Origin of the sequence: Tsukamurella hominis, assembly GCF_965137015.1 — a bacterium.
Lineage (GTDB): Bacteria > Actinomycetota > Actinomycetes > Mycobacteriales > Mycobacteriaceae > Tsukamurella > Tsukamurella hominis.
This window is the reverse complement of sequence record NZ_CBCRZG010000030.1, coordinates 1-44,855: the sequence shown is the minus strand read 5'-3', so window position 1 is coordinate 44,855 and position 44,855 is coordinate 1. Positions and strand designations below refer to the sequence as shown.

The window sequence follows — 44,855 nt, the reverse complement described above, 5'->3', positions numbered from 1 at the left end:
GCAGAGCGCCGCGACCGTAGGGAGCGGCCCCGCTGGTCGGCCCGTGGGCCGTGCCCGCCCCGGTGGTGCGGGGCGGGCACGGTTCGGGGCTACTGCTCCTCGTCGTCCTCGGTGTCCTCGATGGCGTCGTCCTCGGTGTCCTCGGCGTCGGGGGCCGGGGTGCCGGTGAGGGCGGCGAGGACGGTGGCGCGGTCGGCCTGGTCGGTGATGATGGTCTCGACCTCGGCGGGCGTGTACCCGGTGCTGGCGAGGAAGGCCAGGTAGTCGCGCAGCGCGGGGTGGCGGCTCTCCTGGCGGTGGGAGTCGCGGGCGTAGCCGGTCTCGTGCGCCGCGAGGGCGTAGGCGAGCGCGATGACCTGGGCGCGGCCCGCCGTCATGGGCTTGTCGGCCCACGAGCTGCCGTAGCCGGTTTCGCCGAGCAGCTCGGCGGCGAGGCTCTTGACCTCGTGGTCGGAGACCTGGCGGCTGCCCGCTCCCCCGGCGATCATGACGCGGGCGGTCAGTTCGGCGGCACCCTTGGGCGGGGTCTTGCGGGTGAGCAGCTTGGTCAGGTACTCGCGGCGCACGACCTGGGCGGCGTCGGAGGCCTTGTTGAAGGCGATGAGCTGGCGGCGGGCGACCTTCTTCGCCTCGGCCTTCTCCTCGTCGGTCTCGCCGCTGTCCTGCTTGGTGTTCCGGTCGCCGTACTGGCGGTAGTCGAGGCCTTCGGCCTCGTGGGCGGCGACCCACCAGGTGACGGTCCACTCGGTCGACTCGGTGACGTCGTCGGGGTTGACGGCGCCGGGGTTGAGCACCCAGGCCTCGCCGGTGTCGGGGTCGATACCGTCGTTCTCGGCGGGGTCCTGCCAGGAGTCGACGTCTTCGGCGTAGACCAGCGCGCCGGTCTCCTTGTGCCGGTACAGCTCTTCGCCGGTGAAGGAGACCCACAGGCGGCTCGGGTCGCTCACGTCGGTGAGGGTGGCCTGTTCGCCCCATCCGTTGTCGGTGCGCAGGCGGTCGATCCGGGCGACGGTCTCGCCGTCGGGGGTGGTGCGACCGGCGTAGAAGTAGCCGTTGTCGTTGTAGGGCAGGACGTTGAGCGTGGCACCGTCGTGCTCGTCGGCGTAGGCGGCGACGTAGGCGGCGGCGTGCTCGTCGTGCGCGGCGATTTCGGCGCGCTGTGCGACCAGGCGGGCGTGCTGGTGCACGCGCTGGCCGGGGCGGGCGCGCAGGATGAGGTCCTGGGCGTCGGGGTCGTCCTCGAAGTCGGTGAGCAGGGCGAGGTCTTCGAGGCTCAGGCTCTGGTCCTGGTCGAGCGCGGCGCGGGCGGCGGCGCTCTGTCCGACGGTGAGGGCGTGGTCGACGTCGGCGCGACGGTGCCCGGTGCGCTTGGCGATCTGCGCGGCGCTGACGCCGATGAGGGAGAGCTGGTTGAGGGCGTCGATCCGCTCGGCCTGGTCGAGCCCGGCGCGCTGGTCGTTGGTGATGACCTGGTCGGTGATCCGCTCGATGGTGCCCTGGTCGCCGTCGGCGGTCTCGCCGATGACGTAGACGGGGATGGTGGGCAGGTCGGCGGCGAGCGCGCCGAGGGTGCGGCGCTGGCCGTCGCGGACGCGGATGGTGCCGTCGGGGTCGCGGGTGGCGAGGACGGGGACCTTGACGCCGTGCTCGCGGAGGTTGTCGATCCAGCTGTCGGTGATGTTGACGGTGCGGGTGCGCACGTTCTCGTCGATGGTCAGGTCGCCGGGGGCGAGGTGCTGCAGCTCGGCGGTCTGGGCGGGGGTGTTCAGCGTTGCGGTCATGGTGTAGCCTTTCGAGTGTTGCGGTTGAGGGTCGGAAGTGTGGAGCTTCCGGCCCTCAATTTTTTTGTGTGAGTGAGGCGGTCTGCGCCTCGTGTGGCGCTCGTTCCTTTCTCCCTTGTTCTGCTTTTATTGTATGTGGGGGCACTGACAGTTTTTGGGGTCGGGACGGTATTTTTTGAACTTTTTTCGGGGCGGTCCGCAGCCCAGTCGGCCCACTTTTCTCGTCGCCCACTCCCCTGTAACCAGCCTCGTTCAATTCGGTGAGTGCGTCGAGCCTTTCCGCTGCATTCCACTGGCGAGGTTAAACCCCGTTGTCACTGATTGTTTCAGTAATGAGGCAAGTGATGGAACGCAATATGCGCTGGAGGTGATTGTGCGGGAGCGACGGGGGTTCGGTAGCGTTGCGCGGGTCGTGGTAGCGCTGATTCTTTTTGTTTTTTGCGTTACGCTGACCCTGTGAGCGCTGATGACGATGGCACTTCTGACGATCCTGCGGCTGGTCGAGTTGCGGGTTGGGCTCGATGACTTCGGAAGGAGGGGGCTGCGGCTGCCGTGGCGGGGGCGCTGTTCGGTGCTGGTGTGAGCTGGGTGGTTGCACAGCAGCAGATCGACGCGGATGACGGGCGTAGCAATCGGGAGTATGTGCGGCAGCATCGGGTGGATTCATATTCGGAGTTCATGACGACGGTGTCGGACGCGTTGAAGAGCACGACGTGGATTTCCACCGAGTTCACGGAGAACAATTGGCGGAGAAACCCGAATAATCCGCAACCGAAGCCGCCGCCGCCTGAATCAGTGAAGGCCATTACCGAGGCACGGGATCGCGTGAGCGCGAAATATGCGATTGTGGCGATCTACGATAGCGATGATTCGGATCGCTTGAAGTTGGCGTATCGTTTGTACGCATATTTCGTGGATCTGGCGAACACCACCGAGTTGTGGAGCAGCCAATATGACAAGTCCCCGGACAAGTTCGGGTTGTACACGGAGTCGATTGCCCGCTTGAGTGGTCGTTACAGTTTCGTTGGGTCGTGTAACGTCGGGGCGATCGCGCAGTGCATAAGTCCTGAGGAGAGGGCTGATCCGCCTGACATAAATTCGGCTTTGAACGCGACGCACGATGCCTATCTGAAGTCTCCGCCTGAGGTTGTGAACGAGTTGGCGCGCGCTGTTCGCGAGGAGGCCTTGCGCGAGTAGATGGTGCGGCGGCCGCGGAGCGGCGGCGTGGTCTCGGTGCCCGCGGAGCGGGCACGGTGGTGCAGCCGCGGAGCGGCCGTTTCCCCGCGCCGTAGGCGTGCTCGAGGTCCCGGGCGTGGGTCGCGGCACGGTGCCGGCCGCGGTTGGTGACCACTGCCGCGGCGTGCCCAGCGGCTGCCGCGTGGCCCCCTTGGAGGGGGTCTGGGGGTGCGCGAGCGCAAGCGAGCCATGCACGGAGTGCGGCCCCCATAGGGCCGCCCCGAGCCTTTCCGCGCGGCGAAGCCGCCGGCGCCGGGCCCGCGGTGGGGATCCCGGCGCCGGCGAGCGGTTCAGTCGATGGCGGCCATCTGCAGGAGCTCGTCGTACTCGCTGGCCTGCTCGACGGCCTCGCGGGGGCTGAGTTCGCTGTCGAACCAGTCCCGCCAGGTGCAGTCGACGAGGTCGGCGTGGCCGACGCCGACGAGGCGGCGGAGCTGGCGGTCGACGAGGTGGAGCCAGAGGGCGAAGCGGACGTCGCCGCCGGCCTGCTTGGCGATGTACTCGGGTGCGGACGCGGCGAGCTGGTCGATCGCGGTGACGACCTTGGTGGGATCGAGAGTGTCGAGCCAGTCGGTCATGGTGTGCCTTTCGGGTGGGCCCGCCCCCGGGTGGGGCGCGCTTCGCTGGCGGGCCGACCGCCGGTAGTCCAGGCCTTTAGAGCGCAGCGTGCCTTGACCCGGCGGTAGGCTCAGAAGCGTTGCGCGCTAACCCAACGCAACACGCCCATGCCGTCGCGACCACGGTCGGTGACCACTCCCCCGACGTGCCCAGCGGCGGGCCGCGTGGCCCCCTTGGAGGGGGTCTGGGGGTGCGCGAGCGCAAGCGAGCCATGCACGGAGTGCGGCCCCCATAGGGCCGCCCCGAGCCTTTCCGCGCGGCGAAGCCGCCGGCGCCGGGCCCGCGGTGGGGATCCCGGCGGCGGGCGGGTGCTCAGCGGGGGTCGGTGAGCTCCCACCACCGCTGCTGCCCGCGGAGGGTGAAGCCGGCGGCGTAGACCTCGGCCTGGTGGTCGGTGAGGTCGGCCGGGGCCTGGTGCTCCGCGGTCGCCTCGAGGTCGATCGTGGTGTTGCCGGCGGCGTGGGCCTGCTCGGCGTGGGCGATGCCGGCGGCGCTACCGAGCTTCGCGGCTCGGACGACCGGAGGGTCGGTGGGGTCGAGGACGAACAGGCTCATGTCGATCGCGGTCGCGGTCATGGTGACTCCTTCGGAGCTGGTGCCGCCCCGGGATGGGGCGCGCTTCGCTGGCGGGCCGACCGCCGGTAGTCCAGGCCTTTAGAGCGCAGCGTGCCTTGACCCGGCGGTAGGCTGAGAAGCGTTGCGCGCTAACTCAACGCAACACGCCCATGCCGTCGCGACCACGGTCGGTGACCACTCCCCCGACGTGCCCAGCGGCCGCCGCGGCGATGCGCTCTGCGCATCTTGGTAGCGCGGCGGTGTCGAGTACGTCCACCAACTGCGGCGACTGGCCAGGCGAGGTGGCTCCGGCCGGCCTCACAGGTCGCATTCATCGAAACTTTGATCTAATGTGAAGTTGAGGCCTCGGCGGTGACGGCGGAGGGAAGCCGCCTCCCGCCGAGGTCTTACTTCTTTGCACTGCGGTCTACGTGGGCGTATCGACAAGTCTGAGGCTGCGACTAGTATCGTCTACATGTTCGAGCCTGGGGATTCGAGAGTGTGGCGGGAGAAGCCGCTGCCTCTCCCCTGCCGTGTTCAGACCAGCTTGGCGTTCCCCCGGCTCGCGCACGGTGCTACGCGCGCGGACAAGCTGCCCCTGTGGCTGCGGACCGGCGGGGTGCAGCTCGAGGACCTGATGGACGGAGAGCTCCAGGCGTGGGCGCGGTTGACGGACGGGCAATGGCTGGCGCGAGTTCGGATCCGACCGCGGGTGGGCGAGGGGTTCGTTTCTATGACGCTGTGGGTGACCGCGGACGCGGTACAGGCGTGGCCGCCGGCGGCGTCGTCGCCAGCGGGAGCTAGGCCTGCCGAGTCGGGGCATAGCTCCACCGCTCCCCCGGCCCCCCCGGTCAGATGATCGTCTAGGGCGTCGCAGGCGGGCTAGGGTGCGGACAGGCTGGCGCGGGGCGCGCGAGCGGACACGGATCGACGGGGGGAATCGAAGATGAGCGACGAAGCGACCGACGCGGTGGAGCGTCCGACCTACGCGGCGGGTATCGCCGCGGCGTACGAGGCGGCGAAGCTCGCGCATTCGACGTCGCAGCGAATGAAGCTGGCAGCCCAGTACCTCAAGGTCGAGTGCATCGAAGTTGCGCCCGGCGTGGTGGCGCTCGCGGCGGGCGCGACGACGGCCGCCCGTGAGCTCGATCTGGCGACGACGGTCTTCCGCGGTGTCGCAATGCAAGCCCTCTCCCTGGCGGCCCTGACGCAGCACGTTCCGGTCGGCGAGGTCGAGCCGGTGATCGCGCCGGCGATCGCGGACGCCGATGCCGTAGGGAATCCTGTGGGCCTGATCCTTGCCGACATCGTCGACCTGGTCGATGTGGAGGCCGGCGCGATCCGCCTGGTCGAATCGTTCGATGACGTCGTCGCGGTGCTCGGCGACTCGCTGGCGCGGATCGCGCACCTTGAAGCCATCGCCGCGGAGGTCGACCGGATCATCTTCGGCGGCAGCGGCGTACTAGCGAGCCGCATGGAGCTGCTCGCCCTCTCGATCAGTGGACGTCTTCGCGTACTGGAGGACATGACGGTCAAGCTGATCGAGGTTGCCGGCGCCGAGTAGTCACCCCTCCCCCCGGCGGTCCGTTTTTCCGCGGAAAAACGACGCGGACCCAGGCTCGTTTTTCCGCGGAAAAACGAGCCCTTCCCGTTCTCGGATCGCAGCCCGGCCCCCAACGTCCGGCACGTGCACGCTTCTTCGGCGCGTCGTCGGCTGATGGTCGCGTTCTCGCGACGCCACCCTGTAGCGTTCTTTTCAGCGGTCGTCGGGCCTGTCTTCACACGGTGGACAGGTTCCGAAATCCGCCTTCCGGCCTCCATCTGAGCGAGGTCGGGGTCACCGAAGTAGTCGCGCCCTCACGGGCCTGGCGAAGCAGACGGCGAAGGGAAATCCTATGAGTACACGCAAGAAGCGCAGTAGGCGCACATACACACTCGCGAGCCAGAAAGGCGGCGTGGGCAAGTCCACGCTGGCGATGAATCTTGCCGCGGTCGAGAATGATGTTCTCACCGAAGGCGGAAACCTCGAAGACTCCCCTGTGCTCGTCGCGTCGATCGACCCGCAGGGGTCGACGGTGTGGTGGGCAGCCCGGGCGGAGCAGCAGGAATCGCTGCCGTTCCACGCGACGATGATCCGCAATCCACTGGATCTGCGGAAGCTTCGGGACATGGAGCAGTTCGATCGAATCTTCATCGACAGCCCCGGTTGGATCGGCGCGAAGCCGGGTTCCGAGCCGAGCGATGCTGCGGGGCAGGCGATCGAGGAAGCGCTGGCGATCACCGACCTGGCGATCGTGCCGATCACCACGGAGCCGCTCAGCTTCGATCCGACAGCTCGCACGATCGAGCAGGTCTTGGAGCCGCGCGGAATCCCGTACCGCGTCGTGATCAACAACTGGGATCCCCGCGATGGCCGCGGTGACCTGGATCGGACCATCGAGTTCATCGACGCGCACGGGTGGTCCCGCGCGAACACGGTGATCCGCCACTACAAGGTGCACGCCCGGGCCGCGGCCGCGGGCCTGGTGGTGACGGAGTATCCGCCGAACCGCGCGAGCTTTCATGCGCGTGAGGACTTCCAGAAGCTGATGCTCGAGATGGAGGTGGCGTGATGGCGGGCAAGCGGAGCCGCGGCGGCGTTCTGGACTTTTCGACGCTGCCGGTTGGCGGCAATTCCCCGGTGGACGGGGGAGAGAACACGTTCGTCGACGGGCAGTTCCGTGCGAACGTCCCGGTCGCTGATCTGGCGATGAACCCGCGCAACCCGCGCCACAAGATCGGGGACCTGTCGAACCTGGCGAGCATCGTCGAGCGGCAGCTGCAGCCGGGCACCGTCGTATCGCGGGCGCGGTGGCTGCAGCTGTGGCCTGAGGACGCGAGCGTCCTCGGCGACGCGCAGTGGGTGGTGATCAACGGTAACCGCCGTCTGGCGGCCTGCGTGGAGTTCGGCCGGCCCGGGATGGACGTGGTGATCCGCGACAGCCTCGCCGAGGATCGGCATTCGATCCTGTGGGCCGCGGTGGCGGAGAACATCGACCGCGAGGACTTCGACGTGATCGAGGAGGCGGAGGCGGTCGAGTTGTTGGTGGCCGAGCTGGGCCAGGCGCTCGATGTCGCGAAGAGGCTGAACCGGTCGAACACGTGGGTCTCGCAGCGCCGCAAGCTGCTCAAGCTCGCGCCCGAGTTACGGGAGGCGGTGCGCGCCGGCGATCTGGCGGTGCGGCAGGCGCGCGAGCTGGCGATGGTGCCGGCGGAGGAGCAGGTCGCCGCGTGGCGTGCGCAGGTGGATCGAGAGCGTGACGGCGACAAGGCGGGGGAGGAGGCCGAAGGTGCGCGCGGGAAGGATGCACCGCGCAAGCCTGCGACGCCGGCGCGGGCGTCGAGCGCGATCCGCCGGCTGAACGCGACGCCTCAGGTGTTGGCGGAGGCCCTTGTCGATGCGCTCGATCCGGCGGAGCTCGAGGCGCTGTTGGAGGCGGTCGCCGAACGCCGGTAGCTGCGAGGATTCCACAAAGACCCCGGACGCAATCGTCACTGTGACGAAATCGTCCGGGGTCTTTGTATTGACAGATCATTCGCGCTGGGAGGTTGTTGCAGCTCGGTAGGCTTATGGGACGGTCTAGGGCGATGGCTTCGGGGAAGGTGCGGCGGATGGTGGACAGCGACACGGCGGGCGCCGCAGGAGACGACGGTTCGGTGGGGGAGCGCTCGGAGCTCATGGCCCGCCTCGAGGCGGGGTATGCGACGGTGCAGGCGCGCCAGCAGGCGGAGCGGGACAGCTTCATCCCGTCGTCGGTGCTCGAGCGGCTGTGCTTGCAGATCCTCGGCGGGTGGCAGAACGTCATCGGTGCGGTGAACTTCGCGAGCTTCCACGCGGCCGGGCACGGCGCGGACTGGAAGCCGGAGGACAAGTTGCCGAAGGCGATGCGCGAGCTGGCCGAGGGGATCGGGCTGCGGTGGCCGCACGAGGACTTCGCCGGGGTGGTGGCGCACGCCGGCGCGGTGCGCCACAAGCTGGCGCACATGCTCTACATCATGGGCATCGAGGGGGAGTGGCCCGAACGCGTGCTCACCTTCGCCCGGTTGGGGCATCCCGACGATCCGCGATCGCGCGGCCGCGTGCCGGGGGAGCTGTCGTGGGTCGACGAGACGTGGTCCGAGCAGCGTATGCACCTCCACTCGATCACCGAGGAGGAGCTGCGGCGCACGCTCGACGAGCTGCGGTGGCTCAAGGACTGCGTCCGCGCACTCTCGCGGATGCACAACATCTTGCGTGAGATCGGCCGGCCGGCCGATGATCTGCAGCTCGACCTCGAGGGGTCGTGGTGGCTGCCGTGGGTCCAGCCGGGCTGGTTCGCTGATCCGGAGCACCCGACGTTCGGGGAGATCCGCCTGCAGTAGCTGCCCGCTCGTCGGCGCACCGGCTGCATCACCGGGGGTGCACTGGTGTGCGGTCGGCGACCAGGTCGGCGCGGGCCGCGCGGTGATCGCGGCGGCCGCCAGGGCGCCGCGGGTAGGGCTGACGGTCTGCCCATCCCGGCTGCCCGATGGCGAGGGTGTGCTGGCCCGGTCGGCGGCGCGCGCTGGCGCCGCGTGGTGGCCGTGAGCGTGGGTCTCGGCCGCCGGGAGTGGTCCATCGGGATTCGTCGATCCACCAGGCCCATAGCTCGGACTCCAGGGCGTATTCGGCGGCGCGGGCGTCGAGCGTGCCAGCGGTTCCCACGTGTGCGGCGAAGCTATCGCGTGCCTCGCCGGCGGTTCGAGCGACGTGCCCGTGCTCATCGACGACCACCAGGCCGGCGCCCTGCAAGCTCTCCACCGCCGCGCAGAGGAGGTCTAGTGGTGTGGACGCGGGGAATGCCCGGTCGAGGCTCTGCGGGCTGCGGGAAAGCCGGGAGTAGATCAGGGCCGTCCAGGTTCCTAGACCGTCGTGGCGTTCGCAGGTGAAGGCGTCGTGTGTGCTCAATGCCAGGCGGTCAGTCAGTGAGGCGAGCGCGGTGGCGCGGAGCGTGCTGCCGGTGGGCTTCTGCAGGGTGGGGTGTGGGCGGTCGGGGGCTGTGCCCCCGAGTGTCACACCTGTGATCGGTTCGCTGTGGATGGCGGGCGTGGGGTGGTGGTCCTCGGCCGTGGCGTGGTCTCCGTGCTCGGTCAGTCCCCACGGCAGAAGGCGCCAGACTGCGGCTTGGGTGCCTTCGGAGGGGACGGCCAGGGCGATCCAGCCGTCGGCTTCGAGGGCGTGGAGGGCGCGCCAGGCACCCTCGCGGCAGATGCCGGTCATGCGGGAGAGGGTGCGGATGGAGGCGCCGACGTCGAGGCGCATGGTGGTGAGAGCGAGAAGCATGAGCGCGTCGAGCACCAGGCGGTCCTTCGCGGCGCCGGGGCGGGCCCACCTGCCCATGCAGGCGTCGGCCTTGCGGTCGAGGTGGGCGACGGCGGCGTGGAGCTCGCCGGCGCGGGCGTCGAAGTCCGGGTCGTCGTGGGAGATCGCGTGGTCGGTGCGGGCGTGGTCGGCGAGGTGGGCGACGGCCGCGGACCAGTTTCTGGCGAGGATCCTCGCCGGGCTGCCGGCGCCGCGGCGCGGCCGCGGGACTCTGTGGCCGTCGGGACCGCGGACGGTGCGGACGTGCTCGAGGCCGGGGAGGGCGGCGAGCTGGGCCTGGACGTCGCTGAGGGTCCAGTGCGCGCGCGCTGCGGAGAGGAGCACGGCGAACAGCCGGGCGGAGGCGTCGACGTCGACGGTGAGGGGCGCGCGGGCGAGCTCCCAGCCGCGCTGGGAGAGGGTGCGCCAGGTTCCGGGGATGCGGGGGTGGCCGTCGTGGCCGTCCTCGATCGGCAGCAGTCGGCTACCGGGAGCGGGCGGCGCCGGGGCCGGGGCGAGCTCGACGAGGCGGTGCAGCAGGGTCTCGACGTGTTCGCGGCGCACCGTCGGCGTGCAGAGGATCTCGACGTCGCCGGCGATCGGGGTCGACGCACCGCCGGCGCGGTGGGGGGCGCCTGGCGGGCGCAGGGCACCGGTGACGACGTTGCACAGCGGCGCGATGTCGAGGGAGGGCAGCAGGCGCCCGGCGGCGCGGGCGAGGTCCTCGACGAGCTGGGCCGGCACCTGCTCGCGCAGGGCGACCCAGACGTGGCGGCCGCCGGAGGGTCCGGACGCGCACACGACGTGCTCGATCCGCAGTTCGGTGAGGATCCCCGCCAGGGTCTGGGCGTCGTTGTGGGCGCGTGCCCGTAGTTGGTCGTCGCGCAGGTCGGCGCCGGCCTTCTCGCCGCGGCCGGGCTTGGCGTCGAAGTCGAACCCGAGCAGCCGGTAGGCGTGGTCGGCGTCGGTGAGGTGGATCGCCCATGCGGTCGCGGGCAGCGGCGCGTGCACCGTGGTGGTGAGGCCGTACTTGCCGTCGGCGGCGTCCTGGTAGCGGACGGCGGCGCGGGGCGAGATCCGGCGGGTGAGAGCCCACGCGGCGGCCCGCGACACGCCGACACCACCAGCATCATGTGTCACACGGGACACATCGCCGGAGGGGTCATCGCTGGTAGGCGAGGTTTGCGAGTGGGCGTCACCGCGTTCGCGTTGTGACGACGCGCCCACACCCGCGGAGTTCGTTGCACTGTGGTCAGGGTGCGCGCTACTCTGAGACCAGTCCTGGTAAGACATGATCCCTTTCGGGTGGTGCGGAAACGCATCCTGGGACACGGCGCCAACCGTGAACCCGAGAAACTTTCGGAACGGGCCTCCTAGATAGCCGCTAGGGGGCCCTTTCTGCGTTCCGGCCTCGGCAGCACTGTGGGTGCTGGACTGAGGTCTCGTTTCCGCCGCTATGAATCAAACCGGTATGGGGCGCACAGCTATGTGCCGCTGTGCTGGCCGGGGGCTCAGGAAGCGGTGCGGAGACCTCCCTCGTTGGTCCGGCTGAACAGCGCAGGGGGGCTTTGCGGCGCGGGGATCTGGCCGTCGCGGGCGCTCTCGACGAGCATGGTCAGCCACGCGTTGAGACTGATGCCGTGCTCGGCGGCCTCGTCGGCCGCCCAACTCATGAGGTCTTCCTTCGCGCGCCACGGGACGGCCTTGCGTGTTCCCAGTCCCTTGGGGCCCGGTTTTCCTGGTCCAGCCATGCGGTCAATCATGATGTCAGCGTTGCGCGAAGTGTGGGAGGCGCGCCGCAGCAGTTTGATATCAAGGTTGATGGTCGCACGTTCGTTTAAGCCGTTCGTTTGATCCGTGCGAGTGTGCAGGGTGGTGTGCTCACCTGCCACGATCGCGCCGATGACTCGACGGATGCTGAGGGGCTTCGTGCCGAGCGCGCTCACATCCGAGCGTGAGCGGCGCGGTTGGTCGCGCCCGGACCTGGCACGCGCGGCAGGGGTGTCGCGCACGTCGCTCTCGTTGTGGGAGGACGGTACTCGCACGCCAACGGTCGATGCGCTGTGGGCCGTGGCGCAGGTCCTCGAGGTACCGATGGACAAGCTCGTGCGGGTGCCGAAGTCCAAGCGCACGCTCGTCGACCTGCGGGTGCTCCGCGGGATGACGCAGCTGCAGATGGCGACCTTGGTGGGAGCGCGGACGACGTCGTTGTCCGCGCTCGAGCGGGCCGAGACGCAGCTGTCGGACTTGTGGGTCGGCCGGCTGGTGGTCGCGCTGCAGGTCCCGGAGGACGAGGTGCGCGCTGCGTACGAGCGGGCACGCTCACGGCCGCCCGGCACGGCGCCGTAGGGCTTAGGCGACACGGCGGCGACGGTGACGACCTGCGGGTGCTTCGCTCAGCGGAAAGAGCGGAATCGGCTCGACGATGCGGCGCCGCGGGAGGATCCGGTTGGGGCTGACGGGGATTCCGCGGCTGTTGAAGAACCGGCCCGCCTGCAGCTGGTGCCGCGGCTTCCATCCCTCGTTCTCGCGGCCCTCGTCGATGATGGCCTGGCAGGCTTCGATCGCGGGGCAGCGCTGGCAGAGCGCGTAGCCCTTGGCCGCCTGGGCCTGCGTGGCGACGTCGAGGTCGAACCACTCCTCGTCGGACGGGTAGGCGTCCTCGTTGGCGCAGAGGAAGTCGGTGTTCGCGCGGGTCGATTCCTTGCTGACGGGGTTGACGGTGAGGCGTCGGCCGACGAGGGAGCGCTTGGGCTGCTCGATGTCGATGTCGGCGGCGAGGGCGGGGCTCTCGGGTTCGCGGACGCTGTCGATGTCGTCGAGGTCGATGCGGTTGTCGCTGGTCGTGGTCATGATCGGGGTCCCTTCGAGTCTTGGTGGTCAGGTCGTGACGCGGTCGTGGTGAAGACTGAGTGCGTTCGCGTTCTCGACTCGGAAGGGAGGACCGGTGCCAGGCGGGATCAAGGGCACGTTTGATCGGGCGGCCCTGCGCGCTGCGCGCAAGGACGCCGGGTTGTCGGTGGGGGAGCTGGCGAAGGCCTCCGGCGTGGGTGTGTCGTCGATCCAGGCGTGGGAGGCCGGCACGAGGCGCCCGACGGTGCAGAAGCTGCGGGCGTTGATGGCCGCGCTGGGCGGCACGATCGGTGACGTGATGCCGGAGGTGGCGGTGACCTTGGCCGAGCGGCGGGCGGCCGCGGGCTTGAGCCAGGCGGAGCTCGCTGAGCGGCTCGGCGTCGACCAGGCGACGGTGTCGCAGGCGGAGCGTGGGCTGACGCGGCCGGGGGCGGAGCTGCGCCGGCGGTTGGGCGCCGAGTTCGGGTTGAGCGACGCCGAGGTGATGGCGGCGTGGACTGCGGCGCGAGAGGCCGGTGAGTGAGTGCGCATGGTCGACGGACCCCGAATCTGGGTGCATTGCACCCGCGGAGTGGGTTGTCGACCATCGGCGACTTGAAGTCTGCCGGCGGGACTGTTCGGAACAGTAACAGTGCCGTTCTGTGGATGTCCAGGGGACGGGGTTAGCCGCCGAGCACGGACTCCGGGGTGAAGACGGCGAAGGCGGGGAGCCACGGCTCGGTTCCGTCGCCGCCGGCCTTGAGGGGCTGGATGAGTACGCGCAGGGACTGGCCGCTGGTCTTCACGCGCGCGGAGTAGGTGAACGGGATCCCGTTGGCGACGTCGGCGCTGAGATCGGGGAGTCCGTCGAGAGTGTCCGCGAGCTGGCCTGTTGCGCTCCACGGGATGTCGGAGGTGCCGACGTTGAGCCATCGCAGGACCGTGGCGGAGGTCGCTTCGACGAGGCCGACGTGGGCGGGCTGGCCGGACCAGAGGCCGGCGAGCAGGTGGGTGGTCGAGTGCGTGTGGGCGGCCTGGCCGATGTCGACGACGTGGCCGCGCAGGACCTTCCGCCCGTCTTGGGTGAAGACGCGGCCGTAGCCGTGGTGGGGCTGCCAGCGGGGTGGGTCGTCGTCGGCGGCTCGGGTGTCGACGGTGCAGCTGGTGCCCCACACCTGATCGTCGTCGGCCTCGGCGAGGATCTGGGGGATCAGCTCGGCGATGCCGATGGCGTCGTCGGGCTGGACTCGCTCGAGGACGGTGTGCAGGGGCAGGGCGATCCCTCCGGCGATCGCGGTGGCCTGGGAGTGCTCGTCGAACGTCGGGAACGGGCCGAACGCGATGGTGTGCGCCTCGAGGTCGATCTCCCACGCGACGACGGTGGGTGGCGGCGTGTCCGGTGTGCCGAGGTGGGCGAGCACCGCGTGCAAGTGCCCCGAGGGCCCGAGGACCGCGACGGCGGTGCCGCGTTCGCCGACGAGGGGAGTGCTGGGATTGGCGGCGGCGTGCGCGACGGCGGGGACGAATTCGCGGTACTTGCTCTTGAGGATCCGCGACGCCGAGCGCGCAGCGATGGCCTGACCTCCGGTCAGGGTCACGCGCAGGTCAGGGCGGATGAGCTCGCCGGTTCCCCATACGGTCGCCTCGAACACCGTCCAGCCTGGCCAATCTGAAGTGGCCGCCATGCCGCTCATTGTGCATGGGGCGGCGCAATAACCGAACCATCTGGTCGACGGAGGCCGCCCGGACCACGTCGTGGACGAGCAGTTGGTAGCGCGAGATTCGGAACCTCTCATATCTTCCCGGTCGAGGAGGCAGGAAACGAAGGGAGGGTCCACCATGCAGTTCGTAGGAGCGATGATCGGGCTGGTGCTGATCGCGGTGCTGCTGACGTCTCCGGTGTGGTTGACCGGGCTCGTGGTCTGGGCGATCGTCGCGAACCGTCGCGGCGCGCGCCGGCAGCTGGCCGTGCCTCAGGCGTACCCCGGGGCGTGGCCGGCGCCCGCGACGCCGCAGCTGGTGCACGTGCAGCACCATGTCCAGCAGATGGTGTTCGTGCAGGTCACGCAGACCAGGGGACCGGGCCGTGAGCACATCGTCATCGACGGCGGCAGCGTGAACTCGGCGCGCCCTGAGCTGCGTGCGCTGGAGGCCGTGCCGCAGGCACGGTCCCCGTACGACGCCTACTGCCACTGGCCCGCGGAACCGGGGCAGCGATGAGTGCGGAGCTGGAGTCGGCGATCGATCGACTCGATCAGCTGCGTCGCAACCGACGCGCGGCCACCGCGGCACAGCAGGAGGCGCCCGCAGCGTCGCCGGTCGAGCCCGCGGCGGCGCCCGTCGCGCCTCCGCTTGCCGGCCTGGCCGCTACCGAGGAGGACCAACCACCGGCGGATTTCAGCACGGCAGCACAGGATCTCGGTAGCCCGTCGGGACGCGAGACGGTCGCGACTTCGATTCTCGTCGTCGATGACGACGAAGTCGTGCCGGTGACCATGCCGCAGCTCGGCGTCGACGACGAGGCCTCGGACGCCGTCGGCGACGACGCCCCGGACGATGCTCCGCGGTCTGCGGCGGCGCTGGGGCTCGACGAGGCGCGCACTCCGGCGGGATCCGCCGACGGGAAGGCGGACGAGCTGGGCGCGATCGACGCCTCCCGGTTGGCGACGGGGCGCGGGCATCGTCGGATGCACCGCTCGACGCTGGCGCTGATCGCCGTCGCGGCCCTGCTGATCTGTGTGGTCCTGGTCGTCGTGAGCGTGATCTTCTCGGGTGGCCCGTCGGAGGCTCCCAAGCGGACGGCCGCGCCCGTCGGTCCGCGGCCGACGCAGGCGGCCGAACCGGCCAAGCCCGCCGTGGCCGATGGTCCGCTGCCGCTGACCGCGCAAGCGGTCGGCACATGCCCGGGTGGGACGGATGCGTCGGGCGCGATCGACGGCCGCCAGGAGACGGCGTGGGTGTGCCCGAGCGGCGGCACCGGGAAGGTGGTTCGCCTGACGTTGCCGAAACCGTATGTGGTGACGGCGGTATCGATCGTCCCGGGCTTCAACTACCGGAATCCGAACGGCACGGACGAGTGGATGAACTATCGCGTGGTGCGGCGGCTGACGTGGATCTTCAACGACGCGGGGAAGACCTCGCGGCCGCAGACCACGTCGGGCCTGCGGAGTGCCGCGCTGCTCGAGGTACCGAACGTGGTGGCCTCGCAGATCACCGTGCTCATTCAGGAGACCGCCGCGCCGACGGACGGCGGGCAGACGCCGCCGACGACGCCGGGAGCGGGCGGCGGCTTGTTCGGCGGCAGCGACGCGGCGGGGTCCACGGCGACCGTGTCGAAGGCCCCGTCTGGGCTAGCGATCTCCGAGCTGAACGTCATCGGGCACGAAGTCAACTAGGACAGCAGGAGCATTGGGATGCAGTGGATTCGGAACGGTCTGGCGACGAGGATCGTGGTGATCATCGCGCTGGTACTGGGCGCGGTCGCCGGCATCGCGCAGATCTATCGGTGGGTGACGCCGTCGCCGCCACCGGTGGTGCAGGTGGTCGAGGAGGTCACGGACTCGCAGAGCCACGTCGGCGCGTACGCGGCGCAGTTCGTCGGGACGTACCTGTCGGCCTCGTCGAGCAACGCCGCGGACCTGGCGCAGTTTCTCACGCTGTCGGGCAAGACCATCAACGCGCCGGCGGTCCCGGCCACCGTCTCGGCGGTGGTCGTGGCGAGCGCGCTGCCGGTGCAGTCCGGCGAAGGCTTCACGCTGTTCAAGTCGGTGGTCGGAGCGCAGGTGACGGCCTACGGCGGACAGCCGGGCCCGATGGCCTGGTACGAGGTCTTCGTGGTCCGCGGCGGCGGTGGGCTGCGCGTGCTGATGCCTCCGTCGGAGATCCACGGCGCGCCGACCGGTGCCGACCTGCCGCTGGACTACGACACCGACGTCGGGGCCTCCTCCTCGGTGTACTCGGTGGTCTCGGGCTGGCTGACCGCGTTCATGACCGGCAAGGGCGATCTCGCCGCGTACACGACGGGGCCGGTGACGACCCCGCTGCCGGTTCGGTACGCGCAGATCGCCGTGCAGAGCGTCCGCGCGGCCGGTGGAGTATCGGAGACGCCCGCCGATGGTGATACCGCAGCGGTGCTGGTGACGGTGAACGCCCGCAACGCACAGTACGTGCCGGTGACCTTGACCTATCCGCTCACGCTGCAGGCCGCGGGCGGCCGGTGGGGCGTGAGCGAGGTGGGGAGTACTCCGCTCGTGAAGACCACATTGGTGCCGGCGCCGCCGGCATCCGCGATGACGCCTCGCGCGGGCAACTGATCCCTCTCGAAAGGAATGAAATCATGAACTTGGCAGCAGATTGGGTCACGATGTCCCAGGGCAGCTACACCGCCTTCAAGATCGCCGTCGTGTCGTTCTTGGGTATCGCCGCGCTCGGCGGCACCGCGTACACCTGGTTCAAGACGAAGAACCCGTTCGCCGCGCTCGGCGCACTGATCATCGGTGCGATCGTCGTGGCGGCCGCGATTCGCTTCAACTTCTTCGTCGAGACCAGCGGTAACACCATCGACCGGGTCAAGGGCGGCGGCGGTGGCGGCGGATGGTGAGGGAATCCGCGGTGCCCTCGGCGCCGCAGGAGATCGCGAAGACCTGGACGGGTACCCGCACCGTCGAGGAGATGACCGGCAGGACGCTCGCCGGCACTCCGATCCCGTTCGGTCCGTACACCCGGGCGCAAGTGATCGCCCTCGCGGTCGGCGTCCTGACGACGCTGTTTGTCTCGGGATGGGCACTCGATAGCGGGTACGGCCTGGTTGTGACCCTCGCGTCGATCGTGGCGACTGCGGCTGCCGTCGTCGCGCTCAAGTTCGTTCCAGAGGAAGGTGCCGGCCCGATCGCCCTGGCGGTGATCTTCGCGGGGCGGTGGGTCCGCCGGCCGGCCCTTACGCACCGACTCTCCGCCGGGGAGTCGCCGCGGCCGATGAAGGTCGGCGGCAACACGGTCGTGATTCTGGCGGCGGGCACCGCCGACCGCCATCAGTAGAAGGGGAGTATCTCGACGATGGGCAAGCTGACACGGTGGATCGAATCATCGGCGATGGTCGATCCGGATCTGGCGCCGACGATCGCCACGGACGGCAACCTCCGCTTCACGGAGAACGGCGTTTACGCGGAGTACCTCCTGGCGGGCCCGCACTACCCGTATCAAACGGTGCGGCGCCGTCAGGGCGTCGCGCGCGTGAATCGCGATCTCGCCCTTGCTCTGCCGTCAGGGAGCCTGCTGATGGGCCCCGGCCCTCAGATGGATCTCGCAGAGACGCTTGAGGCGATGGTAGGCGGGACAGATTACGGCCAGCGGCCGGAGTTTGCCGAGGGCGTCGCCGGCATGTACGACTTCCTGCGCCTGCACCAGCGGCCGTGGGAGCGCCTGTTCATCGTCTCGGCGCCGCTCGATTCGTCGGTCGGGAAGGTCGGCAAGGGCGTTCTGTCCGCGGCCGGCCTGCGGCGTGGCGGCCCGGACGATGCTGAGATCGCGAGCTACCGGGCGCGGGAGGCGTCGCTGTTCGCGACGTTGCCTTCCGCTATGCGACCCCGCCGACTGTCGTTCCCGCACATGAACTGGCTGTGGGAGTACCACCTGGGTCTCGGCACGTATGCGGCGCCGTTTCCCGCACTCGCGGAGCAGGTGATCACCCCCGGCCGCAACGGCTTCGCGGCGGCGAAGGTCACGCCGTACCACGGTACTTCGGTGGGGATGCTCAAGGTCGAGCGGCTCGACGCGGACGCGCCCGCCAGCTTTCAGAGCCCGATGGTGGTCGCCTCGTTCCCGCCCGGGGGGATCGTCTTCCCCGGGTCGGAGTTCTTGCAGCGCGTCGACTTCGTCGGTGAGGACGTGCAGATCTGGTGGGTGCAGCGACTGGAGTTCGCCAGCCGGGCGCGGGCGCAGGCCGCGAACATGAAGGCGGCGCGGACGATCGACGATCAGTTCCACCAGCGTTCCATGCAGCCGACGGGTGCGACGAACACGTTGGCCCGCAAGGAGCAGGGGCTCGCGGAGTACGACGCCGAGCTGGATGCGAACCCGGGTGATGAGGAGATCCGCTTCACCACCGTCTTCTGTGTGGGCTCTCGGGATCCGCGGCGGACGGAGGAGACGGTCCTCGAGCTCAAGCACTCCCTCGAGGAGCTGCACGTGACGACCCACACCAAGAAGGGTGCGGAGAAGAGCGTGTGGAAGACGTTCGTGCCGGGCGCGCGGGCGAACACCGTGATCAAGGGGTACGCGCAGACCACGACGACGAACAACTGGTGCCGGTTCGTCCCGGTGCAGGGATCCGGACTCGGTAACACCAGCGGCTGCATGATGGGATTGAACCTCTCGGCTGGCCGGCCGGAGACGTGGTTCGTCGACCTCCCGGGCGCGACGGGCCGCGGGAAGCCGTCGAACATCGTGCTGCTCGGCGACCAGGGGTCGGGCAAGACCTACAGCGCCTCGCGGCTGCTTGATGACCTCGCCGGCCGCGGCCACACGTGGACGATGCTCGACAACGGCCCCCTGCAGGAGTGGGTGGCAAAAGCCCAGGCGACTCCGGGTGCGAAAGTCGTCGACCTGGCGAAGCAGAGCTTTTCGCTGGATCCGCTGCGGATCTTCCCGACCGAGCAGGCGGGGACGATGTTCGCCGAGCACATGTTCCCGCTCCTCGGTATTCGCGCGAACACGGTCGAGGAAGCGCTGCTCGCCCGTGCACTGACCCCCGAGAGTCGTGGCCGCCTCGGCGTCGGCTCCACCAGGGGATTTATGAGGTACCTGAACAGTGCGGAGGCGGATCCGCGGCTGCGCGACGTCGCCGCCCTGCTCGAGCAATGGAGTTGGGACGACTACTGCGCGTCGGTCTTCGACGAAGAGGCGCCCATCCTCGACCTGGCGAAGGCGTCCGCGGTCGCGGTGAGTACTCGCCGAGTTCAGCTGCCGTCGATGCGCGAGATGGACGGTGACCGCCTCGCGACGCTGACCAAACCCAAGCGAGCCGGCAACATGCTCTACGGGATGGTCGCCTCGTTCGTCCAGGAGAGCTACTTCGCCGACACCACCCGGTGCGGGATCCTCGGTGTCGAGGAGGCTGGCCACTGGACGGTCTCCGAGCACGGCCAGAACGTGGCGTACAAGTTCGCGAGCCAGGCACGTAAGCACTGGTCGGGGCTGATGGTGATCAGCCAGCTCCGCTCGCACGTCCGGGGGATCAGCGAGGAGCTGATCCTGAATCGGATCGTGCACCGCACGACCGACCCGGCCGCGGCAGCGGAGGCGTTGGCGTTCGTCGGGATCAACCCGCAGGAGTACCCCGACCAGGTGGACACGCTCTGTCGCGACACCTCGCCGGCCGAGGAGCTCGACCCTCGTGACATCGTCTACGACGAGAACGGCGAGCAGATCAGCTCCGGGTACGTCCGGCCGGACCGTATGGGCGAAGGGTACGCCCGCGACGAGTTCGGGCGGACCGGACGGATCCGCACGCTCCCGCACGGCCGCGCCCTGGCCCACGCCGCGGCCGAGACCACGCCGGAAGCGGCGCGGCGATGACCGCCACGGTCGCTGGTGCCGGCGGGTGGCCCCGGGAACTGGGCGCGGCCCTCGCCGACTGGTTCGACGAGCGGGCGTCCTTGGACGGTCGGCGTCCGGTGGTCGACCAGCTGGCGGGGAAGTTCTGGTTCTGGTTCCACTTCCGGGCACGACCGGTGGCCCGCTGGACGATCCGGCTCGTCCTGACGCTGCACATCGTCGCGTTCATCAGCTTCTACTTCGCGCCGGATGCGAGCGCTGCCGGTATCGGCGCGTTCCTGAACTGGACCGGGATCAAGGACTCATCGGGGATCCCGGTGGGGAGCTACTACCTGGCGATCCATCCGGGCGAGATCGGGCTCAAGTTCAACTCCAGTTCGGTCGCCGGGGTGCCGGTGCCCTCGTCGCCGGTGCCGACGTTGGACACGACGTACATGGGCAACTACTGGCTCAAGCCGGCTATCGAGGGCGAGTACGCGGTGTACATGGTGGTGGCCGTGTTCGCGCTGTGGCTGCTGCGGTTCGCGATGTCTCTGGAGTGGATGAGCCTGCTAGAGGGGATCTTCCGTCAGATGGGGGCCGCCATCACCACGATGGCCGATCAGCTGATGATCCGGAACTGGGCGATCCTGCTCGGCGGCGCGATCATCGGCGGCGCCTACCTGGTGGGGAAGAGGTCCGTGGCTCGCTACACCTTGCTGGCCTCGTTGGTCGTGATCTTCGCGTCGAAGACATTCCTGCACGACCCGGTCAATGACGTGGTGGGGCAGGACGGCCTCTTGCACCAGGGGCAGCGCAGCGGATTCGTCATCGCGGAGGCCCTGACCAACAACGGGAACTTGGCGGGGTCCGGCGCAACGGCGCAAGCATCGGTGCACACGCTCACCTCGAACTTGACCGACTACTTGGTGCGGCAGCCGACGCAGCTGTGGAATTTCGGCGTGATCGTCGACGAGGTGTCTCCGCAGTGCAAGGCGGGGTGGAACGCCGGGATCCTCAACGGCAGCCCGATCGCTCCGACTCAGGCGATGGCGCAGTGCGGCCGCAAGGACTTGGCGAACTACGCGGACCAGCTGGGTGGGACGACGGGCTTCGGCGCCGGCGTGATCATGATCATGATCGCGATGGCGATTCTGCTGTTTGCGATGGTCTCGGCGATCGCGATCTTCGCGCTGTGCACGCACGCGGCGATCTCGGCGCTGATGGCGATCGTGCTGGTGCCGGCTGGGTTTCTGCCGGGGTTCCCGATGCGGTGGGCGATCAAGTCGATCACCGACGCGGTGATGTCGGTGATACAGATGACCGGCTACATCGTCGCGGTCTGTATCTACGCGATGGTGATGAACGCGTTCGTCTCCGGCAAGTACAACACCGTGATGCCCGGGATCAACGCGATCGGCCGGCTGGCCGTGATGCACCTGCTGATGCTGGGCGGCGTGGTGCTGATGTGGAAGTTCCGGCGCGCCGCGAATCGCAAGCGGGAGGAGACGGCGGCGCGCGCGGACGGGGCTCTGCGGTCGGCCGCGGCGGGGGCCGATGGCGTGCCCGGGTCGAACGCGAGCGCTTCGCCCGTGTCGGGCGGGGTGCTCGGCTCGACGGCGCGTGCGGGTCTGTCGGCGGGTGCGAATCAGGCCGGGTACGCGGCCGCCGACCGGATGCTGCGCAGCAACAAGAACTCGACGGATTCCAAGTCGTCGACGACGTCGACGCCGACGACCGGGACGCCGCCGCAGCGGAACCAGGGCAAGAACACGGGACCGAACCAGGCGGGGACTCCTGGGCAGTCGGGGAAGCCCGGATCGCAGCAGGGCGGCCAGCAGGGCGCTCCCGGCCGCAACGGTACGCAGAATCAGAACGGAAGCCCTACGGCGGCTCCTGGGGCCCCGGGATCGCCCGGTGCGGGCGGCCGGGCGGGGACGAGCGGGCGCGGGGGCACCGGCGGCAACTCCGGGAAGGCCGTGCAGCCGGGGGCTCCGGCGGTGCCCGGTCAGACGCCGGCGGCCACGGGTCGCGGTGGGCCGCCGCGGCCGGAGGAGATGGCGTCGTCGTCGCGGCAGTCGGGTCAGCAGGCGCGTAGCGCGCAGGACGCGAGCCGGGCGCAGGCGGCCTCGAGCTCGGGGAGTCGGGCGGCCGCGGCGCGGGCGGGGATCACCGAGGTGGCGGAGATCGCGGTGGTCTAGACGATGGCGGAGTTCGGCCCGTAGCGCTTCGGTGCTGCGGGCCGAAATTCGTACACGCTCGGACCGGTTTTCGGCGGTGCGGCTGGTTCACTCAGCGCGATGGCTGGATTGGATGGGTATGTGGCCGCTGTCGGGCAGACGCTCGGCGGCGCCCATCAGCTGTTCGGATCCGGCGGCACCGCCTACCGGATGGTGCCGCTCGACGCCCCGACGACCAAGCTCACCGAGGCGGTGCGGTTCTTCCGCGACGGCGGTGACGGCGCCGGCAACAGCGGCGGCTCCACCTCGGGCGGTAAGCAGGTCGACGGGGCCGGGAAGATCGTCACCGCGGACCGAGAGACCGGCAAGATCACCGACGAAGCCGGCCGCGAGCGCGACCAGGGAGCCCGCGGCTCCGGGAAGAACATCGACGGTGCGCGCGGCGACGTGAAGTCTATCGGCCCGTCGACCCGCACCCCGGCCGGGCAGGCCGCGTTGATCGGCGCACTCGATCAGCGCATCGCCCGTGCGCAGCAGGTGGTCACCGCGGCGAACACCGCATCGCAGCGGCTGGCCGCGCAGCTGCAGCGGGTCTCGTCCGGCTACACCCAGACCGGCGGCGGCGGTGGTCTCGGCAGCGTCGCGGGCGTCGGCCAGGCCGCCACCTCGGGCCTGGGCAGCGTCGCCGGCGTGCCCGCGCAGTTCACCTCGCAGGCGGGCACCCTGCCGTCCTCCCTCGGCGGCCTCACCCAACTCGCCAACCGCACGTCGACGAGCTCGAGCGGGTCCGGGTCGCCGATCACGGGCTCGACGTCGTCGTCGAGCAGCTCGACGAGCTCGCGCAATACCTCGCCGGTGTCGCACGCGAAGGCGATCCCGGTGAGCGCGGTGCAGAAGATCAAGACCGGGCAGCGCGGCCAGGCCGCGATGCGTTCGGCGATCAACAAGGCGCTGGATCTGCGTGGGGTGACGGATCCGCAGGCGCGTGCGAACTGGATGAAGGGCTATCTGGTTCTGACGAACCGGGAGTCGACCTACAACGGCGATGCGATCAACCCGGACGGCCTGGGCGCGACGGGGGCCGCGCAGTGCAAGCCGGCGACGTACGCGGCCTATCACCAGCCGGGGACGACGACGAACATCCTCGATCCGGTGTCGAATATCGCGGCGTCGATGAACTACGTCTCCGACCGCTACAACGTGCGGGCGGACGGGGCGAATCTTGCTGCGCGCGTGCAGCAGGCGGACCCTACCCGCCCGCCGGCGGGGTACTGAGAGAGGAGGGAACGTGGCTGCTCTGGATGGGTATGTGGCCGCTGTCGGGCAGACGCTCGGCGGCGCCCATCAGCTGTTCGGATCCGGCGGCACCGCCTACCGGATGGTGCCGCTCGACGCCCCGACGACCAAGCTCACCGAGGCGGTGCGGTTCTTCCGCGACGGCGGTGACGGCGCCGGCAACAGCGGCGGCTCCACCTCGGGCGGTAAGCAGGTCGACGGGGCCGGGAAGATCGTCACCGCGGACCGAGAGACCGGCAAGATCACCGACGAAGCCGGCCGCGAGCGCGACCAGGGAGCCCGCGGCTCCGGGAAGAACATCGACGGTGCGCGCGGCGACGTGAAGTCTATCGGCCCGTCGACCCGCACCCCGGCCGGGCAGGCCGCGTTGATCGGCGCACTCGATCAGCGCATCGCCCGTGCGCAGCAGGTGGTCACCGCGGCGAACACCGCATCGCAGCGGCTGGCCGCGCAGCTGCAGCGGGTCTCGTCCGGCTACACCCAGACCGGCGGCGGCGGTGGTCTCGGCAGCGTCGCGGGCGTCGGCCAGGCCGCCACCTCGGGCCTGGGCAGCGTCGCCGGCGTGCCCGCGCAGTTCACCTCGCAGGCGGGCACCCTGCCGTCCTCCCTCGGCGGCCTCACCCAACTCGCCAACCGCACGCGGTCCGCCGCGACCAGCACGAATGGCGGGTCGGGGCAGGACGCATCGGTTGGTAGTTCGAGTCTGGCGAATGTGCCAGGATCGGAGAAACGACAGCGGATCTTGGCCCTCGCCCAGAAGGCCTTGCGTGAGAGGTGGCCGTACGTATGGGGCGGTATGAAACCGGGCAGCGTGGACTGTTCCGGGTTGACGCTGCTCGCGTACAAGGAAGCGGGCGTGAACATTCCGCGCACCACCTACGGGTTGCAGGCTGCGGGACAGCGGATCAGCGCGTCGCAGGCCTTGCCCGGCGATCTGGTCCTCTGCAACTACAGTCGGCCGGGTGTGCCGGAGCATGTCCAAATCTATATCGGCGACGGCAAGGTGATTCACGCGCCGCAGCCCGGGGAGAACGTGAAGGTATCGAACATCTGGCCGGGACAGAAAGAGTTCCGCCGATTCGTTTAGTCCAGCAACAACTTTGATCACGCCGAGAAGGAGGCGAGTCGATGGGGAATCCGTTCGGAGAAGGCGACGGAGCCGGCACCAACCCGTTGGGTGGGCTGGCGGGGGTCGTCGGCCGCGCCGTGGCGGGGTTGTTCGGCGGCGGTTCAGGTTCGGGGGGCCGCAGCACGCCGTCTGGCGGCAAGGACAACGACGAGATTTATACGCCCGGATCGGGCGCGGGCGGCGGTAAGAGCGGCGACAACCCCGGCGATCCTGATGTTCAGCGTGAGCTCGCGGAGATCCAGGCGCTGATCGCGGCGCACATGGAAACTATGAAGGGCGCGGCCGCGACGAATGCGGGGGCGGGCGCGAACAGCGGCGCGAAGACGACGTTCGACATCGAGGAGCTTGAGCGGCAGCTCAAGGCGGTGGTCGATGGTGCTGGGACGAACAGCACTTCGGCGAAGACGGCGGTCGATACGGCGATCGAGTCGATCCGCAACGCGGAGAAGAAGCTCAACGATCCGAACGTGAGCGCCGCTGACAAGGCGGCGGCTGTGGAGTTCATCGACAACCAGCTGGCGGCGGTGAAGACCTCGATCGAGCAGTCGAACGCGGATGCCAAGACGAAGGCGAAGCAGCTCGACGCGCTCGAGCAGGCCTACAAGGCGCTCTACGGTGCCGACGGAAAGTCGCTGCCGCCCGGCTTCAAGGCCAAGGACGACGACGGCACCGGGGAGGACGAGGGCGACGGCAAAGGCGGCGACGGCAAGGGCGGCGACGGAACAGGCTCAGGCAGCGGCGACACAGGCGCCGGAGACACCGGTGCCGGCGACACGGGCGCCGGGGACGCGGGCGCCGGCGACACCGGCGCCGGGGACACCGTGACGCCGATCACGGGGACGACGGACCCGAGTGCGGTGTCGCCGACAACAACGACACCCACGACGACTCCCACGACGACAACGCCGACGACGACTCCCACGACGTTCGATCCGTCATCGGCGCTGTCGGGGCTGTCGAGCCTGGGCACCGTACCGGCGTCGCTCGGCAGTGGTTTGAGCGGGCTGAGCGGGCTGGGGAACGTCGGCTCGAATTCCGGCCTGGGAGAGGCCTTGCGGGAGGCCATCACCGGTGACAAGGGCGGCGACGGCAAGGGATCCGACGACGCTTCGCTGCCGGATGACGGCAAGGGCTCGGACGACAAGGGCAGCGACGGTAAAGGTTCCGACGGTAAGGGCTCGGACGGCAAGGGGACCGACGACGCGGCGCTGCCGGACGATGGGGTCGGCTCCGATGGCAAGGGCGGCGACGACAAGGGTTCCGACGGTAAGGGCTCCGATGACAAGGGCGACGATAAGCCCGCGGAGGACAAGCCCGCGGGTGCGACACCCGCTGCGACTCCGGCGGCCACGGGGAACGTGGTCAGCCTCCCTGACGGGAGCTCCGTGACGGCGGCGGACGCGAAGACCGCGCAGATCGGCCGCGACATCGTGACGAAGCACGTGGGCGTGGCGGAGGCCTTCCAGAACGCGCAGGTACAGATCCCGCCGGTGGGGTCGGTGGTGACGAGCCCGATCGACCGATCGGAGGTGCGTTTCGGCGATGTGGCGGTGACGACGTCGGGCTACGTCTTCGCGGTGGGTCCGGACAAGGTTTGGGTCGACGGGCAGGTGCAGTCGATCTCGGATGCGACGGTCAAGCCGGGCGAGTTCTTGGGGTGGGCGCGGCCGACTGCGCCCACCGCGGCGGATGCTCCGGCTGAGGCGGTGGCGCCGGTCGCGTCCGCGCCGGGCGCGGATGCCTCGTCGACGTCGGCCGGCGGCGCGGGGGCCGGCGGCGCGGCGCCGGGCGCGCAGGCGTCGGTTGCGGGAACGCAGTTGCCTAGCTGAGCCTGGCTCAGAACGACGGTGGGGCCGGTCGCCTTTGGCGATCGGCCCCACCGTCGTTTGCTGTCAGAAGTCGAGAGTGGCTTCGTAGGCTTCGGTCATCGCCGGTGTCGGGTCGCCCTCCCATACCGGATCACCTGCGGCGATGTTGCGGCCGCGCCGGGCGGCCGCGGCGCGCATCCAAGCAAGCTTGGCGAGGGCCTGGAGGCGGCGGGTGAGTTCGGCGGCGCCGAGGTCCATCGCCTCGGGCTCGATCTGCACTCGCACTGTGTAGCAGTCCCTGTCGACCGCCCATTGGAGGGTCTGATCCCGAGAAATCGCCTCAAACTCCGTGGTCATGGGGGCGACCGTACATGCTCGCGTAGGAATCGCGCGAGCATTACTGTGGGCCAGACAAGGGGAGCGATGCGGGTCGAGTCAGGAGGTGTATCGATGGCAGGCGCGAATGACACGGTGGTCGACCTCGAGCTGTGGCAGCGATGCGGTTCGACCATTCAAGGAGTTGCCGAGGAGATCCAGTCCGCGCTCAACAGCGGGACGTTCGATCCGGTGACGATGCTGAACAAGCTGGGCGCGGTGAACGCTCCCGTCGCAAATGCGCTGGTGCAGCTGATGGCGACACGTCAGCAGGCCGGCATCGAGGTCGCGACGCGCACCCGTGATCTCGGATCGAAGATGCTCGCGGGCAGCGTGTCCTTCGAGGATGCCGAGAACAAGGCCCGGACGCTCCTCAGTTCGGTCCTGCAGGCCTAGGTGACGAGGTAGCTGCCCGATGTCCAAGGATCTGTTCGTCGACACCTCGTCGGTGGCGCAGAGCGGCGTTCAGGCGGCCGCGGCGGGTGCCGAGGTGGGCGCTGTCGGGGCTTCCGCCGGCGCGGCAGTGGTCAGTCCCCCTGGTGCGGACACCACGTCGGTGTCGCGGGCGGCGAACGTCGCCGCGGCGCTGGCGTCGGCGGGCTGGTCGACGACGAACGGAGCCGCGGCGATCACCGCCACCGGGCAGAAGGTGACATCCGCAGCGGGCAGCTACGAGGCTGCGGAGGCCGGGAACCTATCGCTCTTGAGCGGTGGGTCCAGCGGCTCCGCGCAGGCGGTGCCAGCGGTGCTGTCTACCGCACCGACGAACGCCGCGCCGGCACCGCCCACTGCGGCCGCTCCCGCATCGGGGCCCGCCGGGTCAGGCGAGCTGTTCGTCTTGTCGCTGCACGCCGGCGATCGCGGCGCGGGGCTTCGCGCTGCTGCCTCTCGCGCGCAGGCGCACGCCGCGGCGTTGGACGAGCAGTCCGGCGCCTCACAGGGCCGGGGTAGCGCGGTCGCGGCGAGCTGGCAGAGCTCGAGCGCGGACCGGGCGGTGTCGACGGTGGGTCAGGAGACGCTGTGGCTGCGGCAGCAGTCGGAGCACTTCACCTCGATCGCCACGGCGGCGTCGCGCGCGGCGACGAGCTACGAGGAAGCGGTGAGCTCGGCGCCGAAGCCGCAGGAGTTCACCACAGCACGACAGAAGTTGCAGCAGGCGATCTCGGCTAACGCCGCATCGGGCGGGCTGTACACGGCGAGGATCGCAGAGGCGCAGCGCGAGCTCGTCGAGTTGGAGACGAAGGCCCGCACCGCCGAGGCGCAGTACGTGGCGGCGTCGGTGCCGGACATCTCGGTGCCACCGACCGCGCCGGGCGGGCAGCCGACGATGCAGAACGTCGATTTCGACAAGCCGGCACCCGATGGGAGCGGAGACACCCCTGTCAGTGACGGGGGAGCGCCAGCTGCCACGGTCGCCGGGGCGGGCGGTGCCGCGGATGCGGCTACCGCGACCACGACGGGGACGGGCTCCGCGGCGGATGGAGCGGGCTCGGCCGACGCGGCCGTGACACCGGAGCTCGACGCGAAGATGCAAGAGGTTGCGCAGCAGCTCGGTCAGCTGCCCGATCCGAGTACGACCGGCGGCCTGGGGGATGCCTCGCAGGTTGACCCGTCGCAGGCTCTGGGGATGATCACCGGGATCGGTGGCGGCCTGATGTCGGCGTTCGGCGGCCTCGCGAGCGGCACCGTCGGTGGCGCAGTGTCCGCGGCGACGGGTGCCGCGGGCGCGGTGACGCAGTTCGCGGGCCAGGTGATGAACGACAAGAAGGTCGAGGACATCGGGGCGGGCGTCGACGACGCCGGCCTGGGTACCGATCCGTCCGGAGTCGATGGCGGTGGTGGTGGTGGTGGCGGTGACGTCGGCGGTGGAGGCGGGGGCGCCGGAGACGGTGGCGGCACCGAAGCCCCTGGCGGGGAGTCGCCGGCGAATACCGCTGAGGTCGGGTCCGGTTCGGTGGCGTTCGGCACGCCGGTCTCGCGGGCGGTCGCTGCTACGTCTCCGTCCTCGATGGGGATGTTCAATCCGGCGATGATGGCCGCACCGATGATGGGCGCGGCGGGCCTCGCTGGCGCCGGGCAGGGAGCCGGCGCCGCGGGCAAGGAGACTGGACGTGAGCACAAGGTCGCGGTGGTCGCCCGGGAGGGGACCGAGCGCGTGCGCGGCGAGGTGATCCGCCGGCGACGCGCGGCGCGACCGGCAAGTGCCGGCGACGGCGAGGCGAAGGAGTAAAGGCGATGGCGTTCTTCAAGGAAGCGCAGGAGGCCCAGGACAGGGTCGACCGCACGCTCAAGGCGATCACCGCTACGCGGCGGATCGGCAATGAGTTTCTGCAGCGTCAGAAGGCGGTGCGCGGCGAGGCAGGCAACGACTGGGTCGACCTCGAGTTCGACGTCTTCGGCCGCCTGGTGCGGCTTGAGATCGCTGATGGCGCCACCGAGGCGCTCGATCACCAGGTGCTCGAGGAGATGATCGAGCAGCTGGCGATCGAGGCGAGCGGACGGGCCCGGGCAAGCAATGTCGAGGCAGAGAACGTGATCGAGGAGATGACTGCGGCGTTCCAGAGCGAGTACGGCGAGGACCTCGGGGCCAACGTGTTCGACGAGGATCGGCAGACGGAGGAGCGGCGATGACGCAGGGCGGCGGCGAGCTGTACGTGGAGGAGGGTTCCGCCTCCGGCCTGGCGACGGCGTGGCAGGCTCGTTTCACCGCGGGGGCCGCCTCGGTGGCTGCGGGGACGCCTCCGGCGCCGGCCGACGCGAGCGCGGCGAGCGCGGCGTTGGCCGTGGGGCTGGCCGAGCATGTTGCCGGTCTGGGTTCGGGAGCGTCAGCGGCCGGTGGGAGGGCTGCGGAGCAGGCGAGCGCCGCAGTCGCCGGCGTGCAGACGGTGGTATCGACGGATGCGCGCAACGTAGGGACGGTTACCGCTCCGCCTACACCGGCGGGCTAATGGTCGCGGCAGTTCGGGCGACAGGCCAGAATGAGCCGCATGACCGAGCCTCAGCAGCCGCACCAGCACGTTCCGGCGCCGCCGGGTGAGCCGACACCGGGTGTTCCCGGTGGTGTGCCTATGCCCGCGCCGGCGGCGCCGTACTTCGCGCCGCCCGCCGTCGCGGCCCCGCGGCGTGGCGGCATCGTCGCGATCGCGATCGCGTCGATCGCCGCGGTCTTGGGGTTCGTGGCGCTGGTGGTGGCGATTGCGCAGCCTGGCAGCGCCGCAGAGCCGCAGGTAGCAGCCACCGCGACCTCCGTCGCGGCAAGTTCACAGCCGAGCGCGTCGACGGCCGCTCCGAAGAAGGTGTGGACGAAGGCGGAGATCTGCGATCGCTGGCGCACTGACGACGGTCGAATGACGTACGTGTGGAACCGCATGGTTCCTGAAATCGCCGCCGCGGTGATCGCCAAGGACACGTCGCAGTCGCAGACACTGCGATCGGCACTTAGCGCTTCGAGCCTGGGGGCGCTCACTGAGTTCAAGGAGATGCTGGACTCCGCCGAATCGGGCGACTACGTGGCCACGCTCGAGCAGTGGAGGAAGGCGCGGCTGGCGCTGTTCGCCGAGGTGGGCCTGAACTGGGAGAAGGTCCGCACGGACCCGCTGGTCGACCAGGTGAACGCCGCGAAGGACGCCGCGACGGCTGCCTGCGGGGGCCGGTAGTGCTTCCGCCGACCGGCCGCTACGCAGCCGAGATGATCGGAAGCCACTACCCGTCGGGCGGCGAGGCAGCAGCGCAGGCCGCGGCGTCCGATTTCCGTGCGAAGGCCTCGTCGCTCGCTCAGGCCGCCGACGGTGCACGGTCTGTCCGGACTCAGCTGCGTGAGGTGATGTGGTCAGACGACGGGTTCGCGAAGTGGTATCCCGGGGCGGAGAAGACCGAGGGCCTCGTAGAACAGCTGAGCCAGGCCGCATACAAATCTGCGACCTTGGCTGGCGGGCCCGCGGCCGCGAAGATCAGCGACCTTGAGTTCAAGATCCACGGCATCGTGGACCGCGCACACGAGGCGATCGGCGCCATCGAGATGCGCGCCGTAGCGACCATGACTCCGATCGACGTGATGATGGCTGAAATCGCGGCGGTCATTGACGCGGCGCGCACTGCAGTCGCGGCTGCTGACGCTGAAACGGCCGCGGAGCTCACAGCGCTATTGAGCGATACCAGCCAGTACGCGTCGATCCTCTCGCAGCTGTCGACTCCGGCCGCGTTCCCGAACGGCGGCGGAACTGGCGGCAGTGACTCCGGAGACGTGCAGTACGAATGGGCCGACGACGATGCGACCGCGCCCCAGCCACCGGCGACGGAGCAGGCTGACTTCAAGCCGGGCGATGAGGGTGGAACAGAGCAGGCTCCCACGGAGGGGGGCACAGACACCGCTCAGGTGCCCGAGGAGGGCGGCACGGAGCAGCCGTCCGGCGATGGCACGGGCAGCGGCGGCGAAGAAGCACAAGTGCCTGGGGAGGGCGGTACTGAGCAACGACCTCACACGCCGACGTCACCCGGATCAGGGACCGGTACGCAGTCGCCGGTGTCGTCGGCTGGGTCCAGTATGCCTTCGATGCCGTCGACTCCCTCGATGCCGTCGACCCCTTCGATGCCGTCGACTCCGTCGGCTCCGTCGTTGCCGACGTCGGGGTTGGGTAGCGGGGGGTCGCCGCTGAGTAGTGGGCTGGGGGCCGGTACGGCGGATCCGGCCGCCAGCCTGGGCGCGGGCGCGGGACAGTCGCGGTTTGGGCTGGCGGGGCTTCCGGGCGCGATGCCGCCGGCGGTGAGTCCAGCGGCGGCGTCGGCGCTCGGCGGTGGTGGTTCTAGCGCGGGTGGCGGTAGCGGGGGCGCTGTGACGCCGCCTGCGCCGCGGGCGGTGACACCGTTGGCCGCGTCGGCGCCCGCCCCGGCACCGTCGGCGCCGGTGGTTTCGTCGGGCCCGGCGGTGTCGGCTTCTCCGGTGTCGGCGACCGGCGGTACGTCGGCGCCGATGACGCCGATGCTGCCTCCGTATTCGATGGGCGCGGGCGGTACGCACGGTGCGGCGACGCCGCCCGCGGCGGTGACGCCGGCGGCGCCGGCTCAGCAGGCGAGTCCGTCGACGGGCGCGCAGACGCCGGGTTCGACGGTGGTCGCGGCCGGCGAGGGCACGCGGCGGGCGGTGGCTGGAGCGAAGGCATCGCAGGGCCCGTCGAGGGAAGGCAAGATGGCCGAGCAGCTGTGCTTGGAGCTGGTCGCGGCAGCGCCAGCGGCGTTGCTGGACTGGGCTGTCGCGGTGTTCCGGCCTTCCGAGGACGCGCAGCCGGTATTGCTGGTGACCTCCAATATGGGGCCGAGTTACATCCCGCAGGGCGTGCTTTTGCCGTCGACGGCCCGGAACCTGCTGAGCAGCGTCAGCGAGGGCACGCGGACGGCGTTGACCGGCGCGATGGACCCGGTCCACATCATCACCGAGTACGCGCGGCACGACGTGCCGCAGGGCACGGTCGTGGCGGTGGCGACGACGTCGACGGGTTCGTCGGCGGGGGCGGCGGAGCTGATCCGCGTGTCACGGCAGGCGGCGTTGGCGATGCCGGCACCGGTGGGCGCGGGTCGGCTGCATCGCCTGCGTGTCGCGTGGCCGGACGTGGCCGCGGCGATCGGCCGCGTGGCGCCGGATCGGGCTGTACACCTGGCCGGTGCGTTGACGTCGCTCGCGGCGGTCGGCAGTGACGGCTCGGGGCCTGCGGTGCGAGACGAAGGCTCGTTGAAGATCCTGACGACGCTGGGGCAGGGCACCATGCCGTCGGATGCGGAGTGGACGGCGTTCCGGGACGCGGCCGCGTTGGCCGAGGGTGAGACGGGCGCGATGCGGCCGCCGCCGGGGCAGTTGCTTGATCGGCTGGAGCTGGACCGGTACATGAGCAGGTACCAGCTCGAGCGGATCCGGGAGATGCTGCTGCTGTGGCGGTGGTTGCCACCCTCGCTCGAGGACGTCGCGTACTGCGCGGCGGAGGCTGGCGCGGACCGGCGCGAGATGCTGGCGATGATCGAGGCGGAGGGGTAGAGCGGAAATGCCGCTGAATTTGACCACGTGGGCGCAGATCAAGGGCACGATGCTGCTGCGGCGCAGGTTGTCGCTGGCGATGGGCCGGCGCTCGACGAGGATGCAGAGCGATGTGAGTCGACGGCAGCGGCTGGCGATGATCTGTTCGTTGTCACTGGGTGTGCTGCTGCTGATCGGTGCCGCGGTGCTCTCGTTCTTCAAGCCTCAGGGGACGGTCGGGGAGAAGGTGATCCTCGCCGACCGCGACTCGGGGCAGATCTACGCGCGGATCAACGACAGGCTGTATCCCGCGCTGAACGGGATCTCGGCTCAGCTGGCGACGGGCTCGGCGTCGAAGCCGGAGTTCGTGCTGGGGTCGGAGATCCGGAAGTGGCCGACGGGCCCGCTGATCGGGATCCCCGGTGCTCCGTCGCAGATGCCCGTGGAGGTGCCGGCGAAGTCGCAGTGGGCGGTGTGCGACAGCGTCGATTTCACCTCGGGCAGCTCGGTGGTGACGGAGACGACGGTGCTGGCGGGTTCGCTGGCGCCGGGCAAGGTCACGCCGATGGCGGATGGCCTCGGCGCGGTGGTCTCGTTCAACAGCAAGACCTACCTGGTGCACGACGGCGTGCGCAGCGAGGTTGCGTTGGATGACGGGGCCGTGACGGCGGCGGTGGGGATCGGATCGGATGCGGAGGCCCGCCCGGTGAGCCGCGCGGTCTTCGACGCGATCCCGGCGAGCGGGGAGCTCTCGCGGCCGGTGATCCCGGGCGCGGGTAGCGCATCCAACCTGGGCCTGGGCTCCGGGATCGTGGTCGGTTCGGTGGTGCGGTCCTCGTCGCCGGACGGATCGAGTCAGCTGTGGGTCGTGCTGCGCAGCGGCGTGCAGCAGATCACCCCGGTTGTCGCGCAGGCGATCGCGTCGAGCGCATCGTTCGGCACGGAGGCCGCTACGGCGGTCGCGCCGGACGTGCTTGCCCGGGCGCCGCATGTGCAGGATCTCGATTTCAGCGCATGGCCGACGCGGGCAGTGAGGCTGGCGACGCGGGCAGCGAACGTGCTGTGCCTGAACTGGTCGCGGACGGGCACAGCGCAGGATCAGCAGGCGTCGGTGACCACGGGCGTGTCCGCCGGGCTGCCGTTGAGCGCGGACCAGCTGGAGCGCGTGAGCCACCTGGTACGTGATTCGCGGCCCGGTAATCAGGCGACGTCGGTGTACTTCGCGCCGGACGCGGGGAACTGGTTCCAGGCGACGGGCACCGCGGCCGATTCCCCGGCGCGGGAGAGCTTCTGGTGGTTGTCGCCTTCGGGAGTGCGGTACGGGGTCAATCCGGATTCGGGTGATCTCAAGGCGCTGGGGCTCACGCGCGAGCCGGCGGTGGCTCCGTGGTCGATCCTGGGCCTTCTTGCCCCGGGGCCGCGGTTGAGCCAGTCGGAAGCGCTGCGGCAGCAGAACACAGTGACGGCAAAGGACGAGGTCGAGACGCTGCCCACGCAGCAGGCGACCTCGGGGAACTGAGGGGACGAGGCATGTCGACGACAGAAGGATTCGTCCCGCCCTCGGGGAGCGGGCCGAGCGGTCGCAACGGCGGCGGCTCGATCGAAGTCAAGAAGATCCCGGTGGCTCCGAAGCCGGTGGAGAAGAACGTCTTCTCCGTGATCGTGCCGGTGCTCTTGGTGGCCGCGGTCGTCGGCATGGTGGCGTTCTTCGTCACGAGCGGCGGCTGGGGATCGGGCGGTGGCATCGGCACGATGTTGCTGCCGATCATGGCGCTCTTCATGGTCGGGTCGATGCTGATGATGAACATGCAGCGTCGGGCCGGCGGCGAGTCGCCGACCGAGATGGCCAAGGAGTACTTGGGCGACCTCGACGAGACCCGCGACGAGGCCAACCGGCTCGCAGAGATCCAGTACTCCATCGATTGGAGCCGGCACCCTGACCCGTCAGCGCTGGCGAGCATGACCCGCACGGGCCGGATGTGGGAGCGGTTCGAGTCCGATCCGACGCGGTTCCTGGCGGTGCGCCTCGGTGTCGGCGCCACGGCGCTCGACGTGGAGTGGAAGGTCGAGGAGAACGCTCGGGAGGAGGACCTCGAGGTCGTGTCGGCGATGGGCTGGCGCGATCTGCTCAACAACACCAAGGAGATCCCGAACACCCCGCGCGTGTACAGCTTCGCGGCGCAGCCGGGGTTGGCGCTCTTCGCCGATGATCGGGCCGCCGCTCAAGCCGTGGCGCGGGCCGCGGTGATGCAGGTCGAGACGTGGCATTCGCCGGACGACGTCCTGGTGATCGTGATCTCCGACGATCGGGATGCGTGGGAGTGGACCAAGTGGTCGGCGCACTCGCACCATCCCACGCGCAAGGATGCGATCGGCCCGATCCGGATGCTGTATCCGACGGTGGAGGCCTTCCGCGCCGACTGGGACTCCGAGCTGCAGCGACGCGGCGAGTTCACCCTGCCCAAGAAGGGCGGCGACTCGACGATCCCGGCGGATCCGTACCTGTTCATCGTCGGCGACATGGGGACGATGAACTGGTCGAGCGTGATCCCGCCGTTGGGTGTGGGTCGTACGGCGTTCCTGGACTTGTCGAGCCACACCGACGGTCCGATGGCGCAGACGCCGAAGACGGTGATGCTGCTGCGCGAGACGAAGCTGATGGTGCCGACGCGGATGGGCGGCGAGGAGCTGTTCGCGGTCGAGGCGGACACGGCGACGGTCGGGACGGCGCACGCGTTCGGCCGCGCGATCTCACGTTGGCGGCCCACTACGCGCGCGAGCCAGCTGCTCGACGGGGCGCAGCGGATCAGTCCCGATCTGCGGCACTTGCTGGACATCCCGGACTTGGTCGACATCGACTTCGCGAAGTTGCGCCGCCGGTTCACCGGCAGGAACCGGTTGAAGCTGCCGTACGCGGTCGACTACGACACCGGCCGCCCGGTGACTCTGGATCTCCGCGAGCCGGCGGATCACCAGGGCCGCGGGCCGCACGGCATGGTGATCGGCATGACGGGCTCGGGGAAGACGGAGCTGCTCAAGACGCTGTACACGATCATCGTGATGACGCAGCCGACCGAGATGTGCCAGATCTTCGCTGGCGACTTCAAGTACGACGTTGCGTTCCCCCAGTTCAAAGCCTTGCCGCACAACCTGGGCATGGTCTCGAACACCGACCAGGACAAGAACAAGGCGTACCGGTTCGCCGAGGTGATGCTGGGCGAGCACAAGCGCCGGAGCACCATGCTCGGCGAGGTCGGCGCGAAGGATGCGCGGGAGTGGAACCGCCGCCGCGCGGGCGGCGAGGATCTGCCGGCGATGCCCGCCCTCGTGTGCTTCTTCGACGAGTTTCCCGAGATGCTCAACGAGTGGCCGGACCTGGGCGAGTTCATGGCCCGCATCGTCAAGCTCACCCGCGCCACCTGGATCCACATCATCGCGGCGGCGCAGGAGGTCTCGCACTCGCACGTCGGCAAGATCGACAAGCAGCTCAAGTTCCGTATCTGCTTGAAGGTCGAGGACATGGACACCTCGTCGACGGTGCTGAACAACCGGTGGGCGCAGGAGATGGACGACGAGCCCGGGGCGGGCTTCATGCGCGTCAACCAGGACATCGTGCACTTCAAGTCGTGCTACGTCGGTGGCATGTTCACGCCCCGCCGCCGGCCCCGCCGCACGTCCGTCATCGACGGCGAGGTCGTCACCGGCGACGGTGCACCCGGGCGCTTGTTCACGTCCCGCGAGGTCGAGGCCGCCGCGCAGGTCGAGGAGGTCGACGTCGCGGAGGAGCTCGCACCGCTCGAGCTGCCCGTGATCGAGACGATCGTGGACCAGTTGCTGGCCCTCAAGGAGCCGCGCTTCCATGAGATCTGGCTGCCGGAGCTGAGCGAGACGCGCAGCGTCGAGGGTCTGGTGGGACTCGATTGGCGGGAGCGGTATGGCAATCCGGAGGAGCTGCTGTCCTTCCCGTATGGAGTCGAGGACGAGCCTGCGGCGCACGCGCAGCACATCCTGCGCGCTCGCACGCTACGCAACAACGTGGGCATCGCGGGATCGACGTCGTCCGGTCGGTCGACGGCGGTGCAGACGCTGATCGCGTCGGCAGCGTTGACGCACACCCCGGACCAGGTGCAGTTCTATGTGATCGCGCTCAGTACGTCGATGATGGGCCTGGCGGATCTGCCGCACGTCGGATCGGTCGCCGGCGCTGCAGAGTCGGAGCTGATCCGCCGGACGCTCGCCGAGGTCGAAGACATCGGCCGGCAGCGCGAGCGTCGGTGGTCCATGCACGGTGTCGCGGATATGGAGGACTACCGGCGCCGCCGGGATACCCAGCCGGAGATCGACGACGGCTTCGGCGATGTCTACCTCGTGATCGACAACTTCAACCGGCTCTACACCTCGATGATGGACGAGTACGAGGCGGTCCTGGCGCTCTCGGAGTGGTGCATCGGCTACGGGATCCACCTGGTGCTCACCGCGGACTCCTGGCTGGACTACCGCAAGGCGGCCGACCGTCTGGGCGTGATGATCGAGTTGAAGATGAACAACACGCAGCACACGGAGATGGGCCGCGAGCCGACGATGCTGCGCGACAAGCAGGCACCGTTCGGGCAGGCGAACGTCCCGGACGACACCCCAGGCCGGGGTGTGTCCGAACGCGGCTTGCAGATGGCGATGGCCGTTCCGACGTTGGACACCGGCCTACCGGTCTCGAGCGAGCAGACGATCCCCGCATCGCTGCTGGAGCTGGTCGCCGCGGTCCGCGAGGTCACTGGCCGTAGGCGAGCCCGCGCGGTCCGTAAGCTCCCGAGCACGGTGAGCGTGCACGAGCTCGTCGCGCAGGCCGGACCGGAGTACTCGTCGCGCAACCGCAAGATCCTCCTCGGTATGCGCGAGACGGACCTGCTCGGCGCGCAGATCGACTTGAGCCCGGGCGGCGACGAGCACCTGGTGGTCATGGCCTCGGACGGCTGGGGTCGCAGCACGACGATGCGGACGGTCACTCGGGGCGTGCTGGACGCCTTCGCGCCGGAGGAAGCCCTGATCTACGTCGTCGACCCGCGGCGCAAGCTGAGCAGTGCGATCGACCCCGCGCGGCTCGCGGGGTACGCGACTACGAACGACCAGCTCAAGGCCATGTGCGCGGAGATCGGCGCGCTCCTGCAGCCTCGACTTCCACAGGAAGGGCTCTCCCTCACCGAGCGGATGGTCTCGTCACGGCGATGGGACGGGCCGGAGATCATCTTGATCGGCGATGACCTGAATCTGATGGAGACGCCGGCGAACGACATGTTCATGGGCGCCGACAACGCCTGGCAGGGCGTCGTGCAGTACGTGCAGCGATCGGCGGAGGTAGGCCTGCACGTGCTGGCCGCGACGTCGGCGAGCCGGTACATGACGATCGAAGGGGATCCGCTGCTCGGCCCGATCGTGACCGGCGCGACACCCATGCTGCTGGGGTCGACCCCGGCGGACCTGGGTTTGATCCGCGACAAGCTGCGAGCAGGGCCGCTTCCGCAGGGCCGCGGCTGGTTGTTCAACAGCTCGTCGGGATCGCGGGTCGCGCTCCAAGTCGCGGTTTCGGACACCGAGTAGAAAGCTTGGGAAAAGTTCGTACACGCTCAGCCCCGAAAGGCTGCCGAAGTGCTGTACGTTCTGCCGATAGGCATGAGTTTCGCATCACGAAAGGGGCATTTCATGAGGGACATGATGGTCGAGACCGCGAGCCTGTACACCGGCGCGACCACCACGGCGGCGACCACCGCAACGCGGTCGGCGATCGAGGCGGCCAGCGCACCTGCGGTGACGGCGGTCCTGCCGGGCTCGCTCGATCCCGCATCGGGTGTGGCGTCGGCGCGGTTCGCCGCCCAGGGCGCCTCGTCGGTGGCGATGAGCGCGCTGCAGACCCTGTTCATCAGTGAGTTCGCGGCGTCGCTCGCGGCCAACGGCGCGGCCTACGACGCCACCGAGGGCGCGAACACCATCACGATGGCCTAGGTGATGCATCGTGGTTGATTACGGAGTCGAGACACCGGAGGTGAATTCGGGTCGGCTGCTGGCCGGGCCCGGAGGTGCGCCGATGTTCGCGTACTCGGCCGCGATGGCAGCGAAGGCCGCGGCGCAGGAGACGCAGGGTGCGCAACTGCTCGCGACGATGGGGCAGCTGACGTCGACCTGGACGGGCACGTCCAGTGACGCGGCGAAGGCCTCCATCGCGCAGATGCGCAGTTGGATCGACCGGGAGGTCGCGAGGACGGCAGCGACCGGAGCGGCCGCGGCGGAGAACGGGCGCGCCCTGGAGACCGCGCGAGCGACGACACCACCGGTGCCGGCGATCGCGGAGAACCAGACCGAGTGCGTATCGCTGGTCGCCAGCAACATCATCGGCCAGAACACCGGCGCGATCATCGCGAACCGCACCGCGTACTTCGGAGGCCTGTGGCCGGCCGCAGCAGCGGCGGGCGCGGGATACATGGCGTCGACGCTGGCCACGACGGCATCCCTGCAGCCCCCGGAGCCGCCACGACCGATGGTGTTCAGCGGCGGCAACGGGGTCGTGGCCGCGGGAGTCGCGAACGCCTATGCGACCGCGGCGGCGGCCGCGCCCGCGTCGCTCGCGCAGCGTGCCGAGCTGACCGGGTACAGCATGCAGCAGTTGGCGACGATGGTGCTCACCACTGCGGCCGGTGCGGGCACGTGGGCCGAGTTCGAGGCCGCGCAGCCCGGACGCGAGGCGCCGGTGGCCGCCGCGGACGCGGAGAACCGGGCTGGCGAGAAGCAGGCGATCGCGGATCGGAAGTCGAACCCCCTCGACAAGGTCTCACCGGATCAGCTCGCGCAGCAGGGCGGCATGTTTCAGCAGGCCCTCGGACCGCTGACCTCGCTGCCGTCGACGGTGTCGTCGGCCGGTGGGCAGGTCCTACAGGTGCCGCAGCAGTTTGCGAGCATGGGACAGAGCTTCACGTCGCCACTGAGCGCGGCAGGCGGGCTGCAGTCGACATTGCTGGGCGCGACGCAGTCCACGCAGGCACCCTCGGCTGGACCGGCGCTAGCAGCGGCTCCCGCAGGCCTGGGCGCCGGCGCCGGGGCCGGCATGGGCGGTCTGAGCGCGGGCACGCTCCCCGCGAGTAGCGCGTTGGGAGCGGGGATGCGATCGCCGTTGGCGTGGGCGTCGGCCGACGCCGGGCGTGTCAAGCTCCCGCTGAGCCGCTTGACTGCGGCCAAGGCCGCGGCCTCTGGCGCGCTGGCGTCGCCGATGATCCCGCCAATGATGCACAACGCTCCGGTCGGTGAGAAGCGGCGCAAGCCGGAGGAGAAGACGGAGACGAAGTCGGAGGAGGCGGTGCCCGATTTCCGGGGCTACTTCGCTCACGAGGACCGCAGCAACCCGCCGGAGGAGGTGAGGTCCGAGCGCTGATCGGCCGGCGTGACCGGGTGGAGTCACGCACAGCACCGACCACCAACTCCACTCACCGTGATCGCAACACACACGATTTTCAGGACGAAAGGACAGTCAGATGTCATTGACAGTTACCCCGGACATGCTGGATGAGGCCGGAGTCGGCCTGGCGAAGATCAGCTCGGAGGTCTCGGCAGCGTGCAAGGGCCTGACGAGCGTCTCGCAGGCGACGTTCGGCTCCTCGTGGCACGGCCCGGCCGCGACGATGGCGCAGACCTCGGAGACCGAGCTGCTGACCAAGGTTCGGGTGACGGAGACCCACTTCCAGTCGCTCTCCACGCGCCTGCACGCCGGCGCCACACGCTACCGCGAGGCGGAGGCCCGCGGCACGAAGATCATGGGCCCGATCTTCACGTAAACCCACTACCTCACGACCCCAAAAAGGAGGATCGACATGGCATACAAGTACGGATACGCCGAGATCAACACGTTCAGTCTCGCGGTCGGCAAGACCACGGCCACGCTGGAGGGGCTGCGCGGGAATGCGCTGGCGACGCTGGCGAAGGTGCAGGACGCGTGGGGCGGTTCGAGCTCGGGCGCGTACGTCGCCGAGCAGACCAATCTCAACGGCATCTTCACCCGGCAGATCGAGGGCGTGCAGACCTACGGCGTCAAGATCAAGACGGCCGCGACGACGATGCTGCACCAGGATCAGGGCATCGGGAAGACCTTCGTGGTCTAGGAGCGTCATCGCTTGATGTCGCAGCGCTCTCGAGCTCGGGCGGCGCGGAGCGGTGGGTGGTGCGAGCGCGATGCGCGCTCAAGCCGCCCACCGCTTTCGTTTGGACCGACCGCAATGAACACAGAGGATTGACGCGATGAGCTGGGACTTCAACTTCACCGAGGAGCCGCCGGCAGCTGCTCGGTCGGCTGCCGAAGCGGCCGCACCGGACGCGGTGCTCGTGATCCCCGACCTGCATCCGAACGGGGTGTGGGCGTTGCAGGCGCTGGCCGATGTACGGGAGCTGCCGGCGATCCTCGCGCTGCGCCCGTACCTGCCGCAGAGCGAACCGCCGACCTTGACGTCGCCGGTCGCGGTACAGCTGCGCGAGGCCGGCCTGCTGACCGACACCGGACTGCCGCGCGACGACGTCGCGGCCTGCATGTTCGCCGGCGGGCTCCCCGACATCGAGATCGACATGCTCTACCAGCGCGGCGAGGAAGTGATGACGGGCGCCATCGTGCGTCGCGACGACGTGACCGCGGCCTTCACCCGCTTCAAGGACTCGGTGACCATGACGCAGCTGCAGGTCGCGTCGACGAGCCTCGACCCGGTGGTCGACGAGCTGATGACCTTCCTGGGAAATCCCGCGCCGTCGCCGATGCGTGACGTGGTGCTGCCGAAGGAAGACTTCAACGACATGGCCGAATGCCTGATCAACAGCGCCTCGCCGGCATCGGACCTGTGCGAGGTCTACGGCCTGTCCGTCGAGCAGGCGAGCCAGCTCGTCGACACAGTCGACAAGCCGGAATGGACGGTCGACCTCGGGGTGCAGGTCCACAAGAGGTTCGCGAAGTCAGCGATCAGCCCCGGTGGAGTGCACCTTGCGATGACGCGGTCGGGGTTGATGACGACGTTCTCGTTCTCCTCCCGCGATACGGAGTTCATGTCGATCACGAAGGGAACCAAGGGCAACATCCAACGGGCCCTCGCAGAAGCGGTGAACAGCCTGGGTACGGGCAGTTGGGGCGAGCACCGCCGGTAGGCCGCCCTGTTGGTCGCCCCGCGGGTGGCGGGCGCTTAAAGTGCGGAGCGAACGAGGAGGACACTTCACCCATGAGCGACGATTTCTTCAACAACTTTGTCGACGCCGAACCGCAGCAGCAGAACAGTCCGCCGCCGTCGGACCGCCGGGGAGGCCCTGCACCGCGCCAGGGGCAGCCTCCGCAGCCCCCGCAGGCACCGATCCCGGACGACCTCGACCCCGACGCGTACGAACAGCAGCCCCGCCAGGAGCCGCCCGGCCGGCACCAGATGGCGGGACCGGGCGAGGCACCGGGCGTGAGCCAGATCCGCGCCGGCGACCTGATCAAGCGACATCGGGAGCGCCCGACGCGCGGCGCCCGCAAGTGGCTGATGGCGTCGACCTTCAACACGATCAACCCGGGCCAGTCCAAGGACGAGAAGTACGAGAACTTCCTGATCTCCAAGGCGGATCGGGACCTGCGCAACCCGCATCGCACCGCGATCTGGACGATCAAGGGCGGCGTCTTCAAGACCCCGCTGACGCTGGGGCTCGGCTCGGCGTTCGCTCACTACCGCAATGACCGGATCATCGCCCTCGACGCCAATCCCGACCGCGGCAACATGGTCGACCGGATGGAGCATCCGACGGTGATGAACTTCCGCACCCTGGTCAACGACCCGAACATCCACAAGGTCAACGACGTGCGCGCGCACACCGCGAAGTCGTCGGTCGGGCTCGAGGCCGTGGGCAGCGTGAGCAACCTGGGTGACAACAACGAGATCACCGGCGACGAGTACAAGCAGCTCCTCGAGACGGTGGAGCGGTTCTACGACGTGATTCTCACCGACTGCGGGACCGCCAGCGGGCACGACGTCATGGCGACGGTCTTCGCCAACACCGACCAGCTGATCGTGCCGACGACGACGAAGGTCGACACCGCGTCGAAGGCCCGCGACACCCTGGAGTGGCTGCGGCTCAACGGCTACGAGGCGCTGGCGGCCAAGGCGATCGTGGTCATCAGCGACGCGCACGACAACGCGACCAAAGACAGCATCGCCTCGTTGAAGGAGACCTTCGGCGGCAACCAGCGCCGGGTGCGCGTCGTGCCGTACGACCCGCACATCGACGAGGGGACGGCGTTCATCTGGGACCGGCTCCAGCCGGCCACGCAGCGCGCCCTCCTCGAGATCGCCGCGGACGTCTCCGACGGCTTCGCGGAGGCGGGAGGCCACCGATGAGCGCGGGTATCGCAGAGTACGACGACCAGGCGGCGCCGGCGGTGACCCGGGTGAGCGCGGCGCCGCCGGTCTGCAACATGGCGTTGCTGGTCGGTGACGACCTGCAGATCGACGTGCAGCTGCCCGCCACGGTTCCGCTCGGCGAGATGATCCTGGACTGCTGGGACACGATCGCAGCGGAGATGCAGCGCCGCGGCTACGAGCCGACGGAGTCCCCGACCGACTCTCCGGGGGTCTGGTCGTTGGCCCGGGTCGGCGGTATGCCGCTGGATCCGGAGCAAACCCTGGACGACTACGGCATCAAGGATGGGACGCTCATGGTGCTCACGAACACCCCGACGACCCCGAAGTTCGAGCCGATGATCGAGTCGGCGGCGACGCTGGTCGCGAAGACCAACGCCGACTCCTTCCGCAAGCTCACCCCGGCCGACGCGCGGTGGGCGGGCGCCGGGTTCCTGGCAGCCGCGACCCTGCTCAGCTGCGCGGTGGCGTGGCGGGCGTGGGTCGTCGACGCGTCGGTGCTGCCGGGCATCGTGCTCCTGGTCATCGCCGCGCTCGAGGCCGCCGTGGTGACGGTGGCCGTACGGCAAGCGACGGAGGACAGCACACCGTTGGTGCGGATCCTGAGCGTCGCAGCGATCGCACCCGCCGCCGTCGGAACAGCGGCACTGCTGCCCGGCTCGCTGTCGGCCGGCCACCTGGTCGCCGCGACCGCGGTGATCACGGGCCTGTCGATCCTGACGCTGCAGCTGCTCCGCACCAACTACATCGTGCTCACCGCGATGGCCTCGGCGGGAGCGCTCCTGCTGCTCCTGTCGGTGTTACGCGCGCAGTGGCACTGGAGCTACGTCTCAGCCGGCGCGCTCGTTGCGATCATCGCGATGGTGCTCCGCGGCTACGACTGGCAGATCGCGGCCCGCCTGGCCGGAATCGCGCTGTCGGCGTTCCCGTCGGCCACAGGCCGGTTCGTGTTCGCGACCACCTCGCCTGATCGGACGGCGCCGATGGTGCCGGATCCCGACCATCCGATCCCGTCGCCGCAGGTGATGGCCGAGAAGTCCCGCCGCGGCAACCAGCAGCTGACGGGCCTGACCGTGGGGATGGGCATCGCACTGGTGGTCTCGACGGTGCTGATGGTCGACCCCGAGGGACCGCGGCGCACCGTCGCGCTGATCCTCGCCCTGATCCTAGCCGCGATCGTCGTGCTGGCGGGCCGCGACTACGTGGACCGCTACCAGGCGGTGATCGTGACGGCGACCGGCCTGGCGATGGCCGGCGGCGCGGTGACGCGCTGGGTGTGGGTGTGGCCAAGCGGCGCGTCGATCGCGATCGTCGCGGGCCTGATCTGGCTGGTGGCCGCCGGCGGACTGGTGGCCGCTGTCGCCGCGCCGAAGGTCGAGTTCAGCGCGGTCACCCGCGGCGCCGTCGAAGCGATCCGGTACGTGCTGATCCTGTCGGTGATCCCGCTGTGCCTGGTCGTGCTCGACCTGCTCACCGCGGTCCGGAGGCACTGAGATGCGGCGGCGCAGTTGGACTGCGGCGTCCGCCGCAGCGCTGGTCCTCGTGGCGTCGACGCTCGGCACCGGCCCCGCGATGGCCCTGGATCCACCACGCCCCAACCCTGGTGCCGCTCCGAAGGACGGTTGGCTATGACAGCTTGAAGAGGCCCCGGCTCGACGGCTAGACCTGGCCCCGTTTGCGACTCGCCGGTGGTGTTGCGACGGTTTGATCTGGCCCCACCTGATGGTTGCTCGTGAACATCGT

39 protein-coding genes and 1 pseudogene are annotated in these 44,855 nt (G+C 69.5%); 32 read left to right on the top strand and 8 right to left on the bottom strand.

Features of this window, described 5'->3' with window-relative positions; all coding sequences use genetic code 11:
- Positions 1–89 precede the first annotated feature (89 nt).
- Entirely contained in the window at positions 90–1,781 is a 1,692-nt protein-coding gene (locus ACM9LD_RS23375; RefSeq protein WP_415678914.1) for a ParB/RepB/Spo0J family partition protein, read from the bottom strand.
- Between the two features lie 552 nt (positions 1,782–2,333).
- Between ACM9LD_RS23375 and ACM9LD_RS23370 the strand changes: the two genes are divergently transcribed.
- Entirely contained in the window at positions 2,334–2,978 is a 645-nt protein-coding gene (locus tag ACM9LD_RS23370; RefSeq protein WP_415678913.1) for a hypothetical protein, read from the top strand.
- Between the two features lie 329 nt (positions 2,979–3,307).
- Here ACM9LD_RS23370 and ACM9LD_RS23365 read toward each other — a convergent pair whose 3' ends face one another.
- Positions 3,308–3,595 carry a hypothetical protein gene (locus ACM9LD_RS23365; protein ID WP_415678912.1) on the bottom strand — a complete coding sequence of 96 codons (288 nt, stop codon included), beginning with the start codon at positions 3,593–3,595 and terminating at the stop codon, positions 3,308–3,310.
- A 352-nt stretch (positions 3,596–3,947) separates the two neighbouring features.
- The gene (locus tag ACM9LD_RS23360) at positions 3,948–4,211 is read right to left on the bottom strand and encodes a hypothetical protein (protein ID WP_415678911.1); all 264 of its coding nucleotides are present in this window, start codon (positions 4,209–4,211) and stop codon (positions 3,948–3,950) included.
- Between the two features lie 925 nt (positions 4,212–5,136).
- Between ACM9LD_RS23360 and ACM9LD_RS23355 the strand changes: the two genes are divergently transcribed.
- The 4 genes from ACM9LD_RS23355 (at position 5,137) to ACM9LD_RS23340 (ending at position 8,591) form a co-directional block, all read left to right on the top strand.
- Entirely contained in the window at positions 5,137–5,754 is a 618-nt protein-coding gene (locus ACM9LD_RS23355; protein WP_415678910.1) for a hypothetical protein, read from the top strand.
- Positions 5,755–6,166: 412 nt separating this feature from the next.
- Positions 6,167–6,802, top strand: coding sequence for a ParA family protein (locus tag ACM9LD_RS23350; RefSeq protein ID WP_415678915.1), 636 nt, complete (start codon positions 6,167–6,169; stop codon positions 6,800–6,802).
- Complete coding sequence (locus ACM9LD_RS23345; RefSeq protein ID WP_415678909.1) at positions 6,802–7,686, top strand: ParB/RepB/Spo0J family partition protein; 885 nt, start codon at positions 6,802–6,804, stop codon at positions 7,684–7,686. The genes ACM9LD_RS23350 and ACM9LD_RS23345 overlap by 1 nt, the downstream gene beginning before the upstream one ends.
- Positions 7,687–7,841: 155 nt before the next feature.
- On the top strand, positions 7,842–8,591 hold the full coding sequence (locus tag ACM9LD_RS23340) for a hypothetical protein (protein WP_415678908.1): 750 nt from the start codon (positions 7,842–7,844) through the stop codon (positions 8,589–8,591).
- Between the two features lie 28 nt (positions 8,592–8,619).
- Here the strand turns inward: ACM9LD_RS23340 and ACM9LD_RS23335 are convergent, their stop codons facing one another.
- Together ACM9LD_RS23335 and ACM9LD_RS23330 are read right to left on the bottom strand one after the other, a co-directional pair.
- Entirely contained in the window at positions 8,620–10,689 is a 2,070-nt protein-coding gene (locus ACM9LD_RS23335; protein WP_415678907.1) for a hypothetical protein, read from the bottom strand.
- A 371-nt stretch (positions 10,690–11,060) separates the two neighbouring features.
- A complete protein-coding gene (locus tag ACM9LD_RS23330) occupies positions 11,061–11,561 on the bottom strand; it encodes a hypothetical protein (RefSeq protein WP_415678906.1) in 501 nt (166 codons plus the stop codon).
- Between ACM9LD_RS23330 and ACM9LD_RS23325 the strand changes: the two are divergent.
- Together ACM9LD_RS23325 and ACM9LD_RS23320 are read left to right on the top strand one after the other, a co-directional pair.
- Positions 11,551–11,595, top strand: a pseudogene (locus ACM9LD_RS23325) (hypothetical protein); the annotation flags it as partial. The gene ACM9LD_RS23330 and the pseudogene ACM9LD_RS23325 overlap by 11 nt on opposite strands.
- A 24-nt stretch (positions 11,596–11,619) precedes the next feature.
- On the top strand, positions 11,620–11,898 hold the full coding sequence (locus ACM9LD_RS23320; RefSeq protein WP_415678916.1) for a helix-turn-helix domain-containing protein: 279 nt from the start codon (positions 11,620–11,622) through the stop codon (positions 11,896–11,898).
- A gap of 3 nt (positions 11,899–11,901) precedes the next feature.
- On the opposite strand, the gene ACM9LD_RS23315 is transcribed toward ACM9LD_RS23320, so the two are convergent.
- The gene (locus ACM9LD_RS23315; protein ID WP_415678905.1) at positions 11,902–12,402 is read right to left on the bottom strand and encodes a hypothetical protein; all 501 of its coding nucleotides are present in this window, start codon (positions 12,400–12,402) and stop codon (positions 11,902–11,904) included.
- Positions 12,403–12,496: 94 nt separating this feature from the next.
- Here ACM9LD_RS23315 and ACM9LD_RS23310 point away from each other — a divergent pair, with 94 nt between their 5' ends.
- Positions 12,497–12,925 (top strand): helix-turn-helix transcriptional regulator, encoded by a 429-nt coding sequence (locus ACM9LD_RS23310; protein ID WP_415678904.1) that lies wholly within the window; start codon positions 12,497–12,499, stop codon positions 12,923–12,925.
- Positions 12,926–13,064: 139 nt separating this feature from the next.
- Here ACM9LD_RS23310 and ACM9LD_RS23305 read toward each other — a convergent pair whose 3' ends face one another.
- Entirely contained in the window at positions 13,065–14,066 is a 1,002-nt protein-coding gene (locus ACM9LD_RS23305; protein WP_415678903.1) for a hypothetical protein, read from the bottom strand.
- Positions 14,067–14,220: 154 nt separating this feature from the next.
- Here ACM9LD_RS23305 and ACM9LD_RS23300 point away from each other — a divergent pair, with 154 nt between their 5' ends.
- From ACM9LD_RS23300 to ACM9LD_RS23255, 10 genes are all read left to right on the top strand, one after another.
- The gene (locus ACM9LD_RS23300) at positions 14,221–14,601 is read left to right on the top strand and encodes a hypothetical protein (protein WP_415678902.1); all 381 of its coding nucleotides are present in this window, start codon (positions 14,221–14,223) and stop codon (positions 14,599–14,601) included.
- A complete protein-coding gene (locus tag ACM9LD_RS23295) occupies positions 14,598–15,776 on the top strand; it encodes a hypothetical protein (protein WP_415678901.1) in 1,179 nt (392 codons plus the stop codon). The genes ACM9LD_RS23300 and ACM9LD_RS23295 overlap by 4 nt, the downstream gene beginning before the upstream one ends.
- An 18-nt stretch (positions 15,777–15,794) precedes the next feature.
- Positions 15,795–16,694 carry a conjugal transfer protein gene (locus ACM9LD_RS23290; RefSeq protein WP_415678900.1) on the top strand — a complete coding sequence of 300 codons (900 nt, stop codon included), beginning with the start codon at positions 15,795–15,797 and terminating at the stop codon, positions 16,692–16,694.
- 23 nt (positions 16,695–16,717) lie between these two features.
- Complete coding sequence (locus tag ACM9LD_RS23285; protein ID WP_415678899.1) at positions 16,718–16,981, top strand: hypothetical protein; 264 nt, start codon at positions 16,718–16,720, stop codon at positions 16,979–16,981.
- Positions 16,982–16,992: 11 nt separating this feature from the next.
- Positions 16,993–17,418, top strand: a complete 426-nt coding sequence (locus ACM9LD_RS23280) for a hypothetical protein (RefSeq protein WP_415678898.1) — start codon at positions 16,993–16,995, stop codon at positions 17,416–17,418.
- A gap of 18 nt (positions 17,419–17,436) precedes the next feature.
- A complete protein-coding gene (locus ACM9LD_RS23275; RefSeq protein WP_415678897.1) occupies positions 17,437–19,956 on the top strand; it encodes an ATP-binding protein in 2,520 nt (839 codons plus the stop codon).
- The gene (locus ACM9LD_RS23270) at positions 19,953–22,115 is read left to right on the top strand and encodes a hypothetical protein (protein ID WP_415678896.1); all 2,163 of its coding nucleotides are present in this window, start codon (positions 19,953–19,955) and stop codon (positions 22,113–22,115) included. The genes ACM9LD_RS23275 and ACM9LD_RS23270 overlap by 4 nt, the downstream gene beginning before the upstream one ends.
- A 99-nt stretch (positions 22,116–22,214) precedes the next feature.
- Complete coding sequence (locus ACM9LD_RS23265; RefSeq protein WP_415678895.1) at positions 22,215–23,369, top strand: transglycosylase SLT domain-containing protein; 1,155 nt, start codon at positions 22,215–22,217, stop codon at positions 23,367–23,369.
- 13 nt (positions 23,370–23,382) lie between these two features.
- Positions 23,383–24,477, top strand: a complete 1,095-nt coding sequence (locus ACM9LD_RS23260; protein WP_415678894.1) for a C40 family peptidase — start codon at positions 23,383–23,385, stop codon at positions 24,475–24,477.
- Between the two features lie 41 nt (positions 24,478–24,518).
- Positions 24,519–26,348, top strand: a complete 1,830-nt coding sequence (locus ACM9LD_RS23255) for a hypothetical protein (protein WP_415678893.1) — start codon at positions 24,519–24,521, stop codon at positions 26,346–26,348.
- 63 nt (positions 26,349–26,411) lie between these two features.
- On the opposite strand, the gene ACM9LD_RS23250 is transcribed toward ACM9LD_RS23255, so the two are convergent.
- Positions 26,412–26,684, bottom strand: coding sequence for a DUF2694 domain-containing protein (locus ACM9LD_RS23250; protein ID WP_415678892.1), 273 nt, complete (start codon positions 26,682–26,684; stop codon positions 26,412–26,414).
- Between the two features lie 114 nt (positions 26,685–26,798).
- Between ACM9LD_RS23250 and ACM9LD_RS23245 the strand changes: the two genes are divergently transcribed.
- The 14 genes from ACM9LD_RS23245 (at position 26,799) to eccD (ending at position 44,605) form a co-directional block, all read left to right on the top strand.
- Positions 26,799–27,098, top strand: coding sequence for a type VII secretion target (locus ACM9LD_RS23245; protein ID WP_415678891.1), 300 nt, complete (start codon positions 26,799–26,801; stop codon positions 27,096–27,098).
- Between the two features lie 19 nt (positions 27,099–27,117).
- Positions 27,118–28,932, top strand: coding sequence for a PPE domain-containing protein (locus tag ACM9LD_RS23240; RefSeq protein WP_415678890.1), 1,815 nt, complete (start codon positions 27,118–27,120; stop codon positions 28,930–28,932).
- Positions 28,933–28,937: 5 nt separating this feature from the next.
- Positions 28,938–29,333, top strand: coding sequence for a hypothetical protein (locus ACM9LD_RS23235; protein ID WP_415678889.1), 396 nt, complete (start codon positions 28,938–28,940; stop codon positions 29,331–29,333).
- A gap of 347 nt (positions 29,334–29,680) precedes the next feature.
- Positions 29,681–30,358, top strand: coding sequence for a hypothetical protein (locus tag ACM9LD_RS23230; RefSeq protein ID WP_415678888.1), 678 nt, complete (start codon positions 29,681–29,683; stop codon positions 30,356–30,358).
- Positions 30,359–30,390: 32 nt separating this feature from the next.
- Positions 30,391–32,727, top strand: a complete 2,337-nt coding sequence (locus tag ACM9LD_RS23225) for a hypothetical protein (protein ID WP_415678887.1) — start codon at positions 30,391–30,393, stop codon at positions 32,725–32,727.
- Between the two features lie 19 nt (positions 32,728–32,746).
- Positions 32,747–34,225, top strand: a complete 1,479-nt coding sequence (gene eccB / locus ACM9LD_RS23220) for a type VII secretion protein EccB (protein WP_415678886.1) — start codon at positions 32,747–32,749, stop codon at positions 34,223–34,225.
- An 11-nt stretch (positions 34,226–34,236) separates the two neighbouring features.
- On the top strand, positions 34,237–38,301 hold the full coding sequence (gene eccCb, locus ACM9LD_RS23215; RefSeq protein WP_415678885.1) for a type VII secretion protein EccCb: 4,065 nt from the start codon (positions 34,237–34,239) through the stop codon (positions 38,299–38,301).
- Between the two features lie 102 nt (positions 38,302–38,403).
- Complete coding sequence (locus ACM9LD_RS23210) at positions 38,404–38,703, top strand: PE domain-containing protein (RefSeq protein ID WP_415678884.1); 300 nt, start codon at positions 38,404–38,406, stop codon at positions 38,701–38,703.
- Between the two features lie 10 nt (positions 38,704–38,713).
- Positions 38,714–40,123 (top strand): PPE domain-containing protein, encoded by a 1,410-nt coding sequence (locus ACM9LD_RS23205; RefSeq protein ID WP_415678883.1) that lies wholly within the window; start codon positions 38,714–38,716, stop codon positions 40,121–40,123.
- Between the two features lie 100 nt (positions 40,124–40,223).
- Entirely contained in the window at positions 40,224–40,523 is a 300-nt protein-coding gene (locus tag ACM9LD_RS23200) for a WXG100 family type VII secretion target (protein WP_415678882.1), read from the top strand.
- 36 nt (positions 40,524–40,559) lie between these two features.
- Complete coding sequence (locus tag ACM9LD_RS23195; RefSeq protein WP_415678881.1) at positions 40,560–40,847, top strand: WXG100 family type VII secretion target; 288 nt, start codon at positions 40,560–40,562, stop codon at positions 40,845–40,847.
- A 220-nt stretch (positions 40,848–41,067) separates the two neighbouring features.
- Positions 41,068–41,871, top strand: a complete 804-nt coding sequence (locus ACM9LD_RS23190; protein ID WP_415678880.1) for an ESX secretion-associated protein EspG — start codon at positions 41,068–41,070, stop codon at positions 41,869–41,871.
- 71 nt (positions 41,872–41,942) lie between these two features.
- Complete coding sequence (locus ACM9LD_RS23185) at positions 41,943–43,091, top strand: MinD/ParA family ATP-binding protein (RefSeq protein WP_415678879.1); 1,149 nt, start codon at positions 41,943–41,945, stop codon at positions 43,089–43,091.
- On the top strand, positions 43,088–44,605 hold the full coding sequence (gene eccD, locus ACM9LD_RS23180) for a type VII secretion integral membrane protein EccD (RefSeq protein WP_415678878.1): 1,518 nt from the start codon (positions 43,088–43,090) through the stop codon (positions 44,603–44,605). The genes ACM9LD_RS23185 and eccD overlap by 4 nt, the downstream gene beginning before the upstream one ends.
- Positions 44,606–44,855 lie beyond the last annotated feature (250 nt).

Excerpts from the sequence above, each read along its gene's own strand:
- ACM9LD_RS23375 (WP_415678914.1), bottom strand. The coding sequence starts at position 1,781 with ATGACCGCAACGCTGAACACCCCCGCCCAGACCGCCGAGCTGCAGCAC.
- ACM9LD_RS23365 (WP_415678912.1), bottom strand. The coding sequence starts at position 3,595 with ATGACCGACTGGCTCGACACTCTCGATCCCACCAAGGTCGTCACCGCG.
- ACM9LD_RS23360 (WP_415678911.1), bottom strand. The coding sequence starts at position 4,211 with ATGACCGCGACCGCGATCGACATGAGCCTGTTCGTCCTCGACCCCACC.
- ACM9LD_RS23355 (WP_415678910.1), top strand. The coding sequence starts at position 5,137 with ATGAGCGACGAAGCGACCGACGCGGTGGAGCGTCCGACCTACGCGGCG.
- ACM9LD_RS23350 (WP_415678915.1), top strand. The coding sequence starts at position 6,167 with ATGAATCTTGCCGCGGTCGAGAATGATGTTCTCACCGAAGGCGGAAAC.
- ACM9LD_RS23345 (WP_415678909.1), top strand. The coding sequence starts at position 6,802 with ATGGCGGGCAAGCGGAGCCGCGGCGGCGTTCTGGACTTTTCGACGCTG.
- ACM9LD_RS23340 (WP_415678908.1), top strand. The coding sequence starts at position 7,842 with ATGGTGGACAGCGACACGGCGGGCGCCGCAGGAGACGACGGTTCGGTG.
- ACM9LD_RS23315 (WP_415678905.1), bottom strand. The coding sequence starts at position 12,402 with ATGACCACGACCAGCGACAACCGCATCGACCTCGACGACATCGACAGC.
- ACM9LD_RS23305 (WP_415678903.1), bottom strand. The coding sequence starts at position 14,066 with ATGGCGGCCACTTCAGATTGGCCAGGCTGGACGGTGTTCGAGGCGACC.
- ACM9LD_RS23300 (WP_415678902.1), top strand. The coding sequence starts at position 14,221 with ATGCAGTTCGTAGGAGCGATGATCGGGCTGGTGCTGATCGCGGTGCTG.
- ACM9LD_RS23295 (WP_415678901.1), top strand. The coding sequence starts at position 14,598 with ATGAGTGCGGAGCTGGAGTCGGCGATCGATCGACTCGATCAGCTGCGT.
- ACM9LD_RS23290 (WP_415678900.1), top strand. The coding sequence starts at position 15,795 with ATGCAGTGGATTCGGAACGGTCTGGCGACGAGGATCGTGGTGATCATC.
- ACM9LD_RS23285 (WP_415678899.1), top strand. The coding sequence starts at position 16,718 with ATGAACTTGGCAGCAGATTGGGTCACGATGTCCCAGGGCAGCTACACC.
- ACM9LD_RS23275 (WP_415678897.1), top strand. The coding sequence starts at position 17,437 with ATGGGCAAGCTGACACGGTGGATCGAATCATCGGCGATGGTCGATCCG.
- ACM9LD_RS23270 (WP_415678896.1), top strand. The coding sequence starts at position 19,953 with ATGACCGCCACGGTCGCTGGTGCCGGCGGGTGGCCCCGGGAACTGGGC.
- ACM9LD_RS23265 (WP_415678895.1), top strand. The coding sequence starts at position 22,215 with ATGGCTGGATTGGATGGGTATGTGGCCGCTGTCGGGCAGACGCTCGGC.
- ACM9LD_RS23255 (WP_415678893.1), top strand. The coding sequence starts at position 24,519 with ATGGGGAATCCGTTCGGAGAAGGCGACGGAGCCGGCACCAACCCGTTG.
- ACM9LD_RS23250 (WP_415678892.1), bottom strand. The coding sequence starts at position 26,684 with ATGACCACGGAGTTTGAGGCGATTTCTCGGGATCAGACCCTCCAATGG.
- ACM9LD_RS23240 (WP_415678890.1), top strand. The coding sequence starts at position 27,118 with ATGTCCAAGGATCTGTTCGTCGACACCTCGTCGGTGGCGCAGAGCGGC.
- ACM9LD_RS23235 (WP_415678889.1), top strand. The coding sequence starts at position 28,938 with ATGGCGTTCTTCAAGGAAGCGCAGGAGGCCCAGGACAGGGTCGACCGC.
- ACM9LD_RS23230 (WP_415678888.1), top strand. The coding sequence starts at position 29,681 with ATGAGCCGCATGACCGAGCCTCAGCAGCCGCACCAGCACGTTCCGGCG.
- ACM9LD_RS23225 (WP_415678887.1), top strand. The coding sequence starts at position 30,391 with ATGATCGGAAGCCACTACCCGTCGGGCGGCGAGGCAGCAGCGCAGGCC.
- eccCb (WP_415678885.1), top strand. The coding sequence starts at position 34,237 with ATGTCGACGACAGAAGGATTCGTCCCGCCCTCGGGGAGCGGGCCGAGC.
- ACM9LD_RS23210 (WP_415678884.1), top strand. The coding sequence starts at position 38,404 with ATGAGGGACATGATGGTCGAGACCGCGAGCCTGTACACCGGCGCGACC.
- ACM9LD_RS23200 (WP_415678882.1), top strand. The coding sequence starts at position 40,224 with ATGTCATTGACAGTTACCCCGGACATGCTGGATGAGGCCGGAGTCGGC.
- ACM9LD_RS23195 (WP_415678881.1), top strand. The coding sequence starts at position 40,560 with ATGGCATACAAGTACGGATACGCCGAGATCAACACGTTCAGTCTCGCG.
- ACM9LD_RS23185 (WP_415678879.1), top strand. The coding sequence starts at position 41,943 with ATGAGCGACGATTTCTTCAACAACTTTGTCGACGCCGAACCGCAGCAG.
- eccD (WP_415678878.1), top strand. The coding sequence starts at position 43,088 with ATGAGCGCGGGTATCGCAGAGTACGACGACCAGGCGGCGCCGGCGGTG.